Below are 57,671 nucleotides of genomic sequence, written 5' to 3' on the forward strand. Positions count from 1 at the left end.
GATAAAAGCAAAAACTAACTCTTAATTAGTATATAAATATAGAAAAGCCCTATGTTTCAAATATAGGGCTTTTTTTTGTGTTTATTAAAAATAAATATATTATAAAAAGAACATCAGGATTCTTATTTGACTTGGAGTTGAGTTAACCATTTCAAGAACGTTGCTTTTCCTGCTTGAGTTAAAAGTTGACTATATTTTTGTGCATCTATTCTCAATTGATGCAAATCAATTTTTGCATTCATTAACTCGTTACTATGTCCAACTAACCATTGCTCTATTCTGCTGGGATTTGCTTCCATATGGAATTGAAGAGCTAGCACATGATTTTTATAGGTGAAGGCTTGGTTTGGACATAATTGACTAGAGGCGAGTGGTTGACATTCGTTGGGAATATCAAATTGATCTCCATGCCAATGTAATACAGGAATATTTTCAAGAGAGGCAAGGGGATTGTAGGGTATTTCTTGATTAATAGATATGGTAGAAAAACCTATTTCTTTATGTTGCATCGGATAGACTTTTGCGCCCAATAAACGAGCAATTAATTGCGCTCCTAAGCATATTCCAAGTAATGGCTTTTCTGTTTTAAGGTAGCTTTGTATAAAAGCGAGCTCTTGCGTAAGAAAAGGATAAAGTTGATCATCAAAAGCACCGATAGGAGCACCTAAAACAATTAATAGATCATAATCAATTGGGTTAAATTGAGTGAAATCAGTTAGAGGACCTTCAATATATTGTAATTGAATCTCCATCTTAACAAGCTCAGGTTCAAGTATTCCAAAATCTTCGAAAGGAACATGGCGAATAATTAGAGCTTTTTTCATTATTTTTATCCCAAATATAAATTACCAAACAACGGTTGAGCCAAGCTGTTTTTGTAAGTCTTTGGTTTTTTCTAGAATATTATTGATCACAGGATCAGATTTGTCTTTATTAAATAGAGTAAAGAGCTGTTTAATAATATTGACTGCTGTATAGCCACGGTTATGTGCGAATAGGCTTTGTGCACGATTATATAAGCCCTGTGCTACGATTTGTCTGACTTTTATATCTTTATCATACTGATAAAAAGTTGTCAGCAAATCATAGGTTTGTTTTACCTCTGGGACATCGTTATGATATTTTATTAAAAGTTGTGCTTTTTTCATAATTGCTAAAGCACCATTATAGCGTGTTGCAGGAAGTGTTTTATGATGTGCAACGGCGATAAGACTTGTATATGTGATAACGGCCTCGCTATATAACTTCATTTCGACTTCTAAAGCAGCTTTTGCCATATAAGCTTCACTGACTTGATAATATAAATACTCATTATGAGTACTTAGAAATGTTTTAATTGCTTCATCAAGTAATTTGAGAGCTTCGTCATTATTATTTAATTGTTCTAATAGAGTACTTTCTTCAAGATAAGCAGAAATTAAAACCATATTGATTGCAAAGTGATCATCATCATAATGATAATTTTGTCTAATAAGGTTATAAATAGCTAATGCTTGAGTATAATCTTTTGTTGTATTGAGTATTTGAGCTTTGGTTAGTAAAGATTTTGCAACAACATTTTTAATTTTAGTTTCTTCATTTTTAGAGAATGTATTATAGATTTGATTACATAAATCTAATGCTTCTGCATATTGTTTTCGTTGTTGTAAAATTTGTGCTTTACCTAATAACGCGGTTGCTCGATAGCGAGGATATTCCCCTTCATTATTATTGGTAATTGCAGCTAATAATTCATCATAAGTTTTAAAAGCTGCAGCTTGTGGATTATCTCCGAATAGCTCTTTTTGTTCTTGAGGAATAGTTTGAATTCTATGAAGAATTTCAGCTCGATATAAAAAGTTATGTGCTAATAGCTCTTTAATTATAGGAGAGCTATCTTGACTGAAAAGTTTAATAAACATATTGCTATTGTATAATGCAATTCCCCATTCTTTATTGCTTAAGCGATTGGCAGTACGTGCCATTAAGGCCTGAGCAGTAATTAAACGAATAGTTGGGTCTTTTTCTTTGACAAAATGTTCGATAATAGAGGAATCAATATTTAATGCTGTATCTGTTTTCCCCCAATGGTTGAGGATATCAGTTTCTTTTTGCATGGATTGTGCAACCATGCGTTTAATTTCTATATTATCAGATTGTCCATATTTAGAAACAAGATGTGAAAAGGTGATCATTGCTTGTTCATACTGACCTTCTTCTAAAAGCAAATTACCTTGCATAAAAAGAGCTTTCGCTACGTCATAAGAAAGTTTTTTATTATCACTGTTTAGGTATAGATTATTTAGTTGTTCTAATGCACTAAGAGCATCATCTGTATTTTTAATGGAAATAAGAAGTTCTGTTTTTTTTAATAATGCTTCAGCAACAGTTTCTTGCACTGTTGCATTACCTTTTTTGCTGTAAGTATCAATTAGATAGTTAAAGTCGCCAATAGCTTGAAGCTTTTTATTATTTTTAAGATTTAAATATCCAGATTGTAACGCGGCATAGGCACCACGCTCCATCGTTGCTTGGTGCCGATAATGTAAAACGACACCAATAATAATGATAAATACAAGGACGATAAGCGATACTTTTTTATACATTGTATGAATATATCCTTTATATTGGTTTCTTGCTATATTACTTTATAAAATACAATGTTTCTTAAGGAACATAAAAATTTTTACAAGGCATACCTAGAATTTGTATTTGATCTAACGATAATACTTTATTTTTACCAGGTACAGTTATACGGATCCATCTTGCTTTAATTCCAAGCGGATGAAGCCAATTGTAATAACTCCCATCAGTTCCTCCAAATAAATTGAGATTTGTTTTGTGATGTCTTGTAATCCAATCCGTATGATTTTCAGAACTTTTTATAATAAAGTTTTGCATATTTTCTATATTTAAATCAATACCATTAAAAAGACGGATTATTTTAATAATATAGTTATCTTGTAAATCAATTTCCCACCAAGGATCAGCTTCTCTTTGGGTAATACTTTGTGTAATACCTTGTATGTGTCCATTTGCTAAAAGAGATGCTAGATCTTCAGATGTATAGTTTTCAGGAGCAGAGCTTTGATGATATGATTTATTATGAGAGATAATCGATAACAAAGGTAAAGGATATGGGAAAAAAGAATTTTTCCAAGCTTTTTTTAAGGTTTTTTGCCAAATTTTTTCAGGATTGTATAGGTTTAGTAATGTAGAAAGTGATTTTTCTTTATTATGGTTATCAGCGTTACTATCTTTATTCGTTGTATCGTCGCATAAACGAGCTATGTAAGCGATTTGCGTAACCTGTGTAATGATTTCGTTTGTAATGAATGAGGAAGTATTATCTGGAAAATTTTCATAGTATTTTTTCATGTTTTGTTGCAAAACATTACTGGAGTGATTGAATAATTTATCTATATAAATTAATTGGTCAAGAGATTGATTTAAATGGTGAAAAATATATTGATATGGGCATGTACGACTACGTATTAAAAATTTAGTATCTGTGCAGATTGAGTTAGTAGATTGTATTGCTTCTAAAGTTGTTTGTTTAGTTGTTAGTACATTATTAGTTTTATCTTTTTTATTAAAAAGAAAGATATTAAAACAAACAACGTTAATATTTAAATTTGTAAATTTATTAATAAAATCAGAGATTTTTTGAGTTTCATGGAAATATAGATAATCATTAATATTTAAATGGATATACCATAATGTTTCGTGAATGTAATTATGAATAAAGTGCAAATATATTTGAGCGTTTGCTTTAGAGAAACGATAATGGTGAAAAGTGATAAAAGGTTTTTCGCCTAACATAAATGGTAAAATTTGACGATATAACTCTGTTGGATCGTCATCTATACAATACAAATATAAGTGATCTACTCCTAAAGCTTGATGGTAGGTAAGCCATTCAATAAGGTTGATATCTTGAGCTGAAGCAAATGTGACAATACTTAAGTTATATTTAGGATCAGGCCACTCACCTTGATTATGTAATAATCCTAAAGGAGCATATGGATAAAGCATAAGCTCGTGGTCGTTAATGAAAGGCTTATAAGAAATGCTTGTCATAATAATCTTCTATATTTCTTGATTTTGTACTTCGCCGAAAATTTGAATTTGGTCTAAACCAATTTGTTGATTGGGCCCAGGAATAGTAAATTTTATAAATCTTCCAGTCATTCCATTTTCTGAGCTCCATACATAAGGCGAACCGTCTATGCCACCATAAAGTTGGTTACTTGTTTTTTTTGTAATATATTTCCAGATTTGTCCGTCAGTGGATATAAGAAGATTAAAATAACAAGCTGCTTTTTGATTTTGATCTAGTCTATTAAAAATTTGAACTTCATGGATTGTTGATATTGTTTCTAGATCAATTTCCCACCATGGGCTTTCTTCAATTTTTGTAAGGTTTTGAGCTGTTCCCATTAACGTATTATTAATCAGCTTGTTAGCATCTTCTTGAGGGGAGCAGTCGTTTAACGTAGAGCTTTGTTTTACAGGTTTATTTACTGATAACAAAGACCAAAAATTGACCGGGAAAATACTATGATCCCATGCTTTGATAATTTTATTAATCCATAAATTATGCAGAGTATTATCTTCGACGAGGTTAAAAGCTTCAAAATATTCAAGTATATTTTCTAAGTGATTAAAATCAACAAGAGTCTGTCCACTGTAATAAGTGAACTGTTTTTCTTCTTTTTGATTTTCTATAAACTGTATTGAAGGAAGGCCAAAGTGAGCGATATAAGCAGTTTCTATAATTTTTTCGCTATAGTTCTGTTGATTTAAGTAAGCTTCTACATTGGTAGGATAAGCTTCAAAATATTTCGAGAAATCATCTTCTAAAACATTCATTGAACTTAAATTACTATCTAAGTAAGCATAGTTAGTCTGAAAATTTATAGAAAAATTATGATACAGTTTTGTATAAGGAAGCTTTGAGCTTTGTATCATACCCCTTGTAATGGGGGATATTGTATTTGCGCGTAATGTATAATTTAATAGAACATCACCTTCTGGGGCGGTTTCAAAATTACTATGCCCGTAATGACAGAGGTGAAAATAAATTGTGTCAATTTCCTCATACTCTGGTTGCATAAAGCTTTGGAGTGTTTCTAGATTTTTTAAGCATAAAAATTCATCAATATTTAACCATAAAAGCCATTTTGTTTCATGGGCATAATTTCTGAAAAAATGGCAAAAAGCTTGATGTGCGTTGCCAGGTTCAGGATAATGATAATAAGTAACACAGGGAGAGCTTGCATTTAAATATGGGAGGAGATGTTGATAAAATTGTGTAGGATCTTCATGGAAAGAATAGATATAAAAATGCGTAAAACCAACTTGTTGATGATAAATAATCCATTCAATGATTCTCTGGCTATCATCATTTGTGTATAAAAATAAAGAGTAGTGTTGTTTTGGTTCAGGCCATTCACCAGAGTTGCGAAAGACCCCAAGCGGAATATGGGGATATAATAGCAATTCTCTTTCTTTGATAATGTGGCGAATATCAACCATAAGTAAATAATCCTGGTAAGATGACTATTGAGTGAAATAAGTATGTATTTTACTCTTTTAATTGGATATTTAGGGATGATCAAGGATATTTATTTCAATCCATTACGTAAATATTTGTTTTCACATCGAATTGTAAATATTGTTTTTATATATAATCTTAATTGGTTTATTATATGTTGAGCTAGATGAATACATTACTTGATAACAGATTGTTTATCGAAAGATTTGTAAGATGCAAAAAAGAAAATTAGGTAAAACAAATTTAGAAATCATTCCTCTTGTTTTTGGAGGCAATGTTTTTGGTTGGACACTTAATGAGAAAAAGAGCTTTGAGATTCTAGATGCGATTGTTGATTTAGGGTTAAACGCGATTGATACCGCAGATGTTTATTCTCGTTGGGCACCAGGAAATCAGGGCGGAGAGTCCGAGATTATTATGGGGAAATGGTTAAAAGCTAATCCTCATAAACGTGATAAGCTGCTTATTTTTACCAAAGTTGGCTCTGATATGGGGGGCGATCGTAAAGGTCTTTCTAAGCGTTGGATTGTTCAGTCTGTAGAGGAGTCATTAAAGCGCTTACAAATTGATGTAATTGATTTGTATCAATCACATTGGCCAGATCCAGATGTGGCGTATGAAGAAACATTGTTGGCTTATGATCAATTGTTGAAAGAAGGAAAAATAAGAGCAATTGGGGCTTCTAATTTGAATGCTCAACAATTGTCAGCATCTTTAAAGGCGGCAAAGGAACATCATTTACCTGCTTATCAAACGTTACAACCTGAATATAATCTTTACGATCGTCAACAATTTGATGCAGATTTAAGAAAGATTGTTGTGGATGAGCAAATCGGCGTGATTACCTATTATAGTTTAGCTTCAGGATTTCTATCAGGAAAATATCGTAGCAAAGAAGATTTAAAACAAGGCGCTCGAGGTGAGAAGGTTGCTGATTATATGAATGATCGAGGCATGTATATTCTTGATCTTTTAGATGGTATTTCACAAAATCATCAAGCAACGCCAGCAGAGGTTTCATTGGCATGGTTAATTGCTCAAAAAGAGGTGACAGCTCCGATAGCTAGTGCAACGACTTTGTCTCAATTACAAAGTCTTGTGAAATCGCTTATGTTACGTCTAACCCATGAAGAAGTAGAGCTGTTAAATAAAGCTTAATCATTTTTAAATTATGATGATTTTTTTATGGATAATAATAAAATCATCATAATGATACAGGCAGCACCGATCCAGTCTGAAATTGTAAAATTAATTTTTAGGATTAGGACAGAAAAAATAACTGTTGCAAGGGGCTCTATGGTTGACAGGACGCTACCTTTGGCGCCGCCAATTCTTTTTATTCCTACTAGAAATAAAACAAAACCGACCATTCCACCAATAAAGATCACGAATAGGATGGCAAGCCATGCTTCTATATCTAGATTGTTGGTGATCCTCCAGAATGGATGAAAGAAGTTTGCAATAATCGCGCCAATAAACATGCTCCATCCTGCAATAATAATTGTGTTATGTTTTAATAAAAGAGGAACGGAATAAAGCGTGTAAATTGCAGAAGTAATGGCAGAAGCTAAGCCAAATAATAATGCGTTAATGGGTAAAACAATTTCATCAAAATGCCCATTGGTCACCAATAAAAATGCGCCAATGATGGATAGGATAATAGCAACAATCATTGCTAATGATGGTAGTTTTTTGAGTTGTATGGTCAGAAAAATTGCAATGATTGCTGGATATAAATATTGCAGAATGGTTGCTGTAGCTGCGTTGGAATATTGAATAGCTAAGTAAAACGTTAGTTGTGAAATCCACATTCCAGCAATGGCTAATACGATTAGACGAAAAGCTTCGAGTTTATTTTGAAAAGGAGTAAATATTTCATATCCATAGCGTTGGTAGGAAAATAATAAAAGCAATATTCCTGGTAGTCCCATGCGGATGACAATCATCCATTCGACTTGGATATGCTTATATTGTAAAGCATATTGCCCAACAATTCCTCCTAGGCCCCACAAACATCCAGCTACAATGACGCATAAAATACCAATTTGTTCGCTTTTGTTTCTTAGAGTTTTTTCTGTTTGTGAGGGCATGATAACGATCAATTGCTTTATTTAGAAGTCAATATATTTAAACTTTATTTTTTGCGAGAATAACAATCATTGCGATAATACAAGCTGCGCCAATCCAATCAACAATATTAAAATCAACATGTAAGATTACGACAGAGAAAAAGGCAGCAGCTAAAGGTTCAATCGTAGCTAATATACTGCCTTTGGAACTTCCCAATAATTTAACGCCAATTAAATAAAGTAAAAAAGCGATCATGCCTGTGACAAGCACGATAAAGATTATGCTGATCACAGATGCAAAGTCGATAATACCAGAGATATGCCAAAAAGGATGAAAACAGTTTAAAATAATACCGCCAAATAGCATTCCCCATCCTGCAATCGTGGTGGTGTTATATCGTTGTAACAAAGGAATAGGGGATAAGGTATAGGCAACTGAACCAACGACACATAAGGCACCAAAGATGATTGCCTTGGGTGGAAGGGTGATTTTATCAATAGAACCATCTGTGACAAGGCAGAATGCGCCAACCAAAGCTAGTATAATGGAAATGATAAGTGCAAAAGAAGGTCTTTTCTTTAAGTAAAACGCTAAAATAATAGCGATGACTACTGGATATAAATATTGTAAAATTGTTGCTGTAGCTGCATTTGAATATTGGATTGCTAAAAAATAACTCAATTGAGAATTCATTATTCCCACAACAGAGAAGAATAAGAGTATCATTAACTCTCTGGGTGTTTTTAAAGGATTAAAAATTGCTTTTTTATGTTTTCGATAGCATAAGGTGAGTAAAATAACCCCTGGAATCCACAAGCGAATACTAATAATCCAAGCTGCATCAAGATGTTTATATTGTAAGACATATTGTCCGACAACACCTCCCAATCCCCATATAATTCCAGCAATGATAATATAAATCATGCCGGTACGTTCGTTGGTTAAATTAATCATTTTGCATGAGGAAAGTGTATTGCGTATCGTGGAAAGAGGCATTTGAATAGAACTTAAATAATAAAGAAGATATATGTTGTCTTTTCTCTATATTAATTTCGGATAAAAAAACAAAAGTTTTTTCTATATCTTTAATGTTTTTACTTGAGCTTCTTTTGAATAGTGGTTATATAAACACACTACGTTTACGGGTTGGGCTGAGAATTTAGGGCATGCCCATCTTGTGACGTTATCCTATGATGGATTTGAAATTTACATTCAACGGGAGAGAAAAATGCCCAAAATGAAGACCAAATCATCGGTCAAAAAACGCTTTAAAATTACCGCTACAGGTAAAGTACTTGCTGGTCCTGGTAATAAACGTCACGGCTTGATTAACCGTACTCAAAAAGCAAAACGTACCAACCGTGGTTCTCAAACTTTAGAAGCACAAGATGGTCGTACGGTTAAACAATGGGCGCCATACGGCCTGTCACGTTAAGGAGCAAGATATACCATGGCAAGAGTAAAAAGAGGCGTTACCACACACGCACGTCATAAAAAAGTATTACAACAATCTAAAGGTTTCCGCGGTCGTTCTTCTACGAACTATCGTATTGCTTTGGAACGTTTAGAAAAATCTTTACAATACGCATATCGCGATCGTCGCGTTAAAAAACGTGATTTCCGCGCATTGTGGATTCAACGTATTAATGCTGCTGTTCGTGAACACGGTTTGACATATAGCCGTTTCATCAATGGTTTGAACAAAGCTGGTATCGAATTAGATCGTAAAGTTTTGGCTGCAATCGCATATGATGATGCAGCAACATTTGCAGAAATTGTTAAAAAGGCACAAGCGGCTCTCGCTTAAGTCTTAAATTAATGAGATTTGTCTGTTCATGATAATGAATAGGAAAGAGGGCAGTCTGTCAAAGGCAGCCCTTTTTTGTTTATTGAGGGTTTAAATGGATCAAGATCTAGAAAGTATCAAACAAGATACGTTGTCAGCATTAGATCAAGCACAAGATCTACGTGCATGGGATGCGGTTCGTGTTGCAACGCTTGGAAAATCAGCACCATTAACGCAAAAATTAAAAGAATTAGGAAAATGTCCTCCTGAACTTCGTAAAGAGCGAGGGGGTATTCTTAACCGTTTACGTGATGAATTAACGCAAGCCATTGAAACACGTAAGGTGGTCTTAGAAGAAAGAGCGTTAAATGAAAAGTTAAATGCTGAAGCAATTGACGTAACGATGCCTGTTTCTGTTACGGCAGGGATGTTACATCCTTTGCGCAGAACAATTGAAGAAATTATTGCGATTTTTGGTGCAATGGGCTTCAAAGTTGCTGAGGGGCCTAATGTTGATACGGATTGGTTTAATTTTTCTGCATTGAATATTGATGAAAACCATCCTGCACGTGCGGATCATGATACATTCTATTTGCCTACAAAAACGCTTGATGGACAACAAAATCTATTAAGAACACAAACATCTACTGTACAAATTCGCACTTTGTTAGATCAAGAGCCTCCCATTCGTATTATTGCACCTGGTCGTACGTATCGTGCGGACCATGATGCAACGCACTCTCCAATGTTTCATCAATGTGAAGGAATGGTTGTTGAAAAAGGTCTTACCTTGGGGCATTTAAAAGGCTGTTTGGTAGATTTCTTACGTGCTTTCTTTGGTATTCCTCATTTACCAGTGCGTTTCCGTTCTTCTTATTTTCCATTCACAGAGCCCTCTATGGAAATTGATATCGGGTGGAACCGCAAGACAGGTGAGTTGGGCGGTGGATCAGATTGGCTTGAGATTCTTGGTGCTGGAATGATGCATTCCCGAGTATTGGCCAATTGTGGTGTAGACCCTAGAGAGTGGCAAGCTTTTGCTTTCGGAATGGGGATCGAACGCTTAACCATGTTAAAATATGGTATTTCTGATTTGCGTTCTTTTTACGAAGGTGATGTGCGTTGGTTACGTCATTATGGTTTCTCCTCTTTTCGCTCCGTTGCATTGCATGAAGGGATATAGGCAATGAAATTTACTTTATCCTGGTTACGCGATCACTTAGATACAACAAAATCTGTTGATGAAATCTGTACAGCATTAAACTCTATTGGATTAGAAGTTGAATCTGTTGAAGATCCATCAAAAACATTGGGTAATTTTAGAATTGCTCGTATTTTAACGGCCTCTCAACATCCGAATGCAGACCGTTTGCAAGTTTGTCAGGTCAATGCGGGTGAGGGATTTGAGAATGTTCAAGTCGTCTGTGGTGCACCAAATGCCAGAGCAGGTCTTGTAACAATTTTTGCTCCTGTTGGTACTTATGTTCCTGGTAGTGATATTACTTTAAAAGCGGGCAAAATTCGTGGTGAACAAAGTAATGGCATGATGTGTTCAACCGAGGAATTAGGTCTTGGTGCAGAACAAGATGGTATTATGGAATTACCAGAAGAAGCGCCAATAGGAACTGCTTATGTTGATTTTGCCAAACTGAATGATCCTGTTATTGAGATTGCAATTACTCCTAATCGTGGAGATGCACTATCGATCCGTAATATTGCTAGGGATTTAGCTGCTGTTGGCATAGGGACTTTAAAACCTTGGGAGCCTAAGGTTGTCGAAGGAGAGTTCTCATCAGAAATTAAATGGGACAACCAATTTAAAGCAGCTTGCCCATGGGTGCTTGGACGTACAATTGCCAATGTTAAAAATGGCCCAAGTCCTGAATGGCTTCAAGCACGCCTTAGAGCGGTTGGGGTGCGTCCTATTTCGTTGCTAGTCGATATTACTAATTTCTTCACCTTTGATCTTGGTCGTCCTTTGCATGTTTTTGATGTTGATAAAATCACAGGAAAAACACTTGCTATTTGTCCAGGTCAAGGTGAAAAATTTGTTGCTTTGGATGGTAAAGAATATCAAGTTACTGATAAAGATTGTGTGATTGCTGATCAATCAGGCGTTCAGTCTTTGGCTGGATTAATGGGCGGAGAACATACTGGCGTTACCGAAGAAACAACGACTGTTTTTGTTGAGTGTGCTTTGTTTAATCCTGTGACTATTGCGTTAAGTGGTCGTCGTCATTTTATTACAACAGATGCGCGTCAACGTTTTGAACGTGGTGTCGATCAGGCATTGCTTCCACAGGCAATGGAAGCTGCAACTCAAATGATCCTTGATCTTTGTGGTGGTAAAGCTAGCGAAGTTGTTATTGCTGGTGAAGAGCCAGAATGGCAACGTGATGCAACGTTACGTTATAGTAGCCTTGAAAATTTTGGTGGTTTAGCTGTTGATCCAGAGCGTGTGGTTAATATTTTAACATCGCTAGGGTTTGGAGTTCAAGACCAGAACGATCAATCTGTGACGGTGTCTGTGCCTTCATGGCGCAATGATATTGTGATGTCAATGAGTATGGCGCAACATCCCAGTATTGCAGCAGATAAAGCAGATCAATTAAAAGAAATTGCACAGGCAATGGAAGGTGAAATTGATTTAATTGAAGAGATACTGCGTATTGAAGGGTTAGATCATGTTCCAGCCGTATCTTTGCCTGTTAATCAAGCCGTACCACAAGCTGCAGTAACAGCAGAGCAAGAACGTTTGATTTTATGTGCACGTTTGCTGGCTGCTCGTGGATTGATTGAAACGGTTGGTTTTTCTTTTGTAGATCATGAAGTTGCAGCAAGATTAGGAGATGCACCAGAAGATTTGCGTTTATTAAATCCAATTTCAAGTGATATGGATCAGTTACGCCCGACACCTTTGGCTTCTTTATTACCCACAGTGCAACGTAATATTGTGCGTGGTTGGGGAAATATTGCGTTCTTCGAAGTGGGCCCTGCTTTTAGTCAAGATGGCGAAAGAAGGGTTGCTGCTGGAGTGCGTTATGGTTATATGCCTCGTAATATCGATGGTAAAGCGCAAGAGGTCAGTCTTTGGGATGTTAAGACGGATGTTTACTTTGTTTTAGATGGTTTGGGTGTTGCAGTCGATTCATTGCAAGTGACTAAAGAAACGCCAATTTATTATCATCCAGGACGTTCTGGTCGTTTGAGTTTAGGACCTAAGAATATTTTAGCTTATTTTGGTGAGTTACATCCTTCATTAGTTAAAGAATTTGGGTTTGATCAAGCGCCTATGATTTTTGAAATTATGACGGATAATATTATTTTCAAAAAAGCACAAAAGAAAAAGGCACCTTTCTTGCCTCCTTTCCAACCGTTAAAACGTGATTTTGCTTTTGTTGTCAAATTAGATGTTGAAGTTGGTAAAGTATTGAGTGCGGCGAAACAAGCAGATCGTCAATTATTGACGAATGTTGAGTTGTTTGATGTGTATGTAGGGGATAAGGTTGCAGAAGGTCATAAATCTGTTGCAATACAAGTTACCTTGCAACCTCAAGATCGTAGTTTAAAAGACGAAGAAATTGAGGCGGTTTCGCAGAAAATTATTAAAGAAGTTGCGCGATTAACAGGCGGAACTTTGCGATAGTAAAGAGAGATAAAAAGTCCATGTTGTTTTGCATGGACTTTTTTATTTTAACGATTTTATATAAACGGGTCTTACCAAGAATGTCTACCGTTCAACAAGTTTCCAATGGAAAATCTAAAGTCTTAGTTGCAACAGCATCAGGTCTATTAACCATTTTATTATGGTCTAGCTTGGCTGTGACAACAACCTCATTACCGAATATGCCACGTTTCCAACTTTTGTGGTTTGGATTTGGTGAAGCCTTTATTATTGGTAGCATTATTCTGACGTTGACGGGTCGTGTTCGTGAAATGGCACAACCGTTTGCACCTTGGTTTACGGCATTTTGTGGGATTTTCTTTTTTCATTTATTTTATTTTGTTGGATTGGATTTTGCTCCACCAGCCAAAGTAACCTTACTTTCTTATTTATGGCCGACTATGTTGGTGGTATGTATTGCGTTATTAAGTAAAAAACAATTTCATATTGCTTATTTGCTTGGGGCATTAATGGGGTTAATCGGGACGATTTTCTTAATGCCAGCCGATCAAGGATCTGTACTGACTTCAGGGAACTTATTCGGATATTTATTAGGCGTTTTATGTGCAATTGTTTGGACTATTTATTCTATTGTTAATCGTAAATATATATCAGTTCCTACAGGAATGATGATCGGTGTTTGCGGGGGGATCTCTTTAGTTTCCATGATGATCCACTTTGCTTTCGAACTGACGGTTATGCCTAATTCTTGGCAAGAAATGTTGATTATCTTATATGTTGGTTGTGGGCCAATGGGAATTGCGTTTTTGGCATGGGACTATGCAACAAAAAATGCTAACCTTTCTTTGATGGGCTCTTTATCTTATTTGGCACCATTGCTTTCAACGTTATGGCTAGTTATAGCTGGGCGAGCACCTGCAACAATGGGTTTGTTAATTGCGGTTATTTTAATTGTTGGTGGTGCGGTGGTTGCAACGTATCCATTGAAAAAATAAGTTGTATTTAATCGTTTAATTATTGAAAAATGAGCAATATAACGACATCGTAATTAACAGAATTTTGAATCAAAGAGTCTTTAAAAGTCTATGTAGTTTTACATAGGCTTTTTTATTTTATCCTTTTTAAATTGTATTGGTTTAATAATGATGGCTATTCTTTCTAAATGTTTTGATAAAAAATCCAAATTGTTACTGCCAACAGCGTCTGGTTTATTAACCATATTACTATGGTCTAGCTCATCTGTTACCATTACATCTTTACCTAATATGCCACGTTTTCAGCTTTTATGGTTTGGGTTTGGTGAAGCATTTATTATTGGTAGTATTATACTGGCTGTAACAGGTCGTATGCGTGAAATGGCACAACCGTTTGCACCTTGGTTTACGGCATTTTGTGGGCTGTTTTTGTTTTATGTATTTGATTATTTGGGATTAATTTTTTCCCCTCCAGCTAAGGTTACTTTATTATCATATTTATGGCCCATTATGCTGGTGGTCTGTATTGCGATATTAAGTAAAAAACAGTTTCATATTGCTTACTTTATTGGTGCAGTCATGGGGTTGATTGGTACAGTTTGTTTGATGCCAGCTGATCAGGATGCTGTATTAAATTTTCAAGTTATTTTAGGTTATATTTTTGGCTTTTTAAGTGGTGTAGTGTGGGCAATTTATTCTATTGTTAATCGTCGCTATGCTTCAGTTCCTACCGGGATGATGATTGGGGTTTGTGGTGGTATCGCCTTGGTTTCGATGATTATTCATTTTATATTTGAGCCAACAATTTTGCCAACTTCTATTAGAGATATATTAATTATTTTATATTTAGGTTGTGGCCCAATAGGGATTGCTTTTTTGGCGTGGGACTATGCGACTAAAAACGCAAATATATCTTTGATAGGTTCTTTATCTTATCTTGCCCCTTTGCTTTCTACATTGTGGTTAATCATTGCAGGCCGAGCAACTGCTACATTTGAGTTGTTGTTTGCTGTTCTTTTAATCGTTGGTGGGGCTGTTGTTGCAACTTATCCGTTAAAAAAAGAAAAAGGATCGTAGTATTTTTTGTAAAAAGCGTATAGAACTATGCTTTAATACAATTATTCTTATTTCTTGACATTATTTTTGCCTTGTTGGTGCCTATATGACAGATACGCCTTTGGAACTTATTCGTAATTTTTCGATTATTGCTCATATTGATCATGGAAAATCGACGCTTGCCGATCGTTTGATTCAAGCTTGTGGTGCGTTGACGCAACGGGAAATGCAAGCTCAAGTTTTGGATAGTATGGATATTGAGCGCGAACGTGGCATTACCATTAAAGCGCAAACCGTTCGTTTGCATTATTTGGCAAAAGACGGAAAAACATATATTTTAAATCTTATGGACACCCCAGGCCATGTTGACTTTGCCTATGAGGTCAGTCGCTCTTTGGCTGCTTGTGAAGGCTCGTTGTTAGTTGTTGATGCATCCCAAGGGGTAGAAGCACAAACATTGGCGAATGTATATCAAGCAATTGATGCTCGTCATGAGATTGTTCCTGTGTTGAATAAGGTCGATTTGCCTGCTGCGGATGTAGAAGATACCAAAAATCAAATTGAAGAAATTATTGGTATTCCTGCTGATGATGCAATCGGGGTTTCTGCAAAAACTGGATTGAATATTGAAGCAGTTTTAGATGCTTTGGTAACCCGTCTTCCCCCACCAAAAGGGGATGTGAATGCGCCTTTGCAAGCTTTGTTGGTTGATAGTTGGTATGATACCTATTTAGGTGTGATTATTTTGGTGCGTGTTAAAGAAGGGCGTATCAAAAAAGGCATGCGTATTCGCATGATGTTTAATGGCAGCACTTATAATGTTGAGCAAGTCGGTGTGTTTACGCCTCATATGCGCGAAGTTGATTCTTTGGGTGCTGGGGAAATGGGATATATTAATGCAGCGATTAAAACGGTTGCAGATTGTCACGTCGGGGATACAATTACTGATGATAAAAAACCAGCCTCTAAAGCACTAGAAGGATTTAAGCCATCTGTGCCTGTGGTTTGGTGTGGTTTATATCCAATGGATGCGGATGATTTCGAAAAACTTCGTGAGAGCTTGGGTAAATTACAGTTAAATGATGCATCTTTTCATTATGAGCCAGAAACCTCAGCAGCGTTAGGATTTGGGTTTAGATGTGGTTTCCTTGGGTTATTGCATTTAGAAATTATTCAAGAACGATTAAGTCGTGAATTCGATCTGAACTTGATCGCAACAGCACCTTCTGTTGTTTATCATTTATTTAAAAATGATGGTTCTGTAGAGGACTTACATAACCCAGCGGATATGCCAGATCCAACATCCATTGATCATATCGAGGAACCTTGGATTAAAGCCTCTATTATGGTGCCTGATGAATATTTAGGAGCCGTATTAGGGTTATGTACAGAACGTCGTGGACAACAAATTGATTTAACTTATGTTGGAACACGTGCGATGGCGATTTATCGTTTGCCATTAAACGAAGTTGTTTTTGACTTTTATGATCGTTTAAAATCTGCAACGCGTGGCTATGCAAGTTTCGAATATCAAATGGATGGATATGAAGAAAGTGACTTGGTTCGTATTAGTATCCTTGTAAACCAAGAACCTGTTGATGCCTTGGCGTTTGTGGCTCACCGTTCTGTGGCAGAGAGCAGAGGTCGCGCAATTTGTGCAAAGTTAAAAGATCTTATTCCTCGTCAACTCTTTAAAATTGCAGTTCAAGCAGCGATTGGTGGTCGTGTGATCGCACGTGAAACCATTGGTGCTTTGTCTAAAGATGTTACAGCAAAATGTTATGGTGGGGATATTTCTCGTAAACGTAAATTGCTGGATAAACAAAAAGAAGGTAAAAAACGGATGCGTCAATTTGGGAAAGTAGAAATCCCACAATCTGCATTCTTGGCAGCATTGAAAATCGACCGCTAGTTTTTGATTATACATCTATAAGGCCATTTTATTGCGCCTTATAGATGATTGATATGGTAGTCATAAGGAAATGCAATGAAGCGTTTATATGACTTTTTTATCAGAATATGTTCTGGTAAATCTTTCCCCCAAGATTGTCCTTATATCTATAAGAAGATCAAAGAAAATCCTTATACGAATACAGATTAGGATGGGAATCTTTTTTACATGATGATGAGTATAATTGATTGTTTTTAATAAGATTAATCGATGATATTGACGTATTTCCTGATTGTAATGAGCTGTTATTTTAATTGATATCCTCAATCATTGTTTATGTAAAAATTTAAAGGTTATACAGATTTATGCAAATGATCATCATTTGTTTGATAATTGGAATAGTCTTTGGTTCTGCGTATACGTATTTCAAAGTTAAACGTCGATATCAACAAGAGTTGGCACAGTTACGGCGTATTGATTGTGTAGATGCGGAGCAGAAAAACAGAGAAATTTCAGCAGAGCCAGAGTTAACGCAATATCAATATCAAATGCGGTATATTCGTCAATGTGAGTTGATGCCTTATAAGCCGATGAATAAAGAGGCTATTCAATATTTTCATTATTTGAATGAGTGGATACAGAGAAATCAACTGAATTGGTATGTTTCTTTTGAGGTTTCGATGGGGGCATTTATTCGTACGACGGGTAGAGTGAATACCGTTTTGCAGAAGTTGGCATTTCGTTCTTACAACAGTAAACGTGTAGATTTTTTACTGATTGATCATTATGGAAGCCCTAGATGTGTGATTGAATATCATGGCTCTGGGCATTATTTATCTCAAAGCGCCAATGAACGAATGCAGGTTAAAAAGCTGGTTTTGAAAAATGCTCGTATTCCGCTGATTGAAATCCCAGAACAGTTGGATAAGCAGGCGTTTTTTGAGAGATTGCAAGTGTTGTTGTATAAGTAAGATTAAATATTGATAACTATAGGTATAATGAGTTTTTATTTAATATAGATATTACTTGATTATATTGTATTTTGAAATCTTGTAATAATTTTGAATTATGGTTGTTTATTTTTTCTTTTTGATCATTAGTAAAGGCTTTTTCTTGAATAAGTTTTTGTAGATTATCTAAAGTTTTAATAAAGTCATTAATTATATTAATTAATGTCGTAAAATCTTGTTTGTCCTTTATATCAGAAATTTGGATAAGAATTCCAAAATTTTTATAATACTTGATAAGGCTACTATATTCTTTTCGCATGGTATCAAAAAAAATCGAGAGATTTGTTTTATCATGATATTCTATTACTGTATTTATACCACTATATAATTTCATGACTGTTATCAAGAATTCATCTTTATTGTTTAGAATACTTGTGGACGTTTCGCTTAATAATTCAGCTCTTTTTTGTTTTTTAAAATCTTGCATTGTGATAACGGCAAAACAAGCAGCAAAAATAGTGGCTAAGCTTGCAATTAAAGTGAACAAACCATTTAAAATATTAAAATAATCAGGATATTTTATTTTTATATATAGAAATATTGCTATCCCAAAAATAGTCGTAATTCCTATAATAATACTGATTAAAATTTTATTCATTAATTACCCCTTAATCATCTCCAAAATCTCTTTGGCAGCAACATGGGAAGGCAGTTCACCATTCGGGCCAGAAAGTTGGTGCATAATTTGGATAAATGCATCTTGTTGAGCTTTGGCTTTTTCTGGATCGGTTAATAATCCCATCAACATGGCAGAGAGCTTTTCTGGATGGCAATTTTCTTGCAATAATTCTGGAACAATTTGGTCATTTGCAAGGAGATTCAACATACAAACATAAGGCACTTTGATCATGCGTCGTGCAATCATCGCCGTCACAGGATTAACACGATATGTCACTGCCATTGGCACTTTTGCCAATGCGAGCTCTAACGTTGTTGTGCCTGATTTGGTAAGGGCAGCATTGGCCGCAGCATAAGCATTATATTTATCTTGAGGGTCATGAATAATAATGGGTTTGACTGGCCAATTATTAACCATATGCAACACACGTTCTTTTGCCAAAGGAGAGGTCGGGATGACCGCTGTAACATCATGAAGTTGTCGTTTTAATAGGCTTAATGTCTGTTTAAAGACGGGCATTAATTTAGGCAGCTCGGAACGACGGCTGCCAGGCATAAATAAAACAATAGGAGCTTTATCGCTAAGTTGATGATCTTGTCGAAATTGCTCTGCATTTCCATGATGGACTTCGGTTTCTAAAATAGGATGCCCAACAAATGTGCTTTGTAATCCGTGTTTAGAAAAGAACTCTTTTTCAAAAGGCAGCAAGCATAAAAGCTTTTCCCACAGACCTGGGAATTTCTTTACACGGCTTTCGTGCCAAGCCCAGACTTGAGGCGCAACATAATGCACTCTAGGAATGGATAAATCTGTAATGCGTTTTAATAATCGTAAAGAAAAGCCTGGGCTATCAATCGTAACAACAACATCAGGGCGAACCGTTTTAATATGCTCTACGGCTTGATTTAACCGATTGGATAGCATACGGATTTTTGGTAAAACTTCGACCAATCCCATCACCGCAAGGTCTTGCATAGGGAATAAGAGTTCCAGCCCTTGTTCCTGCATCTTAGGGCCACCAACACCACAAAATTTTAAGGATGGATTGAAATGACGTAATGCTTTGATCAGCTTTGCGCCCAATTCATCCCCACTGGTTTCACCAGCCAATAACCAAATTGTATGTGTTGTTGTGCTCATGATGTTGCTCTTATTTATAATTATTGATGATATAGTTGATTGGGATCCATCAAAGGTTTGCTGACCTCGACGATTTCTCCGTTACGATATGCATGAAAGAAACAGTTGCGACGCCCTGTATGACAAGCTACGCCTTTTTGATCAACCAACAATAAAAGTGTATCGCCATCACAATCAAGGCGCATTTCAACCAAAGTTTGCACTTGTCCAGAGGTTTCTCCTTTACGCCATAATTTTTGGCGGCTGCGAGAAAAATAACAAACCTGATTGGTGGTTAATGTTTCATGAATAGATTCTTTATTCATCCATGCCATCATCAAGACTTCGCCTGTATCATGTTGTTGAGCAATAGCAGCAATTAAACCATCTTGGTTAAACTTCATCATAGAGATAAAGGAATTAATGGATGAATTCGTCATTATATGTAGACCTTTAAAGCGAGATAAAATAATATTCGTTAGATATGTTCTTTTGACCAGTATAAGGTTTATATGAAATCGTCGATAGTAAAAAATATTTTGTTTATCACGTCTACTCGTTTAGGGGACGCTGTGATTTCAACAGGAATATTAAACCATTTACTGCAAACTTATCCTACGGCTGAATTTACAATCGCTTGTGGTTCGGTAGCCTCTGGGATATTCGAAAGAATGCCTCGCTGTAAACAAGTATTGATTATGGAAAAGCAGCGTTATGATTTACATTGGTTTACGTTGTGGAAGCAGTGTGTTTTACAATCGTGGGATTTAATTGTTGATCTCAGAGGTTCTGCCATTAGTTACGTTTTGTGGGCAAAGAAAAGAGTTGTTATTCGTGGTGGCAGGATCAAAGAAAAGAGAGTAGAGTATTTAGCAAGAGCTTTCCATCTGCAACCAGCACCTTTACCTGTTATGTGGATAGATCAAGAAGATAGAGCCCTTGCAGAGTGTTATTTACCTAATAATACTTATATCGCATTGGCGCCGACGGCGAATTGGGCTGGCAAAGTGTGGGATGTAAATCGTTTTATTAAATTGGCTCATAGAATACAAACCTTGTTTCCTAACAGTCAGTTTGCAGTTTTTTATGGTCCAGGACAGCAAGAATATGAAATGGCGAGCCCTTTGTTAAATGCAGATTTGCCGATTATTGATGTGGGGGGTAATTTTACGCTTGCGCAAGTTGCGGCAATGTTTTCGCAATGTAAAGCTTTTGTGGGTAATGATTCTGGGTTAATGCACTTAGCTGCGGCTTGTGGAATCCCTGTATTGGGATTGTTTGGTCCCAGTCAAGTTTCAGAATATGCCCCAGCTGGAAAAAAAGCAACGGCAGTTGTTGCAGATGGAGAGAAAGGGAAGGCTTCTATGAATGCCTTATCTGTTGATAAAGTTTTTGTGGTTTTTAAAACTTTGTTTGAAGAGAGATAAGATTATTGCTATACGGATTTTTTGCCTGAGTTTGAATTGGAATAAATAAATGGATAAGTTACGTGTTGCTCATATCATGGCTGGAGCAGCAAATGGTGGGGCAGAATTATTTTATGAGCGTTTATGTATAGCGCAACATGAGCAAGGATTGAATATTTTATCAATTATTCGTCATAATCCAGATCGATTAGAATTATTAAAAAGTAAAGGGTTATTGCCAAAAGAGTTATCTTTTGGAGGGCGTATAGATTTTATTACAAAACGTAAAATGAAGAAAATGCTAAAAGACTTTTGTCCAAGAGTCGCTGTTGCATGGATGAGTAGGGCTGCAAATTTTATGCCTGTTGGTGATTGGGTATCAGTAGGACGTTTAGGTGGTTTTTACGATTTAAGATATTACAAAAATTGTGATCATTTAGTTGGCAATACGAAAGGTATTGTAAAGTGGTTGTTGGAACAAGGGTGGCCAGAACATCGTGCGCATTACGTTCCTAATTTTGCTAGAGACTTTCCTAATGTAATACCTCAACGTCCTCATTATATTCCTGAAAATGCGCCTTTTTTATTGGCTATGGGGCGTTTGCATACGAATAAAGGTTTTGATACGTTAATTAAGGCTATGCCTTATATAAAAGATGCACATCTTTTGATCGCAGGAGAAGGTGATCAACGAGATAGCTTACAATGCTTAGCTAACTCTTTAGGGGTTGCCGATCGCGTGCATATGCCTGGATGGGTGACAGATATCTCTCATATTTTATCAGAGTGCGATGTATTTGTATGCTCTTCACGACATGAGCCTTTAGGGAATATTGTTCTGGAGGCTTTTGCAGCAACTAAACCTGTGGCGGCCTTGGCTTCTCAAGGGCCATCAGAGTTGATTGATGATGGTGAGAATGGGTTATTATCTCCATTAGAAGATGAAAATTTATTAGCTCAATCCATACAAAAATTATTAGATCTTCCGGAATTTGCACAGAAAATCGCACAAGCAGGTCGTCAAAAATTTGAACAAGAATTTAGTAAAGAAACTGTATTACAACAGTGGTATAATTTTTTAAGTAAAGTCGAAAAAGCTTAATGTGTGGTGTGGCGGGTATTGCGCTTAAATCAGGGCAATTTATTTCTGAAGAGCAAAATAATCAATTAAAGCAAGCATTGGCGCATCGTGGCCCAGATGGCTCGGGAGAATGGCTTAATCAGCATGCCGTATTGGTTCATACTCGCCTTTCTATCATTGATATAGAAGGGGGGCAGCAGCCTTTTCTATATAAAGATCAATTGGCTGCGGTGGTGAATGGTGAGATTTATAATGATCTTGATCTTCGTCAAAATCTTCGTGATTACCCTTTTAAAACTGCCAGTGATTGTGAAGGGGTTCTCCCTTTATGGCAGCAGTTTCGTGAAAAATATCCTGAGAAACTACGTGGGATGTATGGGGTTGCGCTGGTTGATATTGATGAACATACGGTGGTATTAAGTCGAGATCCTTTTGGAATAAAGCCTTTATATTACGCTTGTGTTGATCAAGGTGTTGTTTTTGCTTCAGAAGCACAGGCATTGATAAAAGCAGGTTTTGTGAAACCTGTTATCCGACCGCAAGGATTAACAGCGCTTTTACAGTTACAATTTGTTCCTGGAAAAGAAACTATTTTTGAGAATATCCATCGTTTGCTTCCAGGTGAAACGTTGATGATTAAAGATGGAGTGATTGTTCAGAAAGATCGTCTTGAAGTTTTTAAAGAGCGTAAGAAACATATTTGTGATCCAGAGGTTGCTTTATCCGAATTGGATCAACTTCTAGAGGAAACAGTCCGTATTCATGAACGTTCAGATGTTCCTTTTGGGTTATTCTTATCTAGTGGTATAGATAGCTCTATCATTTTAAAAATGATGCAGCGCTTAGGGAAAGAAAAACGTGTTCGCGCTTGGACAGCGCGTTTTGAAACTGATAATCGTCAAGGATATGTTGCAGATGAAACGGATCAGGCCGCATTAATGGCAAAATCTGTTGGCGCAGAGCATCATATTTTTTCTATTACACAACAACAAGTATGGCAGAATTTGCCACAGATTGTTGCGTGTATGGATGATCCTGTTGCTGATTATGCGATTATTCCTACTTGGTTTTTGGCCAAGGAAGCCAGCCAATCTGTGACGGTAATTTTATCTGGTGAAGGGGGAGATGAGCTCTTTGCTGGATATGGTCGCTATCGTAAGGCCAGTCAACCTTGGTGGTGTGGTGGTAAGAAAATGTATCGTAAAGGTGTATTTGATCAAACGGATTACTTGCATACCTCACTATCCTCTTGGCGGGATAAAATAACTGCATATGAAAAAGAGAGCGATTTCTCTCAAATGACGCGCTTAACCAAAGCACAAAAGATTGATATTGAAACATGGCTTCCTAATGATCTGTTGATTAAATTAGATCGTTGTTTAATGGCGCATGGTATCGAGGGTAGAGTTCCGTTTCTTGATAAAAAAATTGCTGAGTTTGCGTTTGGTCTTTCAGATTCGTTAAAGGTTCAAAATCGACAAGGAAAGTGGATTTTACGTAAATGGTTAGAGCGATATTTCCCAGAATCTAATCCGTTTGCTTCTAAATTAGGGTTCAGTGTTCCTATTGGATTATGGATTGAACAACAAGCTGCGACATTGGCACCATTAGTTTCTAAACAAATAGGGATACAAGAAATCGCTTTTTCTGATAAAATAGTAAAATTATTTGAAAAAGCCTCTGGTCGAAAAGAGCGCTATATGGCATGGCATTTATTGTTTTATGCTTTATGGCATCAAATACATATTTTAGGGAAGTTTCCTGACGGTTCTGTAACAGATATTTTGGCGGATTAAGAAAGAAGTAAAAAGATGCATTATGATTTAATTCTTAAAAACGGCACTTGTATTTTTCCTTGGGGAGAAGAAAAGGTAAATATTGGTGTTAAAGATGGTCGTATTCTTTCTTTGACTGTTGGACAAAATGATGACGCAAAACAAGTCGTTGATGCGCAAGGACTACATGTTTTACCTGGCTTAATGGATTGCCATGTTCATTTTCGTGAACCTGGAAATGCCTTGGTTGAAACGATTGAAACAGGAACCAGAGCTGCAGCATTAGGTGGGTTAACGACTGTTTTTGATATGCCTAATACCAATCCAGCAATTGCTGACTTAGAGATGGTAGAATGGAAACAAAAACGTGCCAGTGAAACCAGTTGGATTAATTTTGGGTTCTATATTGGCGCGACCAGAGAAAATACAAAAGATCTTGCAAGCTTAGAATCTCAAAAAGGTGTTTGTGGGATCAAAGTGTATGCAGGTTCCTCAACAGGCTCTTTGATGGTTGAAGATGACGCAAGTCTTGGGCAAGTTATGTTACATGGGCATCGTCGTGTTTGTTATCATGCCGAAGATGAGTATCGTTTACAAGAACGCAAAAAGCTTTTTTGTGAAGGAATGCCTTATGAAAATCATCGCTTATGGCGTGATGAAGAATGTGCATTTTTAGGCACGCGTCGTATTATTGCGTTGGCTCGTAAAACAGGTCGTCCTGCTCATATCCTTCATACAACCACTCAAGAAGAGTTGGAGTGGTTGGTTGATCATAAAGATATTGCAACAGTCGAAGTGCTGGCTAATCATTTAACGCAAATTGCTCCAGAATGTTATGAACGTTTAAAGGGGTTCGCAGTGATGAACCCACCTATTCGGGATCAACGCCATTATGATGCATGTTGGGAAGCGATAAGAAATGGTGTTGTCGATGTCGTTTCATCTGATCATGCGCCACATGATCCAGAATTAAAAGCTAAGCCTTGGTTATGTTGTCCATCAGGCATGTTGGGGGTGCAAACAATTGTGCCGTTAATGTTAAATCATGTGAACGAAGGACGTTTATCTCTCAGTCGTTTGGCAGATGTGATGGCTGCTAATCCCGCACGTATTTATGGCATGCCAACAAAAGGGCGTATTCAGGTGGGATATGATGCAGATTTTACAGTGGTTGATATGCAAAAAAAACGTCGTATTACTAATGATTGGATAGCATCTCCTGCAGGTTGGACACCTTATGATCAAGTAGAAGTTAAAGGCTGGCCTATGGTAACGATTGTCAAAGGACGTATTGTTATGCAAAATGATGAAATGCAAGGAACACCAGAAGGCGAGTTGGTTAATTTTTTACCATAGAAAATTTGTTTAATTTGAGTTATTTATAAACGCTTATGTATCTTTTGAAGGTGATAAAATGAAAATTTTACTACAAGTAGGGATTGTTGGGTTGGGAATGGTTGTTGGTAGCGCTGCATTTGCGCAAGATTGGGCAGCAAGCTGTGGTCGTGAACCTAAAGCACCAACAGTAAATGTATCGAATGTAACGAATTATAATAGTAGTGTTGAGCATTTCACAGCTTATGATAAAGCAGCTCGCGCTTATTATAATTGTGTCGCGAAAATTTCTAGTGCTAAGCAAACAGCAATTAGTCAAAAAGCGAAGGCAGATATGGAGCCTTATCAGAAAGCAACAACCGAAATTCGTGCTCGTCTTGCATCGAATTTAACAAAAATGCAGACAGAGTTAAAAGCTGGTGGAAAAAAATTAGGGGCAAAACCTAAAAAATAGGCTATGTAGAAGTAGTGCTGTTTTGTTCTGTGAAGAAATAAGGTAGGCATGCTCGATAAGAAAAGGAGAATAGATAGGTGTCTGAAGACCTATTCAAAGAAATTGATACAGATTTGCGCGTAGAAAAAATGAAAAATACAGCGCGTCGGTATGTTGTGTTCGTTGTTGTATTAGTGGTTGTAGCGTTAGCTGCGCTTGGAATATGGCAATTTAAAAGTTGGCAACATCATAAAGCTGTTGAACAAGCCTCTTTTTCTTATTTTAATACGATGCAGCCTGTTATTGCAATGATTTCTGGGCAAACAATATCTGATGCTGCTAAAAACACAGCAATTGCACAGTTAAAAACACTTTCTGGGAATTCACCTCAAGCAGTGCGTGCTTTGGCTCAGCTAGAACAAGCTGGTTTGTTGGCAGGTCAAGGCAAGGTCAAAGAGGCTTCTGTGATTTGGGAAACATTATGTGGAGATCAAACCGCACCAGAAGCATTTCGTTCTTTGGCGGGTGTGTTATGGATTCAACATCATCTAGATACAGCAGTACCTGCTGATTTACGTAATCGTATTAGTAAACTTCTTGGGCAACAAACGCCTTGGTATGGATTACTAAAAGAATCTGAAGCATTATTAGATTTGCGTACAGGTAAATTAATCGAGGCACGTCAAATTTTTGGACAATTATCGATTGATACCAATACGTCTCCTGGTGTACGTCAACGTGCTAGTATGATGTTACAAATTATTGCTCATAACAAAACTGCAAATAAATAAGGTAACCCCCATGATAAAATCTTTTTCATTAGCTCATAAAGGTTTTTCTCGTCGTTCAGTATTAGTAGCGACAGGGAGTAGTATTGCATTGACAGCTTGTGGGCACTCCAGCAAAAAACCTGTTTTGGTTGGTCAGCGGTTAGATGTGTTTAGTTCTGGTGCCGGATTAATGGTAGATAAAGACGATCATACACCGATTACCATTCCTGCACCTGTTATTGATCAAAAATGGATGCAAGAAGGTCGGATTCCTAGTCATGCGTCTATTCATAGTGCAATCGGTGGTGTTAGAAAAGTTTGGGATTGTAGTATTGGAGCGGGAAATTCTGAACCAAGTCCGCTGGCATTTATTGCGTTAGGATCAAAGGGCAGAGGAATTATTAATACAACGCCTGTTGTTGATGATAATCGTTTTTATACAGTTGATGCTGTGGGTAAAGTTACTGCTTTTGATTGGAAATCAAGAAAGGTATTGTGGCGTTTAAATCCAAAGAAGAAAAATTCTAAATCCAGTAATTTGGGTGGTGGCATTGGACTAACAGATGATGCGTTATATATCGTGGATGGGGTTGCAGAAACTTTACGTGTTGATCGAGATACCGGTAAAGTGGTTTGGCGTGTTAATGTTGGAACCCCTGGTCGTTCAGCACCAACGATTGTTGAAAACAGAGTTTACTTTGGAACCATCGATGGTAGCTTGTTTTGTTTAGATACAAAGACAGGTAATCAATTATGGTCTTATCAAACAGGTAGCGTACAAACGAAATTGTTTGGACAGCCAGCACCAGCATATTTTGATGGAATTATTATTGCTGGATTTGGTACGGGTGATTTGGTTGCTCTACGTGCTGAAACTGGTGAACAAATTTGGACGGATACCCTTGGGCGTGGTGGGCGTGATTCAGATATAGATTTTTCTGCAATTAGTGCATTACCGGTAATTGTTGATGGTACTGTATATGCGATCAGTGTCGGTGGTGTATTGGTTGCTATTGATGTGCGTTCAGGGCGTAGGCTGTGGGAGCGTGAAGCTGCTGGTCAAAACGCAATGGTTGTGATTGGTGATTGGTTATTTGCGTTATCATTAGATGAGCAGTTGGCATGTTTGGATCGGGTTACAGGACGAGTGCGTTGGGTTACCCAATTGCGTCGCTTTAAAAATGCGGAAAAATCAAAAGATCCAATTGCATGGTATGGCCCTGTATTAGGGGGTGGACAGTTAATTTGTATTAGTGATTTCGGTGATAATGGTATAGTGACAATTGACCCGGCGACGGGAAAGGTGACTAAGATAGTGAAAACCGATATTACCCCAGCGCTTGCCCCTGTTATTGTTAATGAGAATTTGCTGGTTGTTGGACAAGATGGCAAATTGACTGCTTTTGGATAGGAATAAAATTCGTGGCATTATCCACTAAATCTTTGCCTGTTGTTGTGATTGCAGGACGTCCTAATGTTGGGAAGTCCACTTTATTTAATCGTTTGGCAGGCAGGCGATATGCAATTGTGAATGATCAACCTGGGGTTACGAGAGATCGTAAGTCGGTTGAGATTATACTAAGAGATCGTAGTGTTTCTTTAGTGGATACTGCTGGATGGGAAGAGGATGATCCTCAAACCGTTTTTGGTCGGATGCGTAAGTCCTCTGAAAGTGCTGTTGCTTCTGCTGATGTTGTTGTGTTTTGTGTTGATGCACGCTCTGGGATTACCCCAGTGGATGAACATTTTGCACAATGGTTAAGGAAGCAAGGAAAGCCAATCATATTGGCTGTGAATAAAGCAGAAGGTCATGCTGGTGATATTGCAGCATTGGAAATGTACAGCTTTGGATTGGGAGAGCCTTATCCTGTTTCAGCTGAACATGGTCAAGGTGTTGGTGATTTAATCGAAGCTGTATTAGATGCGTTACCTAATGAAGATGATGAGATCTTTGAAGATTTTGATGATGATAATGTTGATCGTCCATTAAAATTGGCAATTGTTGGTCGACCTAATGCTGGGAAGTCTACCTTGGTTAATCAGCTATTGGGTGAACAACGTGTGATCACAGGGCCAGAAGCTGGATTAACCAGAGATTCGATTTCTGTTTTTTTGCGCGATGAAGAAGGTGAAGTTGAATTAGTCGATACAGCTGGATTACGTCGTAAAGCGAGAATTGATGAGACATTAGAAAAAATGTCTGTTTCTGCTTCCCTTGAAGCATTGAAAATGGCTGAAGTTGTTGTTTTGGTGATTGACGCAGAGTTGGGTGTGCATGAACAAGATTTACAAATCGCCCGTTTAATTGAAAGAGAAGGACGCTGTTGTGTTCTGGCTTTGAATAAATGGGATATTTTAGAAGACAGAGAAGCTGTTCGTCAGAAAATCAAAGATCGTATTGAAATTTCTTTGACTCAAATGAATGGGATTGCTGTGGTTTCTTTCTCAGCTTTAACAGGTCGAGGTGTTCACAAATTATTGCCAGCTGTGCGTAGAGCTTATGCGATTTGGAATAAACGTGTACCAACAGGTGCTTTAAATCGTTGGTTTGAAGAGGCAATAACACGTCATAACCCCCCAATGGTTGAGGGGCGTCGTTTAAAAATTCGTTATATTACGCAAATTAAAGGTCGTCCACCGACTTTTGTGTTATTTGGTACAAGAACTTCAAAAATACCAATGGATTATCAACGTTATCTAGTTAACGGATTGCGTGCTACTTTTGATATGCCTGGTACACCGATACGATTACAGTTTAGGGACAGCAAAAATCCTTATGCGAATAACGGTAATGGTAAGGATAAAGATTAGTTAAAGACTTTGAAGCTGAATATTTAAAATATTCAGCTTTTTTTATATAATATGATGATGTTCGATATAAATACTGAGTGTTATAGAAGATATTAATAGTAATCCTAAAGCAGAAAACCCCATAAAATTCATTAAATAGATACAAAGTGCACCAGTTAAAGCTCCAATTACAAAGAATAGAATGATAAAAAATTGAATGATATATAAGATAATTTTATTAGAATATTCTGGATCGGTTTTTTCTAATGTTAAATAATTGTTAATTAATGTTGTTGTCATTCCTGTGACATAGCTGGAATGAATTCCTAGTTTGTATAGTTTGTTAATTGTACCATTTTGAATTCCCAAGGCAAAACTAAGTACAGTAAAAAAAAGAATATGACTGGTATCTGTATGAAATAGCAAATCAATCACGAAAATTAAGATAATTACGGACAGTTGGAAAATAAGTGCAATGGATGTTTTATAAGAAGGTTGGATTTTTTTTTCTATTCTAAACCACACGCCAAGTATGGTGCCACTGATAAATCCAATGACAGCACATATGCAATGGAATAGTAAGAAATAGTTCTGTTGTACTGTATAAACTGCACAAAGGACGAGGTTTCCTGTTAAATGTCCTGTAAAAATTCCTGATAGTAAGAAGGAGCTAGCATCGGCAAAGCCGCCGATAAAAGTAAATAGAAATATATAAATAGGTAATAAGGTTTTATGACGTAACATGAGGGATAATTAGTATTTAAAACAAAAATGTTTGTTGAAGGGGTCATGAAAATATACAGAATTTGTCATATTTTCGCCTAAAAGATTAGCAAAACTCTATTACAGAACACAATGATAAAATTTCTAACAAATTGAAACTGTGTTATTTAAAATAAGGATTTTAAATATGTTAAATAAAAAATTTCTAACGTCTTTAGTCGTTGCGAGTGGTTTAAGTTTTGGTGCTATGGGTGCTGCATTGGCTCAACCAGCAGGGGATGTACCTCCACCACCACCAGGTGAAATGCCACCACCTCCTCCACATTTCCCACATCACCCAGGTATGTTCGGCCCAGAAGTTGGTCCTATTGGAATGATTTTTCAAGGGGTGCAATTAACGAAAGATCAAAAGACTAAAATTCATGATATTTTAACTGCAGCTCGTAAAGAAGAAAAAACAAGCCGGGATAGTATGAAAGCTATTCATGATCAAATGGCAGATAAATTATTATCGCCAGGTAAAGTAACCGCTGAAACTTTGCAGCCAATCCTAGATAAACAAGATGCGCTTGAAAAAACAGTTAAAGCAAATCACATTAAAACCATCTTGGCTTTACGTGATGTGTTAACTCCGGAGCAATTAGCAAAAGCAAAAGTGCGTTATACAAAGATTAAATCGATCAAAGAGCAAATGAAAGAGTTGCGTGAAATGGACGCGCCAGCTGCAGGAGACGCGAGTTTAGCACCACCAGCGCCATAATTTCTGATACTGACAAATATTAAATAATTTTCTATGTTTTAAAAGCTTGCCATTATGTTGAATGGCAAGCTTTTATATTATTTAATACTTATAAAAGTACATAGTAAATGAAACATTATCAGCGCTTAAAGAATAGTTTTTGGATTATTGCTTGTATTGCTGTGGGATCTGGAAATGCCTTGGCGGAAGAAAGTAGTTCTTTCGAGGAAATACCAAAATCTTGTCAGAGTATTCCGCTCGAGCAATTGACGTTTGAATTACCATTTGTTGTTCAAAAATTAAGCTTTGTAGAGCAACAGAAAATTCGTGAGATATTGGATGGAGCACGTACGCAAGCATGTATCTTGCAGATGCAATATGATAGTTTGATACAACAAGTGATTGCGACGTTGTTTGAAAACGACTCTACTTCTGAGGAACAGTTAAAGCTTTTTACTGATCAGCTTGTTTCTTTGACGCAAAATAGAATAGATAATCGTATTGTAACTGTTTCATCGATTCAAAAAATTGTGTCGGTAAAAGAATGGCAAGCGCTGTTACTTGCTTATACACAGTCTATCATTGTTAAGAATGCGTTTGAAAAACAACAATCAGAGTTACAACGTTCTTATGATCTATTGATTGATGGGAATGCTCAAAGTGAACTCTCAACAACAGCGTTGATGCATCGGTCTGTTTGCGTTGAAATGCATCCAAAGATGAAAACAGTGGAACAGTTATTTTCTAAATTGTCATTGACGAATACACAAGAAGGGCAATTTAGAAAGTTGATGCGTCAGCAGGAAACGGATAATTGTGCAGCGAGGCAGGGTATTCGAAATCTTTCTGAACAATTATTAAAAATTCTGCCAATTTCCTCTGATGCAATCAAAGAAAAGCAATATCAGTTTTTATTTAAACAGCTGATTGTCAAAGAGTATTCATTAGAAAATGATCAAATACACACAATATCTTCTTTGTTTCAGCTTTTGACCGTTGAACAAAAAACGCAGTTGAGAGAGCAATATATGTTAATTAAAGGTGTGTTATAATTTCTTTTTTTTAATAATTGTTTCGATTTATGTTATGGTAGGGAGTAGTTTTTATTTGATAGATAGGATGTATAATGAAAAAATATGGAATTAGTATCTATGAAAAGAATAATACACCAGGATATAGATCAAGTGATACTATTGAAAAATGGTATGAAACAGAAGGTGAGCGCAACCAAGCTTATAATGCTTATACTTCAACAGGAGGTCGTTGGAAACATAAAATATTGGAAAACGATCTTATAGTAACAACCTATACAAAAATAGAAAGGGAATAGATAAAAGCTTTTAAACAGGGGATAATGATAATTGTATAGGTTTTGAAACAAAATGAGTTGTTTAGTTTTTTGTATAAAATGGCTGTGTATAATTAATTCTTGACATTCCCAATAAACTAATGTATTTCTTTTAACAAAGGTAAGAAACGTCACTTCGCGAAGGCTCGTGCAGTGACGCGTTATTTATTGCTTAAAACTGTAGGATGATTTAACGTGTTTGATCGTTTATCTGGAAAGCTTTCTGGCGTATTTGATGGGTTATCAAAACGCGGTTCTCTGTCTGTAGAAGATGTCAATGAAGCCATGCGCGAAATTCGCTTGGCAATGTTGGATGCAGACGTTGCTTTGCCAGTGGTCAAAGATTTTGTTAACAAAGTTCAAGAAAAATCTGTCGGTCAAGAAGTTCTACATAATATTTCCCCAGGTCAAGCCATTGCAAAGATTGTTAATGATGCTTTGGTTGAAGCACTCGGTGGTGCAGGGGCAGTTCCTTTAAACTTAAATGCAGTTCCACCTATTCCTTATCTGATGGTGGGGTTGCAAGGGTCTGGTAAAACAACTACTTCTGCAAAAATTGCGTATTATTTAAATCGTCGCGAACGTAAAAAAGTATTATTAGCGAGCTTAGATACATACCGTCCAGCTGCTCAGTTACAGTTGGAACAACTGGCTAATCAAGTCAAAGTCACCTCTTTACCTGTGATTGAAGGGCAAATGCCAGTTGAAATCGCTAAACGCGCAATGGAAGTTGCTCGTTTAGAAGGGTATGATGTTGTTATTTTGGATACTGCGGGTCGTCTATCTATCGATGAAGCATTGATGGAAGAAGTCCAAAATATTCGTGATGTTGCAAAACCAGCTGAAACCTTGTTAGTTGTTGATGCAATGACAGGGCAAGATGCTGTTCACACAGCCAAAAGTTTTAATGAAAAAGTCGGTATTACTGGCGTTGTAATGACCCGTATGGACGGTGATGCACGCGGTGGTGCGGCTCTATCAATGCGTGCGATTACTGGTGCACCGATTAAGCTGGTTGGTATGGGTGAAAAAGTCGATGCGTTACAGGAATTTTATCCTGAACGTGTTGCAAGCCGTATCTTAGGTCTTGGAGATATCGCAGGCTTGGTTGAAAAAGCTAGCGAAACCATTGATCAAGAAGAAAGTGAGCGTCTTGCGAAAAAGATGCTTAAGGGTAAATTTGATTTGGATGATTATTCAGCTCAAATTGCTCAAATTAATAAAATGGGTTCTATTTCAAATATCATGGATATGATGCCTGGTATGGGCAAAATGAAAGAGAAACTCGGTAACAAAGAGTTAGATACCTCTATCCTGAAACGTCATCAGGCGATTATTTCGTCAATGACAAAGGCAGAACGTAAGCAACCTGCGATTATCAAAGCATCGCGTAAAAAACGTATCGCCGCAGGATCGGGGTCAACAGTTCAAGAAGTTAACCGTCTATTAAAACAATATGATCAGATGGCTTCTATGATGAAGCGGTTTAATAAACTGGGTGTTAAAGGATTAATGCGCCAGGGCTTATCCGCTCTTTTACCAAAAGGAATGACGCCCCCACCTGGTGGCGGAATGATGCGTTAATTCTTTTTTAATTGTGGCTAGATATCTGGAGAGAAACAGTCAATGAGCCTTAAAATTCGTTTATCCCGTGCAGGGTCAAAGAAACGTCCTTATTATCACATCGTTATTGCTGATAGCCGTTCACCACGGGATGGCCGTTTCATTGAAAAAGTTGGGTCTTATAACCCAATGTTACCAGCAGACCATGCTGACAGAATTCGTTTGTTCGACGAACGTATTAAACACTGGTTATCACAAGGTGCACAAGCAACAGACCGCGTTGCACGCTTTTTAGGAAATGCTGGTTTAGCTCCTAAATTTGTATATCGTGAACAACCACAACAGTCAGCTCCAAAGAAAAAAGCACAAGATCGTGCTGCAGCTGCTGCTAAAAAGAGCGAAGAAGCTGCTGCTTAATCGTAAATTAGTTATCGCAAGAGAGTAACAATCTTTATGAAAACGCAGCTAGTTCATGTTGGGACAATAGGAAAACCTCACGGAGTCCGTGGTTTGGTTCACTTGCATCCTTGTATTGAAAATCCAAAAGATTTGGAAACATATGGTGAGCTGGTTGATGATCGTGGAGAGCGTTGGACGATAAGTTGGCAAAGTAGCAAGGCTGCAGCACTTTATGATAGTCAAAAAAAACGGATAGAGGATCGTAATACCGTTGAAAAATTGACTAATCGTAAATTGTTTGTTCCGAAAGACTTGTTGCCTGAACCAGAAGAAGATGAGTTTTATTTCAGTGATTTAATTGGATTGCAAGCGAAGATTAAGCATGAAGATCAATCTGAAGAAATCTTTGGAACGGTTCATATTGTGCATGATTACGGCGCAGGGGTTAGCTTGGAAATTAAACGGGATCAAGGCGAAAATGCTTTAATTCCTTTTACCAAGCTTTGTGTTCCTGAGATTGATGTTAAGTCGGGTTGGTTATTGGTTCGTCCTCCAAATGAGGTAGAAGTTCGTCCATCGAATGAAAAGGATCAATCATGACTTGGCAGGTTGATGTCTTAACGTTATTTCCAGAAATGTTCCCTGGTTTTCTTGGGTATTCCCTTGCAGGCCGAGCATTGGAAGATCAACGTTGGTCATTAAAAACGCATGCACTTCGTGAATTTGGTTTAGGACGGCATAAAGCCGTGGATGATACCCCTTTTGGTGGTGGGGCTGGTATGGTTATTCGTGCAGATATATTGGATGCTGCACTAGAGGCAACAAAGCCTCAGGATGATCGTCCGATAGTGTATCTGTCTCCCAAAGGGCGTTTATTACAACAAGCAGATGTGATGCGTTATGCGTCAGGTCAAGGTGCTTATTTCATTTGTGGTCGTTATGAAGGGGTCGATGAACGGATCTTTCAAAAACACACAATTGAAGAGGTTTCTATTGGGGATTATGTCCTTTCAGGTGGAGAGCCCGCAGCATTAATTTTAATGGATGCGTGTGTGCGTTTATTACCTGGAGTAATGGGATCTGATCAAAGTGGGGTTGAGGAAAGTTTTTCCGCAGGCTTACTGGAATATCCTCATTATACGAAACCTGCACAATGGGATGATTATGCTGTGCCTGAAATATTACTGTCTGGAAATCATGGTGCCATTGCTTCTTGGCGCAAAGAACAGGCGGAAATTGCAACAAAGCAACGTCGGCCAGATTTATGGGAAGTCTACCAAGGAAACCGTAAATAGGCATATCGCTAACGAATATTATTTTGTTACTTGGATTGTTTAAGAGATTGTAGATATTATCTTATTGTAAAAGGAATAGGATTAAATGAATACCATTCAAAAATACGAGGCAGAAGAAATCGCTCGTTTAACAGCAGAACGCCCAGTTCCTGAATTTTTTCCAGGTGACTCAGTTCGCGTTGATGTTCGCGTTGTTGAAGGCGAACGTAAACGTATTCAAGCTTATGAAGGTGTTGTAATTGCACGTTCAAACAAAGGCTTGAATAGCAATTTTACAGTTCGTAAAATTTCTAATGGTGAAGGTGTGGAACGTGTATTCCCTCTATATTCACCAACGATTGCTGCGATTACAGTGATCCGTCATGGTGATGTTCGCCGTGCAAAATTATATTACCTACGTAGCCGTAGCGGTAAATCTGCTCGTATTAAAGAACGTAGCCGTGATGTAAAAAAAGCTGCTGATACAGCTCAAAACTAATATTCTATTTATTAGTTTCAAATAAAAGACTATATAGGTATCTGGCAGTTTTTTAAGTAAGGCTGCCAGATATTTTATTTGAGAAACAAGATAAAGCAAAATAATAAGGAAAAAAAATGAAGGCGCGTACTTTATTTGATAAGTTGTGGGATGGTCATGTGGTTGAACAACTTCCAGATGGTACCGCAATTCTGTATATTGATCGTCATTTGATACATGAAGTCACCAGTCCGCAAGCTTTTGAAGGATTGCGTATGGCAGGTCGTAAAATTCATAATCCAGAAGCGATGATGGCTGTGATTGACCATAACGTGCCAACAACAGATCGTAGTCAGCCGATTGCTGAAGATGAAAGTCGTCAACAAATTGAAACTTTGGAACATAATGTCAAAGAATTTGGTGTTCCTTTTATTCCTTTGAAATCTGATAAACAAGGTATTATTCACGTAGTTGGACCAGAGGAAGGAATTACACTTCCTGGCATGACGATTGTTTGTGGTGATAGTCATACATCAACGCATGGTGCTTTTGGGGCATTGGCTTTTGGTATTGGGACTTCTGAAGTTGAACATGTGATGGCAACTCAGACCTTATTACAAAAACCTGCAAAAAATTTAAAAATTGAAATTGAAGGTACACTAAAGCCTGGTATGACTGCTAAAGATGTTGTTTTGGCAGTAATTGGTAAAATTGGTACAGCAGGTGGGACAGGTCATGTAATTGAATTTGCAGGCTCTGTTATTCGTAATTTAGATATGGCTGGCCGTATGACAGTTTGTAATATGGCGATTGAAGGTGGAGCGCGATCAGGACTAATTGCTCCAGATGAAGTAACCTTTGAATATATTAAAGGTCGCCCGAACGCACCACAAGGTGCTGATTTTGATGCGGCTGTCGAATATTGGAAGAGCCTCGCTTCTGATGAGGGGGCAGAGTATGATAAAGTTATTCATATTAATGTGGATGATTTAGAGCCCATGGTGACTTGGGGAACCAGCCCAGAAGATGTCTTACCAATTACAGGAAATATTCCTGATCCAGCGTTGTTAAAAGATGAATCTCAACGGTTACGTAAACAACGTATGTTGGATTATATGGACTTAAAAATTGGAACACCTATTGCAGGTACGAAAATTGATGCGGTTTTTATTGGCTCTTGTACCAATAGTCGTATTGAAGATTTACGTGCAGCAGCGCATGTTTTGAAAGGCAAGAAAATTGCTAATCATGTATGGGCATTGGTTGTTCCTGGCTCTGGCGTGATTAAAAAGCAAGCAGAAGCAGAAGGTTTGGATAAAATCTTTATTGATGCAGGATTTGAATGGCGTGAAGCAGGATGTTCAATGTGTTTGGCAATGAATCCTGATCGTTTGAAACCAGGTCAACGTTGTGCATCAACATCCAATCGTAACTTTGAAGGTCGTCAAGGGCCAGGAAGCAGAACACATCTTGTGTCTCCAGCAATGGCTGCGGCAGCTGCGATTAAAGGTGAATTAACAGACGTAAGGGAAATGATTTAAAATGGATAAATTTGATATTTTAACAGCGATTGCTGCACCTTTACCTGAGGAAAATATTGATACAGATAAAATTATTCCTGCACGTTTTTTAAAAACAACGAAAAGAAGTGGGCTAGGGAAGTCAGCTTTTTATTCATGGCGTTATGATGAAAATGGTAAAGAACGCGAAGACTTTGTATTAAACCGTGAGCCATATCGTCAAGCAGAGATTCTTGTAACTTATGAAAATTTTGGTTGTGGATCTTCCAGAGAACACGCACCTTGGGCGTTATTGGATTTCGGTATTCGTTGTGTGATTGCACCTTCTTTTGCTGATATTTTCTTTAATAACTCTTTCAAAAATGGCATTTTACCTATTCGTTTATCAAGAGAAGTTTGTGAACAATTGGTTGAAGATACTAAGATGGGTGCAAATGCAAAATTAACGATTAACTTGGAAAAACAAGAAATTATTCGTCCAAATGGTGAACGTATTTCTTTTGATGTTGATCCATTACGTCGTCAACTTTTGTTGGATGGAATGGATGATATTGCGCAAACCATGCAATATGTCAAATCAATTGATAATTTTGAAGAAAAACGCAAAAAAGATCAACCTTGGTATCCTAAGGTATCAGCAGATAAATTATCTTCTTAATGCAGCTTAGAATTATTTAAAATATTATGGCTTATTTATTTTGCAATAATGAGCCGTAGTATTTTGTTTAAATATAAGAATATATTATCATAACACAAAAATATGATTAGTTTTTTGTAAAAAGCGTGGTTACGGTGCGGTAATTTCTATTGCTTGATAAAATGGTTGTTATTAATGTTATATATAACGATTGTTTTATTTATTTTACTAATTTTTATAGAATTACTGGAATATTTTATAGCGCTGTTATAGTTTGTACTATTGCGTATTATAAAACAAAAGACAAATGGTGTTGGCGATGAAATTAATAGGAATGTTAGATTCTCCTTATGTTAGGAGGGTAGCAATTTCGTTAAAAGCAATGAATTTTTCATTTGAACATGAAGAGCTTTCTGTTTTCAATGATATTGAAAAAATGAAAGTTGTGAATCCATTAATGAAAGCACCATCCTTAATGACAGATGAGGGTATTTTATTAATCGATTCAACGTTAATTTTAGAATATTTAGATCGAAAATGCAATGAAAATTATTCTTTGCTTTCAAAAAATATGGAACAATTTACGAAGTCTCAATATCTGATTGGGATTGCATTAACTTTATGTGATAAAGCTGTGCAACTCTTCATGGAATATAATCGTCGCCCCCCTGAGAAATTTTATCAAGAATGGGTTGATCGTATTAATGAACAGTTACAAGCGGGCTTAAGCTTACTCGATCAACAGGTTATCATTAATGATGCTGGATATTTGATTGATAATCGGATCATGCAGGCAGATATTTCGATTGCGGTTATGTTGAAATATATAGAAAAGAAACTATCTAGTATTTATAACAATTATGTATCAAAAAAGTTGAAAGTATTTTCCTCTGCAATGGAAAGCACATCTCTTTTTTAAAGAATTAATGTTTTAAATCCTTTTACTTTTAAATCCTTTTACTTTTATAATGGATAATAGAGAATGACCAAAGAAAAAAAGATCTTAACATTAGCTGGTGACGGTATTGGCCCAGAAGTGATGGAACAAGCATTGCAAGTATTGAACTGGGTGCAAGAAAATTCAAACTTATCTTTTATAGTTGAAAAAGACTTGGTTGGTGGGGCTTCTATTGATGCGAATGGTGTGCCTTTAACAAGTGAAGTGATTGCTAAAGCAAAAGCTGCGGATGCAGTGTTGTTTGGTTCTGTAGGTGGCCCTAAATGGGATAAAGTTGGTTTTGATAAACGTCCAGAGCTTGGTATTATTGGCCTTCGGAAAGAATTAGGATTATTTGCAAATTTACGTTCTGCGATTGTGTTTGATGCGTTGATTGGTGCAAGCACTGTAAAATCTGAAGTAATTCAAGGCTTGGATTTGATGATTGTGCGTGAAAGCACAGGAGGCGTTTATTTTGGGGAGCCTCGTGGAATTGAAACCTTAGCGGATGGTACGCGCAAGGGCGTTAATACAGAAGTGTATACTTCTGTTGAGATTGAGCGTATTGCAAGAGTTGCTTTTGAACTTGCTCGTCAACGTAAAGGGCAAGTTTGTTCTGTTGAAAAATGTAATGTAATGGAAAGTGGCCTTTTATGGAAAGAAGTTGTCACTGAACTTCACAAAAAAGAATATTCAGATGTTAAGCTTTCTCATATGTTAGCTGATAACTGTGCAATGCAATTGGTTCGAAATCCAAAGCAATTTGATATTATTTTAACTGGTAACTTATTTGGCGATATTTTATCAGATTTGGCTGCAATGCTTACAGGTAGTTTAGGGATGTTGCCATCTGCAACACTTGGTGCACGTCAAGATAATGGTGTTATCCCAGCTTTATATGAACCAATTCACGGTAGTGCGCCTGATATTGCAGGGCAGGGTAAAGCAAACCCATTAGCCCAGATTTTATCATTAGCAATGATGTTGCGTTATTCTTTTGATCAGCAGGCAATTTCAGAAAAAGTTATCAAAGCTTGTGAAGCCGTTCTTAATCAAGGTTTCCGTACTCCAGATATTATGAGTGAAGGAATGAAATTGGTTGGCACAGAAGAGATGGGTCAAGCTGTTTTGATAAAGTTAAAAGAAAATATTTAATAGAAAGAGATCTAGGAATGAAAGTAGCTGTTTGTTTAACTGTAAAAGATGAGGCTATTGAACTTGTTTACTGGATAGCATGGTATACAGCTTTAGGTTTTGATAGTTTTATTATCTATAATGATAATTCATCAGATGAAACAGAAAATGTTATTTTATCGTTGCAAAATATAGTTGATATTCGTTATATGCGAAATGCACCTAATTATGACAGATCTGTTATTCGTCAATTACGTGCATATAATGATGCTATTGAGAAATATGGTAAAGAGTTCGATATGCTATAGTTAGTGGTAATTGTGTAACTAGTGATGGAGAGTTGGTTAAATGGGATCAGGGGCCACATGGTGGGCTTACAAAAGATTCTCCCTCATGGAAAGGAGGAAGATTATTCCATTATCAATCAAGATCCTTAGAGCATTACGTAAAACGACATGTTAATATGGAGCCAATACGTTCTCGTTCTTCAGATCCATTACATAATGTTACTAGTAGTCCAGAATATAATGTAATGGAAACTAAGTTCGATCCAAATTATATTCAAAACTATTATGAAGTATTGCGTGAATTAGTTTTAGCTCAAATATATTTTATTTTAGAAAAAACTACTTCTGTACCTAGTGTCTTAATTGATTTATTAAAATATACTAACTCTTCTACTCAAGTAGATATATTTGACCCGGTATATACACCTCAAAGCCATGAAGTTGCACATAATTGGATATCTTTTTGTAAAAAAAGAGGTGGGTTATTTAAAGATGTAGGAGGAGAGGATATCTTCTTTTTTCATATTACCGATTTTTTTGATAAAAAATTAGGGGTTAAAGGACAAAAATTAGCTGTTGGCAGTGACTTAGATGCAGATATTATCGCTGTTTATATAAAAGGAAGCTCTCATTTACATTTATTTTCCTCTTCAAATGATTATTTTCATGTAAAAGGTGATGTACGTGTTTTAAAGGCTTATACTTATGCTGTATGGAAGAATCACGGAAAACGTTTTTCATTGTCTCACTCTCGTAAAAATCGTTTTTTAGGTTTTACACCATCAGGAGAACAGACTTTTGATAGATTAAGGGCCTGTAATTGGGAGAGTTTTAATTATCACTTGATATCTCCTGAAAATGTTCCTGATCATATTGTAGAGGCGGCAAACTTCTTATCTATAGTTAAAAATGTACAGATAATGAGGGAGTATCGTTTGTTAAATGGTAATAAACATATGGGGCTATATTTAAACGTTATTAATGCATTACCTCAGAATGAATTGGATGCGATAGATTATATTTCAGGTAATATTATTAACGAGCATTTATATTAAATTGATATAAAATTCGTTATCATATAACAAAACGCTTCATTAAAAATAATGAAGCGTTCAAAACATCACCAACTTACAAAAAATTTAGTTAGAAGAATATGAAAATAAAATTATTTTCGTATGAAGTCTTTTAAAGAAAAAACTAGAAGCCTTCGCGTTCTACGCGTTTACGTTCCATTTTACGAGCACGTCTTACAGCTTCAGCAGATTCGCGCGCACGGCGTTCTGATGGTTTTTCGTAATGACGACGTAATTTCATTTCGCGGAAGATACCTTCGCGTTGCATTTTTTTCTTTAAAGCTTTTAAAGCTTGATCAACATTATTATCTCTAACAAGAACTTGCACTTGGCTGTCATCTCCTGTGTGTTAAGTGAAAATTTATGAATTTACATTCATTATATATCATATAACTATTATATTATAATAATATTCATAGTTAGACAAAATTATATACGCTATTTCGCTCAAAAAAGAAATAGATTATTCTTGGTTTAAGTATGTTTTTAATTTTATATTAAAGAGATTTTTCATTGCATCGTCCTTTTCCTTATGATCTTCCGATTTCAAAACCTGGTGAAGAACTCTTATTCTTGCGTGAGGAAAAAATTCGTTTCATGCAAGATATGTTATTTTTTATTGATTGTGAGCTACACAATGCAACAAAACCAATTCTGCAAGAATATGGGATAGGGCACGCGCATCATCGTTTAATGCAGTTTATTTGTCATTGCCCAGGGGCGAGTGTCAGTGAAATTTGTAAATTATTGGGGATTACCAAACAAAGTTTGAATAGAGTTTTGCGCGAAGCTTTAGAATTAGAGTATGTTGAATATCGTTTCCATCCAGAGGATCGTCGTAAAAAAAGTCTATTTTTGACCCCAAAAGGGGCTGCTATAGAAGACGAGCTCTTTAAGTTGCAAAGGAAACAATTCTTTCGTGCTTTTCGTGAAGCACCGAATAATACATATATTGAAGGATTCCAGCGTATTCTTTATGGTATGTTAAGTTCAGAATCTAAACAATTGCTAGAGTTACATTCGAATCAAAAAATAGATAAGGAAAGAACATGATGAATGAGAGTAATAATAAAAACGAAGACTCTGATATCTTACATGTTTTAGTAATTGATGATGATCCGCGTTTGCGCCGTTTATTACAACGATATCTTAGTGAAAATGGTTTCCGAATCAGCGGTGCTGCATCTGCAAAAGAGGCTAGAGAAGTGTTGGAGTTTATGCAGCCAGATGCCATTGTTTTAGATGTGACAATGCCTGGTGAGGATGGGTTGCAGTTAACGCACGCCTTGCGTGAAGAAGGAAAAGACGTTCCGATTATTCTATTAACAGCCAGAGGGGAGCCAGAAGATCGTATTGCAGGGTTGGAGGCTGGAGCTGATGATTATTTAGGTAAACCTTTTGAACCAAAAGAACTACTCTTACGTTTACGTTCTCGACTGCGTCGCTTTAGTCAACCTGCGGTGACGGATAATATACGTGCGATTAAATTAGGGGATATGGAATTTGACCCCATTCGTAATTTATTAATTCATAACAATGATATCATTCATTTAACAGGTGGAGAGATAGCATTGTTACGTGTATTGGCTAATCGTCCGAATGAGATTCTTTCGCGCGAAGAAATCGTGCAAGAGATTGGGATGGAAGAAATTGGCGAGCGTGCTGTTGATGTTCAGGTAACACGTCTACGGCGAAGAATCGAAGATGATCCAAAACAGCCTCGTTTTTTACATACTGTGAGAGGTAAAGGATACGTTTTGAAACCTAGTTATTCATAAAAAAGAAAGATTGTATTGTGCCTGATTTTTTTCATTCTCGTCGTCGACGTGTTACACGGGAGCATAAGATTGCAGTAGATCGTAAGGTACGTAGATTCTTGCCGCGTTCATTGTTGGCACGTTCTTTATTGATGATTTCAATTCCTTTATTAATTACACAAGCAATTTCACTTGAGTTATTTTATGGAACTTTCTTGAATACTGTTTCACGTCGGTTAACGGATGCAGTCAGTGGTGAAGTTAGTTTTGTTGTGCAGCAATATTCGAATGCATCATCAGAGCAATATAAAACCTTTTTATTGGATAATGCTCAACAAAATTTGCAGTTAAATGTAAAGTGGCTTGCTAATCAAAAATTGAAAGTGGACATAAATCGTAATGCAATGGTTTTAGGTCCTGTTGATGAGCTCTTGGATAGAGGATTAGATGATCGTTTAGACGTCCCTTTTGCAACAGATTGGCGTAGTTATACTGATCAAGTGGTTGTTTCCGTTCAGTTAAAATATGGTATTTTAGAATTTTTAGTTCCTAAAAAGAAACTGACAGCCGGTTCTGTGTGGTTGTTTGTAGTATGGATTGTAGGGAGTGCTTTACTTTTATTTTTAATTACAGCAGTTTTTGCTTGGGTGCAATTTAGGGCTATTCGGCGTTTATCTAAGGCAGTTGAAAAGTTTGGTAAAGGAAGAGATCCAGGGCTATTAAACCCTGTAGGTTCCAAAGAGCTACGAAATGCAGCAATAGCCTTCAATGTAATGAGAGAACGTATTTTGCGTTTTATTAAGCAACGAACTGTTATTCTTGCTAGTGTTTCTCATGATTTACGTACACCTTTGACACGTTTGAGATTAAGTTTAGCAATGCTTCCCCAAAAGGGAGTGATAAATGCTGAAGATCAAGTGGCAGATATTACAGAAATGATTGCTGATACCGAAGAAATGGAACAGATGATTTCTGGGTATCTTTCTTTTGCTCGAGGAGAGGGAACAGAAGAGCCAAAAATGACAGATATGGTGCAGTTAACTGAGGATGTTGTCGCTGCTGCGTATCGATTAGGCACTGTTTTTATATCTGCTAATATTCCAGCTTCATTACCAGATATGATGATTAGATCGCATAGTATTCGACGTGTTTTGGGGAATATTCTTGAAAATGCTAGACGTCATGGAGGGCAAGTTAATATCGAAGTAAAGGATCAAGATAGAGGTATTTTATACATTATTGACGATAATGGTGCAGGGATTCCCGAGGAAAAAAGAGAAAGCGTGTTTATTCCTTTTGAGACAGGGAATAGTCAAAAAGGAACGGGTCTTGGACTGGCAATTGCAAAAAATATTGTCCAAGCCCATGGTGGAGATATCGAATTAAAAAACAGCCCACTAGGTGGGCTGCGTGTTTTAATCTTTATACCCAAATAATCAGCTTATCGAATAGTATTTCCAGAGCTTCCGATCCCACCAGAGGTGTTTGGATTGTTTGCAAAGGGTCCTGTGCTGTTGTTGGGTCCAAAGGTACTTCCTAACCCCATAGCGCTAAGAGGAGAGTATTGCCCGATATTTCCCAATAATTGTTGGAAGAAATTAGTCTTGGTTCCTGGTGTTGGTGTTACTTCAGAAACCATTCCAACTGGCTTAGCATCTTTTTTTCCTAAATGCTGGATTTTTTGTAACGTTCCATTTTCGTCAAAGTATAAAGATAATACTTCTTGTTTACGTATACCTGGATATGACAAAGGAACAACTTGAGTCATCATCGAAATATAAATCCAGTTATTTGGATCAAAAGTAGCATAAGCAGTTGGAGATCCTAGAATATCTACGACGTCCGCTTTGCTTGTGCTTCCGACTTGTAATGATTTTAAATCGTTTTTACCAATAATACTACCTCTGGGTAGTGGTGGTGGAGAAAAAATAGAACAAGCAGATAAAGTCATTCCAATTGACAGAATAGAAGCCAAACAGGCACCTTTTCTTGCTTTACGAAAAGATAGAAACCGTGTTTTAAAAGAAGAGACAAGAGGTTTCTTATTGAAGCATGGACGCATGATTGATAAATATTCCTCGAGTTGGATATGAAAAAAAATAAATTACCCGTTATAAAAATGCGTATTGTAGTTTGAATAAAACTTCAACAAAAAAAAACAGATGAGAGAATAAAAATGAAAGCATGTTGCGAGTTTTCAAGGAAAATACAGCTTAACCAAATCCAGAAAAAGCCATTAACCATTAAAATAGAAGCTAATGAGGAGGAAAAAAAGGCTCTTTCTGAACGCTTTTCCATCCCAGAGATACATTCTTTGTTATGTACATATCAGTTAAAATATTTCCATGGCAGACAAGTGCGTGCAGTTGGTGAAATGAAAGCAATTATCACACAGAATTGTGTGGTTTCGTTGGAAGATTTTGTAGTTACGATTGATGAATCGTTTGAACTTCTTTTTATGTCTAGTGATAAAATTTCTGGTGAACTAGAGGAAATCGATGATCCTGATGTTATCCCTTATGAAAATGAAGTGATTGATTTGGGAGAAGTTACAGCAGAGCAATTAGCGTTATTTGTAGATCCTTACCCTCACAAAGATGGGACCGATAATAAGTTGATTTTAAATGAAAATGATATAAAAATCACAGATGAAAAAGATGTAAAAGAAAATCCATTTAAAGTGCTTGAACAATTGAAAAATTTTGGATCAGATAAAAAGAAATGATGATTTTGTACTAATCTGCTTGTCATTTTTTGAAATAAGGGATATTAACCTTGAGAAAAGTAAAGTTACAGACGATATCCATTTTTATAACTTGCATATAAGGTTATTATCTGTTAGGAAACTCGTTTTAATTTGAATAGTTTAATAAATATCAAGCAGTTTTGAAAAATGTTTGATAGTTGGGAAAGGTAGGAGGGACTAATGGCTGTTCCTAAGAGAAAAACATCACCTTCACGTCGTGGTATGCGTCGTAGTCATCATGCTCTACGTACAGAAGCACATGCAGAATGTGGAAATTGTGGCGAATTGAAACGCCATCATCACGTTTGCAGTCACTGTGGACATTATGATGGTCGTGAAGTCGTAGCTGCTGGAAAAGCGTTGAAAGTTGCTGTACGTCAGTAGTTTTATAAGGAAAACCTGTAGAACATCTATTTAGTTTTATTAAGTAAATGCTTTACAGGGATAAACTATAAATTATGAACCAAGAAGTAGAAAATCCAAAAGAAGATCAATATGATCTTGCTATTGATGCAATGGGTGGAGATCAAGCTCCCGATATTGTTATTAAAGGTTTGGATTTTACAGCACTCCGTCACCCAAACGTTAAAATATTGCTTATTGGCGATGAAGCAAAAATTAATCCTTTGCTTCACCAATACCCAAATGTTTCAGCAGTTTGTACGGTCAGACATACTTCTGTGTCGATTCCGATGGAGATGAAGCCAACAGCAGCATTAAAGTTGCGTGATTCATCTTTGCGTATGGCGATGGAAAGCGTTGCCAAAAAAGAATCCAAAGGTGTTGTTTCTGCTGGTAATAGTGGTGCAATGCTTGCTTTGGCTCAGATTATTGTTAAAACAATGCCTGGTATTGCGCGTCCAGCAATGGCTGCGATTAATCCAACTGCCAAAGGTGATGCGGTGATGTTGGATTTAGGGGCAAATGTTGCGTGTGATAGTCGTAATTTAGTTGATTTTGCGATTATGGGGCATGCTTTTGCCAAGGCAGTGTTAGGCCTCCCTCATCCTACAATTGGTTTGTTAAATGTTGGCTCAGAAGAGCTAAAAGGGGATGAGCGTTTACGTGTAGCCGCAGAGGTTTTACGTAATAGTCCTCTTTCTGATCAATTTTATGGGTTTATAGAGGGGCATGATATTACTGCAGGCACAACAGATGTTGTGGTTACAGATGGTTTCACTGGTAATATTGCATTAAAAACCGGCGAAGGTGCATTAAAACTTGTTTTTCATTTATTAAAACAGGTATATACATCCGGTGTTCGTGGGAAGTTAGGATATTTGATGGTTCGTCCAGGTTTGGAACGAATGAAAGAGTGGCTTGATCCCCGTCGTTATAACGGCGCCGTTTTTGTGGGGTTAAATGGGGTTGTTGTAAAATCTCATGGTGGTGCTGATGAAGTCGGTTTTGCATGTGCTGTTGATGTTGCTATGGATATGATTAGTCATGGTTTCCATGAAGAAATCTTAGCTGGTTTATCTAAAGTAAACGCTGCAAAAGATATTGAGAAACAATAAACAATATAACTAATAATTAACTAGAAATTTAGGATAACTAGATGGCATATTGTTCACGCTTAGTCGGATTTGGTGGGTATTTGCCAGAAAAAATTGTAACGAATCAAGAGTTATCAGAACGTATAGATACATCTGATGAATGGATTCGTGAACGAACAGGTATTAGGCAACGTCATATTGTTTCTGGTGAGGAAACATGTGCGTCTATGGCTGCTGAGGCAGCTCGACAAGCAATTGCATTCTCAGGTTTATCAGTGGATGATATTGATGCTGTGATTGTTGCTACATGCACTCCAGATCAAGTTTTTCCAACAACTGCAGCCAAAGTACAGCAAATTTTAGGGATTAAAAAAGGATTTGCTTTTGATGTTTCTTCTGCTTGTGCGGGATTTGTTTTTGGATTGTCTGTTGCAGACAATTTTATTCGTAATGGCCAGGCAAAAAATGTTATTTTAATAGGTAGTGAAGTTTACTCTCGTATTTTAGATTGGTCAGATCGTAGAACATGTGTGTTGTTTGGTGATGGCGCGGGTGCAGTTGTTTTGAGTGCCGAAGAAGTTGTGAATACAACAGATCAAAAAGGAATTTTAGGAGTTTATTTACATACAGATGGTCATTATAGTGATTTATTATATGTAGATGGAACACCTTCTATAGCGGAAGATCATTGTCTGATAAGAATGCATGGGCAAGAAGTCTTTCGTCACGCTGTCACTAAGCTTTCTGAAGTTGTAGAGGAAGCATTGAGTGTTCACAATTTAAAACATGAAGATGTTGATTGGTTAGTGCCTCATCAAGCAAATTTAAGAATTATTGCTGGTATGGGAAAGAAACTACATTTACCTGAAGATCGTGTGATTATCACTGTTGATCGTCATGCAAATACATCTGCGGCTTCGGTTCCTCTTGCATTAAATGAAGCAGTCCGTGATGGACGTATTCAAAAAGGGGATCTTATTGTAATTGAAGCCCTTGGGGGGGGATTAAGCTGGGGATCTTCTTTAATTCGTTTATAGAATGATTGAAAAAGGTCTTTGGCGTTAAAAGAATATGAAAATCATAAAGTCTTAAATTGACTATATTTGTTAACAACTTTTTAATTATTGATTATTTGATATATTATGCAAACTTTGACAAGAGCAGGACTAATAGAAAAACTTTATAGCCATGTTGGCCTTTCACGCAGTGAGTCCGCTGTATTATTGGAAGAAGTATTAGAAAAGGTTATTTCTACCTTAGAAGGTGGAGATTCTGTAAAAATTAGTGGTTTTGGCACTTTTTCAGTTAGAAGAAAAGGTAGTCGTATAGGTCGCAATCCGAAAACAGGGGAAGAAGTAGTCATCGAGCCAAGATTGGTTCTTGCATTTCGCCCTAGCCAAATGCTTAAAAATAGTGTTAATGAAGGTATGATGAAGCTATCTGCCAGAAAGGGTTAAATAAATGACGAATAGCACCTCTACTAGTTCTCCTAATGAATTAGAAGAAGATTTCTTAGATCATTTAGAAGAAAATTCTGATTTAGAGGATCATGGAACGGCTAAGAAACTTCCAGGTGCTTTTCGTACAATTAGTGAGGTGGCTGAAGAAATTAATGTACCTCAACATGTTTTGCGTTTTTGGGAAACACGTTTTAAACAAGTTCAACCTGTTAAGCGAAGTGGTGGTCGTCGGTATTATCGTGCTGAAGATATTGTTTTGTTACAAAATATTTCTGATTTACTTTATATACAAGGTTATACCATTAAAGGTGTACAACGGGTATTAGAGGAAGACTTGTCTCGTTTAAGCCCTAATAAAGACAACACTGAGGTTGCACAAGATGAGCCTATAAACAGTGATGGAGAGGTTATTACTTCTGTTTCCATTATCGCTGATGGACAACATTCACAACATCATATAGAAACAATTTTTGAAGAAGTTAATCGGTTAAAAGAAAAAAACCTTTTTTTAGCTCATTCTTTACAATCTGTTTTAGCAGAATTACAAGTATTACGTAAAATAATTGCTTCTGAGTGTTAGTTTTTAGTTGCTTATAGCCATATAGGTTGCTATATGGCTTTACAACACTTAAACGGGCAGTAGCGCAGCCTGGTAGCGCATCAGTCTGGGGGACTGGGGGTCGTGGGTTCGAATCCCGCCTGCCCGATATCGTTTAAGTGTTTTAAGATAATCCTTTCTTTTTTGCAGTCCAGCTACACCACAGCATCATTAAGGCGGCCATTAATGCAGGGCCTATAAATAATCCAAGCATTCCCCAAGTTTCTAAACCACCTAAAATTCCGATTAAAACCCAAATAAATGGTAGTTTTGTTGATCCGCCAATAAGAGCCGGTCTAATAAAATGATCAGCAATAAAGATAACAATACATCCGATTACGACAACTGTAATCGCAGCAATAGAAGAAACTTTTAATAATGCTGTTAAAGCAACTGCTGTGATGGCAATAAGTGGGCAAAATGGAATCATTGCAGCAATTGCTGTTACAATACCAAATAAAGCTGCATGAGGGATGCCTGCGAGTGCATATACAATTCCTAAGATGATGCCTTGTCCCAGACCCACAAGAACTAATCCAGATACGGTTCCATGAACAGAAGAAATCATTTGTGTGGCAATATTTTCTCCTTGTTTTCCAAATAGTCGACGAGACCCACGTAAGCATTGTTGAATAACGCTTTCCCCGTCTTTAAAAAGGAAGAATAAGGTGATGATCGTGAAGAGGAACAATAATCCTCTATGAAAGAGTTGAGCACCAATTCTTTGGGTGACATAAACCCCACGGCTAAGATGTAAGTTAGCGAACAAGTCTGATGCTGATTGAGGATCGGTTAAATTATCATTCCACCAATTTAGAATATAATCTTTAGCAAAAGGGATATTATGTAACCATTGAGGTGGCGGTACGCCATCATGGCTAGCATGCATGACCCATGCAAAAGCTGTTTGAATATCTTTTGTTGCTTCGACTGCGATAATTGTTAAAGGGAAGATAAAAAGAAAAGTAATGATGCAGGAAAAAATTAGAGGCAAAATAAAACCAAGCTTTTGATATGGCCAATGTTTTTTGGCTTTCATATAAAGAGGCCAACAGGCAATTGCAAAGATAACCCCCCATATGAGTGCGGGTACAAAAGCACGGATGGTATAAAGTCCAAAGAGGAACAAGATAATCGTTAAGCAGGTTTGAGCGATCGTTTGGTTATGGATTTGCTCTGCTACGTTTAGTTGTCTAGTGATATTAAGTTCGGAATCTTTATTGTTAAGGGGCATCTTATACCTTTAAAATATTGATGTTGAGTATTTTGTACGAATAATAAATAAAGCAAATGCTTGGATAAAAGCAGCTTCTTTTAATGAATCATATCGCCCAGCGGTTCCACCATGTCCTGTATCCATGTTGATTTTTAGTAATAATGGTGCATTGGAAAGATTATATTCTCTTAACTTTGCAATCCATTTGGCAGGTTCCCAATAAGTGACTCTGGGATCAGTTAGTCCTCCAATTGCGAGGACAGCAGGATATTCTTGTTTCTTGATGTTATCATAAGGTGAATAACTTGCAATATATTGATAAGCTTCTTTATCTTCGATTGGATTTCCCCATTCTGGCCATTCGGGTGGTGTTAGAGGTAAGGAAGTATCAGACATGGTGTTCAGAACATCGACAAAAGGAACAACTGCGATGATGGCTGCAAACAGGTCAGGACGTTCATTGGCAATATATCCCATGACCATACCACCAGCAGAGCGACCATCAGCAACAATAAGACCTGCTTTTGTATAATTTTGTTCAATGAGATGATCTGCACAACAAATAAAGTCAGTAAAACTATTTATTTTGTTAAATTTGCGTCCTTGTAAAAACCAATTCCATCCTTTTTCGGAACCACCTCTGACATGAGCAATCGCATAGATCCAGCCTTGGTCTAGATAATTTAATGCGCTATTAGAGAATGTCGGGTCAATAGCATATCCATAAGAACCATACCCATAAAGGAGAATAGGTGTTTTTCCATCTAAAATGGTATCTTTATGATAGGTAATGGTAATTGGAATTTGCTCGCCATCTTTTGCCGTCGCCAATAAGCGTTTTGTTTGATATTTTTCAGGATCGTGACCCGAAGGAATTTCTTGAACTTTCAGTGTTTTTCTTTCTCCCGTAATCATATTATAATGATACCAATGACGAGGGGTGGTCGGAGACTGATAGCTATATCTCAACCACTCTGATTGATCGGTAAGGGTTTCGTCTAAAGATAAAACAAAAGCTTCTTCTTCGCCCGTTAATAAAGTGTCTTTGCCGTTTTTATCAGTAATAATCAGACGTGTATTTACGTTATGACGTTCTAGACGAATCAAATAGTATTGATAAGCAATAACTTCCATTATGTAAGTTTGTGGATCATGTTGAATCCATTCTTGCCAATTTTCAGAGGATAAAGAAACATCGGATAATTGTTGAGGATCAGGTAATGCCATCCGCATGAGTTTAAAATTATCGGCATGATTAAGGTTGGTTTTAATCATAAAATGACCCTGCCAGTCGGTTAACTCATATTGAATACCGACTTGACGTTTCATGACACAGATAGGTGAGGCTGTGGGATCTTCATATGAAAGAAGCCAGGTTTCATTGGTATCATGATCATTGGCAGTAATAAAAATCCACTTGTTCGATAAGCTTCGTTCGATAGAGAGGAAAAAGCCAGGATCTTTTTCTTCGTAGATAAGCGTATCTGTGCCAGAAGAAAGCTCGTGTCTGAATATTTGTGTAGGGCGTCCGTGATTGTCTCGATAGATCCAAAATAAATAATGGCTACAAGGAGAGAACGTAAATTGTCCTGCACAATTTGGAATAGTTTGCGGTAAAAGGTTCCCTGTATGTAAGTCTTTGATACGAATGTCCCATATTTCAGAACCTTGTGTATCTTCTGCATAGGCAAGATATTGATGGGTAGGGCTATGTTCGATATAGCCAACTTTATAATAGTTAGATTTTTTTGCTTCTGTATTCGGATCAAGAATAGTTTGTTCTGTAGGATCTTGAATAGACTTGCGATAATAGGTTTTATACTCGTTTCTGCTTTCATATCGAGAAAGGTAAATCCAATCGCCGTCTTCAAGCTCTGGGCTGCTATCTTTATCGACAAGACGATTTTTCATGGATTGAAATAGATCTTCTTGTAACGCTTTGGTAGGTTCAAGATAACTTTCTGTATAAGCATTCTCGGCAATTAAATAGGTTTCAATATCTTTTCTTAAAGATTTAGGATTCTGTAATACTTCTTGCCAGTGTTCGTCTTTGATCCAAGCATATGCATCTGTGCGTTGATAACCAAGCTGTTCAATATGTGTGATTTGTTTTGACGCAATTGGAGGTGAAAGAGGTTTCATAGAATTTTTATCCTTAATGTATTGAATATATAATAAAAACGAATAAAGAATAAATATCGTTTATCAAAAAATGTTGATGTTATTTATACTAAGATAACTATTAAATGGAAATAAAACGATTATTAAAGGGTATAATTTAAGTGGTTAAGAAAATTATCTTTGTTTTGATAGGCTGTATTGCATGCTGGTGGTTTTTTAGTCCTGTATCTTTACAAGATCAATTATACTCTTCAATTAAAGCAAAATGTAAAAACCAAGAAAAATGTATTGTGCGTTTGCATGAAATTACATCATTTAAATGGGATAAAGCTTATTTCTTTCCATATACAATGAAAGACTCTTTAAAGGTTAATGAAATTGTAAAGGGGCAAACAAAATTAGAGCAAGACGTGTTAACCACACGGGGTGTGTTTACCAAAAATGGTAAAATAGTGCGCGAGGGTATTTTTGAGGTTGTATACAGTGATTATTATGATTTAAGATTTGTTCCTCTTTTTCAAATATTCCCCCATGAAAGTCTAGATATCAATTTTTATTTGGATAAGATGCAATTGAAAGGCATGAATTATACAGGAGATATTAATGACTTTGGAGATTCGATGGGTATTGAGTATTATGAGATAACGCCTCAAAATGATCAATTACATGCAGGTTGTACAACATTTTATCTGCGTGCCGCAGGAAGTAAAGTGCTAGAAAATCAATGTGCACTGAGTCTTACGAATTTAAATCAGGTTGTTTTATTTAATCCTAAAACACATAAAGAGGTGAGGCAACAATAAGTAAGGATTGATCGCATTCACTTTATAGATACTGGATATACTAAAAAGTTAATTCTTGTTATAAACAATAAAAACAATTATTTAATTTAAAAAATGAAGAAAAAACATGGGAAATAAGAAAATCCTTATCGTAGGTGCTGGCTTTTCTGGTGCTGTGATTGGACGTTTATTGGCGGAAGATGGTTTTGAGGTTCATATTATTGATGAACGTTCACATACCGCTGGGAATTGTTACTCTGAGCGTGACAAAGAAACTGGGGTAATGGTGCATACTTATGGTCCTCATATTTTCCATACAGATAATGAAGAAGTATGGGATTTCTTAAATCAACATGCAGAAATGATGCCTTATGTGAACCGAGTCAAAACAACGGTTAATGGGCAAGTATTTTCTTTACCGATTAATTTACATACGATTAATCAGTTTTTCCATAAGACTTTTTCTCCTGATGAAGCAAAAGCTTTTATCAAAACAAAAGGTGATAGTTCCATTGCTGAACCTCAATCTTTTGAAGAGCAAGCACTTAAATTCGTAGGAAAAGAACTCTATGAAGCATTCTTTAAAGGCTACACGTTAAAGCAATGGGGGCTTCATCCTTCTGAATTGCCAGCGTCTATTTTAAAACGTCTGCCTGTTCGCTTTAATTATGATGATAATTATTTCAGTCACAAATTCCAAGGTATGCCTAAAGATGGTTATACCGTTATTGTTGACAGCATTATGGATCATAAAAATATTAAAGTATCTTTAAATACGAAATTCGATAAAGCAGATTTAGAAAAATATCGTCATATTTTCTATAGTGGGCCATTAGATGCATATTTTGATTATCAGCATGGACGCTTGGCTTATCGTACATTAGACTTTGAAAAATTCACTTACCAAGGGGATTATCAAGGCACCGCAGTGATGAATTATGGTGAAGAGTCAGTTCCTTATACGCGTATTACCGAGCATAAATATTTTGCTCCTTGGGAAAGTCATGAGGGGTCTGTGATGTATAAAGAATTTAGTCGTTTATGCACAGAAAAAGATCTTCCATACTATCCAATTCGCTTGGTTGGTGAAATGACTCAATTAGAAGAATATGTTGATTTAGCTGAACAAGAAAAGAATGTAACGTTTGTGGGTCGTTTAGGAACTTATCGTTATTTAGATATGGATGTCACGATTGCAGAGGCATTAAAGACAGCGAGAGTATTTTTAGAGAATGCTCGTGATAGTAAGAAAATGCCAGCCTTTACGGTGGCAATGAAATAGAGATTACAAAGGTAGAAGGGGATATTCTGTGAGGGATATCCCTTTTTCATTTAGATAGTGTTTATATTAGTAAGAAAGTTGGGTGTCTGTTATTAGATCGTATAATTGTTTGATTGTTCTTATATCTTTATACTTCTTATTGTTTAAAAGCTCACTAATCGCAGTTCGTATAAAGTCATTTATCCAATATAAATCAATCGATTTCGAAGGTTGGCTGCCATGAACTAACGCAGATCTTGCGCTATATATTTCTTTAGTATGTTTGATAATTCCTTTTCTACCTTCTTTGTTTGTGCCAACGATAAAAGCTAGACAATTAGAAATTTTTTCACCAATGCTTTTTTGAAATAATTGTCCTTCATCGTAAGAAAATAAAGCTTCTAATGCAATGCAGGTATAAATAAGAGCATTCCTTTTTTCTTCACTTCGTATAGACTCTCCAATGGCAAGACTGGCACTTACAACTCTTTTTTCAATATCTGTTATTAAAGTCGAATTTTGACTTTTCTTTTCATATAGCTCCCATAGTTTGTGAAATGATGCATAATAGTCTGAGGAAACCATATCATTTATATGTAGTTTATATGTTGTTTCCTTTGCTCCGGACATTCCAAGAGATTGCCAGTCTAAGGTAAAATAATAATATGTTTGCAAGTCAGTAATGATGAGATTGCCAAATTCATGATAAGATGCGCTATTTATTTGAACCTTATATTGGAAGTTAAAATCACCACTTATAAAAAGAAGAAGGCGGATAAAGTCTAAGGAATACAATAATATTTTTTCTTGACTTCCTTTATGATCTTGTAGATCTAGATGAAAAATGTTTGCCTTAAAATATAAAAGATTTTCATTTTGGAAAAAGTCTTTTGGGATAGATTTTATTTGACTAGTTTTGTTTTTTATATCGCGGTTATAGCCTATTTCAAAACAGCCTAATTGTATAGGTTCTTGATTATCTGCTAATGCAATACCTATAATATTTGTAACAACTTGTGTTGTTTCTATTTCCAACTCAATGAGTTGTTGAACTAAATGTTTTGTATTATCAATCGTATAATTATTATTCTCAGTTTTTGAAAGAATTAATTCTCTTAAAATAAAATCAGTTTTTGTTTCTTTTGATAGGTATGTTTTCTTTTGAAGTAGAGTGAGTGCTTCATCAATATATTGTCCAAATTGTTGATCATTATTGATTGTAAAAATAATATTTGTTATTTGGCCGTTTTTATCTACAATAACTTTGTTGTGGGAATTTAGAATATCTTTATTATTGTGATGGATATTTATTAACTCTAACAATTCATTCAGTAATTCATAAAGCTGCATTTCACTCTCCGACAATATATTTTTGATAATCATAACAGTTTCTTAACAAGAAAATTATAATTTTACCCAAAATACAAAAATATTGTGTATAATTGCCGATCAATAAAAATTAAAAAAGCAAGTTATAAACAAATGACAAAAACTGACGGTATTATTGAATATGTATTAACCCTTTCTTGTCCTGATCAGCCTGGGATTGTGGCAGCGATTTCGACGGGGTTATTCGAAGCAAAAGCAAATATTTTAGAATCTCAACAGCATGATGACCCTTCTGGGCGTTTTTTTATGCGAGTGGTTTTTGCTTTACAAGATCAAAGCGAATTATATGAATGGTTGCATACACGTCTAGAAGCATTGGCAGCTCAGTTTAAAATGACATGGTCTTTGCATAATCGATCAAAACGCAGACGCGTGATGTTGATGGTTTCTAAAATGGATCATTGCTTGGTGGACTTGCTTTATCGTTGGCGGATAGGGGAGCTTCCTATTGAACCCGTAGCGATTGTTGCGAATTATCCCAAAGAAGATTATGCGCATATTGATATGAAGGATATTCCTTTCTATTACTTGCCAATTTCCAAAGAGACGAAAAAAGAACAAGAACAGCAATTATGGGATCTGATTAAAGAAACTCGAACAGAGTTGGTTGTGCTTGCACGATATATGCAAATTTTATCTGCGGATATGATTAAAAAACTACCAGGCCAATGTATTAATATCCACCATTCTTTCTTGCCAGGCTTTAAGGGTGCAAAAGCTTATCATCAAGCCTTTGCTCGTGGCGTCAAATTAATTGGCGCAACGGCGCATTATGTAACCGAAGATCTTGATGAAGGTCCAATTATCGAACAAGATGTTGAACGGGTCAGTCATCGTGATGTGCCAGAAGATTTGGTGCGTAAAGGACGCGATATTGAACGTAGAGTGTTAGCAAAAGCGGTTCGTTATCACGTTGAAGATCGTGTTATTTTAAATGGCAGTAAAACTGTTATTTTTGCAGATTAAAATTGTTTCTTTTTAATGATTAAGCATTATTGCTTAATCATTAAAAAAAATAATAAATATCAAAGATGTAGTTCACCTTGTTCTGCGAAAAAGAAAAGAATTTTACTTTTGATATAGTTTAGAATTTGTATTTTGACCAAGATACAGTAAAACTTTCACAGGCGAGCTCAGGAAAATGAAGAAAAAACAAAATAGCTTAGTGTGACGCGCTTGTTGATTTATATAAATCACAGCCTTCTTGATTTTTATTGAGGCAAGCTTGTTTAAAGTAAAGATTTGCTCTGAATTTATTTTTGCGAACGCCTTGCCCTGCTTGATACATTTTACCAATCATGACTTGAGCAGGTGCATATTTTTGATGGGAAGATTTAGCAAACCATTTCAATGCTTTGGAATAATTTTTAGACATACCTTGGCCGTTATAATACATTTCTCCTGCTTTATATTGAGCAATTTTATGACCTTGCTTGCCAGCTTTAGTAAAATATACT

The 57,671-nt window shown here is 36.5% G+C and carries 60 protein-coding genes and 1 tRNA gene (2 of these 61 running past the window's edge); 45 read left to right on the top strand and 16 right to left on the bottom strand.

Annotated elements, in window-relative coordinates; all coding sequences use genetic code 11:
* A protein-coding gene (ilvC, locus tag CIN_RS02970; RefSeq protein ID WP_008853576.1) for a ketol-acid reductoisomerase crosses the window boundary here: on the top strand, positions 1–18 show its 3' end. The gene continues 1,002 nt to the left of window position 1, outside the view; 18 of the gene's 1,020 nt are visible here — the last part of the coding sequence; its start codon lies off the left edge, out of view; it ends in the stop codon at positions 16–18.
* A 104-nt stretch (positions 19–122) separates the two neighbouring features.
* On the opposite strand, the gene CIN_RS02975 is transcribed toward ilvC, so the two are convergent.
* The 4 genes from CIN_RS02975 to CIN_RS02990 all read right to left on the bottom strand — a co-directional run bounded on the left by CIN_RS02975 (position 123) and on the right by CIN_RS02990 (position 5,517).
* Positions 123–824 (bottom strand): glutamine amidotransferase, encoded by a 702-nt coding sequence (locus tag CIN_RS02975; RefSeq protein WP_008853577.1) that lies wholly within the window; start codon positions 822–824, stop codon positions 123–125.
* Positions 825–845: 21 nt separating this feature from the next.
* Entirely contained in the window at positions 846–2,585 is a 1,740-nt protein-coding gene (locus CIN_RS02980; RefSeq protein ID WP_040363728.1) for a tetratricopeptide repeat protein, read from the bottom strand.
* Positions 2,586–2,646: 61 nt separating this feature from the next.
* Entirely contained in the window at positions 2,647–4,059 is a 1,413-nt protein-coding gene (locus CIN_RS02985; protein WP_008853579.1) for a discoidin domain-containing protein, read from the bottom strand.
* A 9-nt stretch (positions 4,060–4,068) separates the two neighbouring features.
* Entirely contained in the window at positions 4,069–5,517 is a 1,449-nt protein-coding gene (locus tag CIN_RS02990) for a discoidin domain-containing protein (RefSeq protein ID WP_008853580.1), read from the bottom strand.
* Positions 5,518–5,749: 232 nt separating this feature from the next.
* On the opposite strand from CIN_RS02990, the gene CIN_RS02995 reads away from it, so the two are divergent.
* Positions 5,750–6,694, top strand: coding sequence for an aldo/keto reductase (locus tag CIN_RS02995; RefSeq protein WP_008853581.1), 945 nt, complete (start codon positions 5,750–5,752; stop codon positions 6,692–6,694).
* A gap of 11 nt (positions 6,695–6,705) precedes the next feature.
* On the opposite strand, the gene CIN_RS03000 is transcribed toward CIN_RS02995, so the two are convergent.
* A complete protein-coding gene (locus CIN_RS03000; RefSeq protein WP_008853582.1) occupies positions 6,706–7,626 on the bottom strand; it encodes a DMT family transporter in 921 nt (306 codons plus the stop codon).
* Positions 7,627–7,663: 37 nt separating this feature from the next.
* On the bottom strand, positions 7,664–8,602 hold the full coding sequence (locus CIN_RS03005) for a DMT family transporter (RefSeq protein WP_245527809.1): 939 nt from the start codon (positions 8,600–8,602) through the stop codon (positions 7,664–7,666).
* A 232-nt stretch (positions 8,603–8,834) separates the two neighbouring features.
* Here CIN_RS03005 and rpmI point away from each other — a divergent pair, with 232 nt between their 5' ends.
* The 8 genes from rpmI (at position 8,835) to CIN_RS03045 (ending at position 17,909) form a co-directional block, all read left to right on the top strand.
* On the top strand, positions 8,835–9,041 hold the full coding sequence (rpmI, locus tag CIN_RS03010) for a 50S ribosomal protein L35 (protein WP_008853584.1): 207 nt from the start codon (positions 8,835–8,837) through the stop codon (positions 9,039–9,041).
* A 15-nt stretch (positions 9,042–9,056) separates the two neighbouring features.
* Complete coding sequence (rplT, locus tag CIN_RS03015) at positions 9,057–9,413, top strand: 50S ribosomal protein L20 (protein ID WP_008853585.1); 357 nt, start codon at positions 9,057–9,059, stop codon at positions 9,411–9,413.
* 94 nt (positions 9,414–9,507) lie between these two features.
* On the top strand, positions 9,508–10,575 hold the full coding sequence (gene pheS / locus CIN_RS03020; RefSeq protein ID WP_008853586.1) for a phenylalanine--tRNA ligase subunit alpha: 1,068 nt from the start codon (positions 9,508–9,510) through the stop codon (positions 10,573–10,575).
* A 3-nt stretch (positions 10,576–10,578) separates the two neighbouring features.
* A complete protein-coding gene (gene pheT / locus CIN_RS03025) occupies positions 10,579–13,038 on the top strand; it encodes a phenylalanine--tRNA ligase subunit beta (RefSeq protein WP_008853587.1) in 2,460 nt (819 codons plus the stop codon).
* Between the two features lie 80 nt (positions 13,039–13,118).
* Complete coding sequence (locus CIN_RS03030) at positions 13,119–14,012, top strand: DMT family transporter (RefSeq protein WP_008853588.1); 894 nt, start codon at positions 13,119–13,121, stop codon at positions 14,010–14,012.
* A gap of 147 nt (positions 14,013–14,159) precedes the next feature.
* On the top strand, positions 14,160–15,068 hold the full coding sequence (locus tag CIN_RS03035) for a DMT family transporter (RefSeq protein WP_008853589.1): 909 nt from the start codon (positions 14,160–14,162) through the stop codon (positions 15,066–15,068).
* An 85-nt stretch (positions 15,069–15,153) separates the two neighbouring features.
* Complete coding sequence (gene lepA / locus CIN_RS03040; protein WP_008853590.1) at positions 15,154–16,959, top strand: translation elongation factor 4; 1,806 nt, start codon at positions 15,154–15,156, stop codon at positions 16,957–16,959.
* A gap of 344 nt (positions 16,960–17,303) precedes the next feature.
* Entirely contained in the window at positions 17,304–17,909 is a 606-nt protein-coding gene (locus tag CIN_RS03045; protein ID WP_008853591.1) for a DUF2726 domain-containing protein, read from the top strand.
* 16 nt (positions 17,910–17,925) lie between these two features.
* Here the strand turns inward: CIN_RS03045 and CIN_RS03050 are convergent, their stop codons facing one another.
* From CIN_RS03050 to hisI, 3 genes are read right to left on the bottom strand one after another with little or no spacing between them, the layout of a single operon-like run.
* Entirely contained in the window at positions 17,926–18,546 is a 621-nt protein-coding gene (locus CIN_RS03050; RefSeq protein ID WP_008853592.1) for a hypothetical protein, read from the bottom strand.
* Positions 18,547–18,549: 3 nt separating this feature from the next.
* Complete coding sequence (gene lpxB / locus CIN_RS03055) at positions 18,550–19,707, bottom strand: lipid-A-disaccharide synthase (protein WP_008853593.1); 1,158 nt, start codon at positions 19,705–19,707, stop codon at positions 18,550–18,552.
* Between the two features lie 20 nt (positions 19,708–19,727).
* Positions 19,728–20,126 (bottom strand): phosphoribosyl-AMP cyclohydrolase, encoded by a 399-nt coding sequence (hisI, locus tag CIN_RS03060; protein ID WP_040363729.1) that lies wholly within the window; start codon positions 20,124–20,126, stop codon positions 19,728–19,730.
* Between the two features lie 72 nt (positions 20,127–20,198).
* On the opposite strand from hisI, the gene CIN_RS03065 reads away from it, so the two are divergent.
* From CIN_RS03065 to der, 8 genes are all read left to right on the top strand, one after another.
* Positions 20,199–21,113: a glycosyltransferase family 9 protein gene (locus CIN_RS03065; RefSeq protein ID WP_040363730.1), complete on the top strand. Its 915-nt coding sequence runs from the start codon at positions 20,199–20,201 to the stop codon at positions 21,111–21,113.
* 49 nt (positions 21,114–21,162) lie between these two features.
* The gene (locus CIN_RS03070; protein WP_008853596.1) at positions 21,163–22,194 is read left to right on the top strand and encodes a glycosyltransferase; all 1,032 of its coding nucleotides are present in this window, start codon (positions 21,163–21,165) and stop codon (positions 22,192–22,194) included.
* A complete protein-coding gene (asnB, locus tag CIN_RS03075) occupies positions 22,194–23,969 on the top strand; it encodes an asparagine synthase (glutamine-hydrolyzing) (RefSeq protein WP_008853597.1) in 1,776 nt (591 codons plus the stop codon). The genes CIN_RS03070 and asnB overlap by 1 nt, the downstream gene beginning before the upstream one ends.
* A 15-nt stretch (positions 23,970–23,984) precedes the next feature.
* The gene (locus CIN_RS03080) at positions 23,985–25,304 is read left to right on the top strand and encodes a dihydroorotase (protein WP_008853598.1); all 1,320 of its coding nucleotides are present in this window, start codon (positions 23,985–23,987) and stop codon (positions 25,302–25,304) included.
* Between the two features lie 58 nt (positions 25,305–25,362).
* Complete coding sequence (locus CIN_RS03085; RefSeq protein ID WP_008853599.1) at positions 25,363–25,737, top strand: hypothetical protein; 375 nt, start codon at positions 25,363–25,365, stop codon at positions 25,735–25,737.
* Between the two features lie 77 nt (positions 25,738–25,814).
* Positions 25,815–26,507, top strand: a complete 693-nt coding sequence (locus CIN_RS03090) for a hypothetical protein (RefSeq protein WP_008853600.1) — start codon at positions 25,815–25,817, stop codon at positions 26,505–26,507.
* 10 nt (positions 26,508–26,517) lie between these two features.
* Positions 26,518–27,897, top strand: coding sequence for an outer membrane protein assembly factor BamB family protein (locus CIN_RS03095; RefSeq protein ID WP_008853601.1), 1,380 nt, complete (start codon positions 26,518–26,520; stop codon positions 27,895–27,897).
* A gap of 11 nt (positions 27,898–27,908) precedes the next feature.
* Positions 27,909–29,297: a ribosome biogenesis GTPase Der gene (der, locus tag CIN_RS03100; protein WP_008853602.1), complete on the top strand. Its 1,389-nt coding sequence runs from the start codon at positions 27,909–27,911 to the stop codon at positions 29,295–29,297.
* 42 nt (positions 29,298–29,339) lie between these two features.
* Here der and CIN_RS03105 read toward each other — a convergent pair whose 3' ends face one another.
* The gene (locus CIN_RS03105) at positions 29,340–30,020 is read right to left on the bottom strand and encodes a YoaK family protein (RefSeq protein ID WP_008853603.1); all 681 of its coding nucleotides are present in this window, start codon (positions 30,018–30,020) and stop codon (positions 29,340–29,342) included.
* Between the two features lie 166 nt (positions 30,021–30,186).
* Between CIN_RS03105 and CIN_RS03110 the strand changes: the two genes are divergently transcribed.
* The 14 genes from CIN_RS03110 to CIN_RS03175 all read left to right on the top strand — a co-directional run bounded on the left by CIN_RS03110 (position 30,187) and on the right by CIN_RS03175 (position 41,370).
* Positions 30,187–30,759 carry a Spy/CpxP family protein refolding chaperone gene (locus tag CIN_RS03110; RefSeq protein WP_008853604.1) on the top strand — a complete coding sequence of 191 codons (573 nt, stop codon included), beginning with the start codon at positions 30,187–30,189 and terminating at the stop codon, positions 30,757–30,759.
* A gap of 107 nt (positions 30,760–30,866) precedes the next feature.
* Complete coding sequence (locus CIN_RS03115) at positions 30,867–31,790, top strand: Spy/CpxP family protein refolding chaperone (RefSeq protein ID WP_008853605.1); 924 nt, start codon at positions 30,867–30,869, stop codon at positions 31,788–31,790.
* A gap of 74 nt (positions 31,791–31,864) precedes the next feature.
* Positions 31,865–32,068: a hypothetical protein gene (locus CIN_RS03120; RefSeq protein WP_008853606.1), complete on the top strand. Its 204-nt coding sequence runs from the start codon at positions 31,865–31,867 to the stop codon at positions 32,066–32,068.
* Positions 32,069–32,281: 213 nt separating this feature from the next.
* Positions 32,282–33,670 carry a signal recognition particle protein gene (gene ffh / locus CIN_RS03125; RefSeq protein ID WP_008853607.1) on the top strand — a complete coding sequence of 463 codons (1,389 nt, stop codon included), beginning with the start codon at positions 32,282–32,284 and terminating at the stop codon, positions 33,668–33,670.
* Positions 33,671–33,712: 42 nt separating this feature from the next.
* Positions 33,713–34,066, top strand: coding sequence for a 30S ribosomal protein S16 (gene rpsP, locus CIN_RS03130; protein ID WP_008853608.1), 354 nt, complete (start codon positions 33,713–33,715; stop codon positions 34,064–34,066).
* A 36-nt stretch (positions 34,067–34,102) separates the two neighbouring features.
* Complete coding sequence (gene rimM / locus CIN_RS03135) at positions 34,103–34,648, top strand: ribosome maturation factor RimM (RefSeq protein WP_008853609.1); 546 nt, start codon at positions 34,103–34,105, stop codon at positions 34,646–34,648.
* Positions 34,645–35,343, top strand: coding sequence for a tRNA (guanosine(37)-N1)-methyltransferase TrmD (gene trmD / locus CIN_RS03140; RefSeq protein WP_008853610.1), 699 nt, complete (start codon positions 34,645–34,647; stop codon positions 35,341–35,343). Before rimM ends, trmD begins: the two co-directional genes overlap by 4 nt.
* An 85-nt stretch (positions 35,344–35,428) precedes the next feature.
* Positions 35,429–35,821 (top strand): 50S ribosomal protein L19, encoded by a 393-nt coding sequence (gene rplS, locus CIN_RS03145; RefSeq protein WP_008853611.1) that lies wholly within the window; start codon positions 35,429–35,431, stop codon positions 35,819–35,821.
* A 116-nt stretch (positions 35,822–35,937) separates the two neighbouring features.
* Positions 35,938–37,341 carry a 3-isopropylmalate dehydratase large subunit gene (leuC, locus tag CIN_RS03150; protein WP_008853612.1) on the top strand — a complete coding sequence of 468 codons (1,404 nt, stop codon included), beginning with the start codon at positions 35,938–35,940 and terminating at the stop codon, positions 37,339–37,341.
* A gap of 1 nt (position 37,342) precedes the next feature.
* Positions 37,343–37,978: a 3-isopropylmalate dehydratase small subunit gene (leuD, locus tag CIN_RS03155; RefSeq protein ID WP_008853613.1), complete on the top strand. Its 636-nt coding sequence runs from the start codon at positions 37,343–37,345 to the stop codon at positions 37,976–37,978.
* A 298-nt stretch (positions 37,979–38,276) separates the two neighbouring features.
* A complete protein-coding gene (locus CIN_RS03160) occupies positions 38,277–38,876 on the top strand; it encodes a glutathione S-transferase family protein (RefSeq protein ID WP_050798323.1) in 600 nt (199 codons plus the stop codon).
* Between the two features lie 63 nt (positions 38,877–38,939).
* The gene (gene leuB / locus CIN_RS03165) at positions 38,940–40,049 is read left to right on the top strand and encodes a 3-isopropylmalate dehydrogenase (protein ID WP_008853615.1); all 1,110 of its coding nucleotides are present in this window, start codon (positions 38,940–38,942) and stop codon (positions 40,047–40,049) included.
* A 17-nt stretch (positions 40,050–40,066) separates the two neighbouring features.
* Positions 40,067–40,336, top strand: a complete 270-nt coding sequence (locus tag CIN_RS03170; RefSeq protein ID WP_008853616.1) for a glycosyltransferase family 2 protein — start codon at positions 40,067–40,069, stop codon at positions 40,334–40,336.
* Positions 40,337–40,368: 32 nt separating this feature from the next.
* Positions 40,369–41,370 carry a hypothetical protein gene (locus CIN_RS03175; RefSeq protein WP_008853617.1) on the top strand — a complete coding sequence of 334 codons (1,002 nt, stop codon included), beginning with the start codon at positions 40,369–40,371 and terminating at the stop codon, positions 41,368–41,370.
* A 142-nt stretch (positions 41,371–41,512) separates the two neighbouring features.
* On the opposite strand, the gene rpsU is transcribed toward CIN_RS03175, so the two are convergent.
* Positions 41,513–41,716, bottom strand: coding sequence for a 30S ribosomal protein S21 (gene rpsU / locus CIN_RS03180; protein WP_008853618.1), 204 nt, complete (start codon positions 41,714–41,716; stop codon positions 41,513–41,515).
* Between the two features lie 185 nt (positions 41,717–41,901).
* Between rpsU and CIN_RS03185 the strand changes: the two genes are divergently transcribed.
* The 3 genes from CIN_RS03185 to CIN_RS03195 are packed head-to-tail and all read left to right on the top strand — an operon-like array spanning position 41,902 to position 44,581.
* Complete coding sequence (locus tag CIN_RS03185; RefSeq protein ID WP_008853619.1) at positions 41,902–42,441, top strand: MarR family winged helix-turn-helix transcriptional regulator; 540 nt, start codon at positions 41,902–41,904, stop codon at positions 42,439–42,441.
* On the top strand, positions 42,438–43,166 hold the full coding sequence (locus CIN_RS03190; RefSeq protein WP_008853620.1) for a response regulator: 729 nt from the start codon (positions 42,438–42,440) through the stop codon (positions 43,164–43,166). The genes CIN_RS03185 and CIN_RS03190 overlap by 4 nt, the downstream gene beginning before the upstream one ends.
* 17 nt (positions 43,167–43,183) lie before the next feature.
* Positions 43,184–44,581, top strand: a complete 1,398-nt coding sequence (locus CIN_RS03195) for an ATP-binding protein (RefSeq protein WP_008853621.1) — start codon at positions 43,184–43,186, stop codon at positions 44,579–44,581.
* Between the two features lie 5 nt (positions 44,582–44,586).
* Here the strand turns inward: CIN_RS03195 and CIN_RS03200 are convergent, their stop codons facing one another.
* Positions 44,587–45,207 (bottom strand): outer membrane protein assembly factor BamE, encoded by a 621-nt coding sequence (locus CIN_RS03200; protein WP_008853622.1) that lies wholly within the window; start codon positions 45,205–45,207, stop codon positions 44,587–44,589.
* Positions 45,208–45,321: 114 nt separating this feature from the next.
* Between CIN_RS03200 and CIN_RS03205 the strand changes: the two genes are divergently transcribed.
* From CIN_RS03205 to CIN_RS03235, 7 genes are all read left to right on the top strand, one after another.
* A complete protein-coding gene (locus CIN_RS03205) occupies positions 45,322–45,870 on the top strand; it encodes a YceD family protein (protein WP_040363732.1) in 549 nt (182 codons plus the stop codon).
* A 201-nt stretch (positions 45,871–46,071) separates the two neighbouring features.
* Positions 46,072–46,275 (top strand): 50S ribosomal protein L32, encoded by a 204-nt coding sequence (gene rpmF / locus CIN_RS03210; protein WP_008853624.1) that lies wholly within the window; start codon positions 46,072–46,074, stop codon positions 46,273–46,275.
* A 74-nt stretch (positions 46,276–46,349) separates the two neighbouring features.
* Positions 46,350–47,408 carry a phosphate acyltransferase PlsX gene (gene plsX, locus CIN_RS03215; RefSeq protein ID WP_008853625.1) on the top strand — a complete coding sequence of 353 codons (1,059 nt, stop codon included), beginning with the start codon at positions 46,350–46,352 and terminating at the stop codon, positions 47,406–47,408.
* A gap of 41 nt (positions 47,409–47,449) precedes the next feature.
* Positions 47,450–48,424: a beta-ketoacyl-ACP synthase III gene (locus tag CIN_RS03220; RefSeq protein ID WP_008853626.1), complete on the top strand. Its 975-nt coding sequence runs from the start codon at positions 47,450–47,452 to the stop codon at positions 48,422–48,424.
* A 105-nt stretch (positions 48,425–48,529) separates the two neighbouring features.
* Positions 48,530–48,844 (top strand): integration host factor subunit alpha, encoded by a 315-nt coding sequence (locus CIN_RS03225; protein WP_008853627.1) that lies wholly within the window; start codon positions 48,530–48,532, stop codon positions 48,842–48,844.
* A gap of 4 nt (positions 48,845–48,848) precedes the next feature.
* Positions 48,849–49,427, top strand: a complete 579-nt coding sequence (locus CIN_RS11660; RefSeq protein WP_008853628.1) for a MerR family transcriptional regulator — start codon at positions 48,849–48,851, stop codon at positions 49,425–49,427.
* 53 nt (positions 49,428–49,480) lie between these two features.
* Positions 49,481–49,554, top strand: a tRNA-Pro gene (locus CIN_RS03235).
* Between the two features lie 15 nt (positions 49,555–49,569).
* Here CIN_RS03235 and CIN_RS03240 read toward each other — a convergent pair.
* A complete protein-coding gene (locus CIN_RS03240) occupies positions 49,570–50,679 on the bottom strand; it encodes an AI-2E family transporter (protein WP_083813310.1) in 1,110 nt (369 codons plus the stop codon).
* A 9-nt stretch (positions 50,680–50,688) separates the two neighbouring features.
* A complete protein-coding gene (locus CIN_RS03245) occupies positions 50,689–52,803 on the bottom strand; it encodes a S9 family peptidase (RefSeq protein ID WP_008853630.1) in 2,115 nt (704 codons plus the stop codon).
* Between the two features lie 140 nt (positions 52,804–52,943).
* Between CIN_RS03245 and CIN_RS03250 the strand changes: the two genes are divergently transcribed.
* Together CIN_RS03250 and glf are read left to right on the top strand one after the other, a co-directional pair.
* Entirely contained in the window at positions 52,944–53,585 is a 642-nt protein-coding gene (locus tag CIN_RS03250) for a hypothetical protein (RefSeq protein ID WP_008853631.1), read from the top strand.
* A gap of 106 nt (positions 53,586–53,691) precedes the next feature.
* Positions 53,692–54,846, top strand: a complete 1,155-nt coding sequence (gene glf / locus CIN_RS03255; RefSeq protein WP_008853632.1) for a UDP-galactopyranose mutase — start codon at positions 53,692–53,694, stop codon at positions 54,844–54,846.
* Between the two features lie 66 nt (positions 54,847–54,912).
* Here glf and CIN_RS03260 read toward each other — a convergent pair whose 3' ends face one another.
* Positions 54,913–56,175, bottom strand: coding sequence for a HEPN domain-containing protein (locus CIN_RS03260; RefSeq protein ID WP_139016922.1), 1,263 nt, complete (start codon positions 56,173–56,175; stop codon positions 54,913–54,915).
* A 132-nt stretch (positions 56,176–56,307) separates the two neighbouring features.
* Here CIN_RS03260 and purU point away from each other — a divergent pair, with 132 nt between their 5' ends.
* On the top strand, positions 56,308–57,180 hold the full coding sequence (gene purU, locus CIN_RS03265) for a formyltetrahydrofolate deformylase (protein ID WP_008853634.1): 873 nt from the start codon (positions 56,308–56,310) through the stop codon (positions 57,178–57,180).
* Between the two features lie 196 nt (positions 57,181–57,376).
* Here purU and CIN_RS03270 read toward each other — a convergent pair whose 3' ends face one another.
* Positions 57,377–57,671, bottom strand: the 3' portion of a protein-coding gene (locus CIN_RS03270) for a tetratricopeptide repeat protein (RefSeq protein ID WP_008853635.1). It continues 434 nt past the right edge of the window; only the last 295 of its 729 coding nucleotides appear in the window; its start codon lies off the right edge, out of view; its stop codon occupies positions 57,377–57,379.

Source organism: Commensalibacter intestini A911 (assembly GCF_000231445.1).
GTDB lineage: Bacteria > Pseudomonadota > Alphaproteobacteria > Acetobacterales > Acetobacteraceae > Commensalibacter > Commensalibacter intestini.

Excerpts from the sequence above, each read along its gene's own strand:
- CIN_RS03080 (WP_008853598.1), top strand. The coding sequence starts at position 23,985 with ATGCATTATGATTTAATTCTTAAAAACGGCACTTGTATTTTTCCTTGG.
- CIN_RS02995 (WP_008853581.1), top strand. The coding sequence starts at position 5,750 with ATGCAAAAAAGAAAATTAGGTAAAACAAATTTAGAAATCATTCCTCTT.
- CIN_RS03030 (WP_008853588.1), top strand. The coding sequence starts at position 13,119 with ATGTCTACCGTTCAACAAGTTTCCAATGGAAAATCTAAAGTCTTAGTT.
- CIN_RS03045 (WP_008853591.1), top strand. The coding sequence starts at position 17,304 with ATGCAAATGATCATCATTTGTTTGATAATTGGAATAGTCTTTGGTTCT.
- CIN_RS03225 (WP_008853627.1), top strand. The coding sequence starts at position 48,530 with ATGCAAACTTTGACAAGAGCAGGACTAATAGAAAAACTTTATAGCCAT.
- asnB (WP_008853597.1), top strand. The coding sequence starts at position 22,194 with ATGTGTGGTGTGGCGGGTATTGCGCTTAAATCAGGGCAATTTATTTCT.
- CIN_RS03050 (WP_008853592.1), bottom strand. The coding sequence starts at position 18,546 with ATGAATAAAATTTTAATCAGTATTATTATAGGAATTACGACTATTTTT.
- CIN_RS03105 (WP_008853603.1), bottom strand. The coding sequence starts at position 30,020 with ATGTTACGTCATAAAACCTTATTACCTATTTATATATTTCTATTTACT.
- CIN_RS03070 (WP_008853596.1), top strand. The coding sequence starts at position 21,163 with ATGGATAAGTTACGTGTTGCTCATATCATGGCTGGAGCAGCAAATGGT.
- CIN_RS03085 (WP_008853599.1), top strand. The coding sequence starts at position 25,363 with ATGAAAATTTTACTACAAGTAGGGATTGTTGGGTTGGGAATGGTTGTT.
- CIN_RS03035 (WP_008853589.1), top strand. The coding sequence starts at position 14,160 with ATGATGGCTATTCTTTCTAAATGTTTTGATAAAAAATCCAAATTGTTA.
- rpmI (WP_008853584.1), top strand. The coding sequence starts at position 8,835 with ATGCCCAAAATGAAGACCAAATCATCGGTCAAAAAACGCTTTAAAATT.
- CIN_RS02975 (WP_008853577.1), bottom strand. The coding sequence starts at position 824 with ATGAAAAAAGCTCTAATTATTCGCCATGTTCCTTTCGAAGATTTTGGA.
- rpmF (WP_008853624.1), top strand. The coding sequence starts at position 46,072 with ATGGCTGTTCCTAAGAGAAAAACATCACCTTCACGTCGTGGTATGCGT.
- lpxB (WP_008853593.1), bottom strand. The coding sequence starts at position 19,707 with ATGAGCACAACAACACATACAATTTGGTTATTGGCTGGTGAAACCAGT.
- CIN_RS02990 (WP_008853580.1), bottom strand. The coding sequence starts at position 5,517 with ATGGTTGATATTCGCCACATTATCAAAGAAAGAGAATTGCTATTATAT.
- CIN_RS02985 (WP_008853579.1), bottom strand. The coding sequence starts at position 4,059 with ATGACAAGCATTTCTTATAAGCCTTTCATTAACGACCACGAGCTTATG.
- leuC (WP_008853612.1), top strand. The coding sequence starts at position 35,938 with ATGAAGGCGCGTACTTTATTTGATAAGTTGTGGGATGGTCATGTGGTT.
- CIN_RS03260 (WP_139016922.1), bottom strand. The coding sequence starts at position 56,175 with ATGCAGCTTTATGAATTACTGAATGAATTGTTAGAGTTAATAAATATC.
- leuD (WP_008853613.1), top strand. The coding sequence starts at position 37,343 with ATGGATAAATTTGATATTTTAACAGCGATTGCTGCACCTTTACCTGAG.
- CIN_RS02980 (WP_040363728.1), bottom strand. The coding sequence starts at position 2,585 with ATGTATAAAAAAGTATCGCTTATCGTCCTTGTATTTATCATTATTATT.
- purU (WP_008853634.1), top strand. The coding sequence starts at position 56,308 with ATGACAAAAACTGACGGTATTATTGAATATGTATTAACCCTTTCTTGT.
- CIN_RS03120 (WP_008853606.1), top strand. The coding sequence starts at position 31,865 with ATGAAAAAATATGGAATTAGTATCTATGAAAAGAATAATACACCAGGA.
- leuB (WP_008853615.1), top strand. The coding sequence starts at position 38,940 with ATGACCAAAGAAAAAAAGATCTTAACATTAGCTGGTGACGGTATTGGC.
- CIN_RS03220 (WP_008853626.1), top strand. The coding sequence starts at position 47,450 with ATGGCATATTGTTCACGCTTAGTCGGATTTGGTGGGTATTTGCCAGAA.
- CIN_RS03065 (WP_040363730.1), top strand. The coding sequence starts at position 20,199 with ATGAAATCGTCGATAGTAAAAAATATTTTGTTTATCACGTCTACTCGT.
- CIN_RS03245 (WP_008853630.1), bottom strand. The coding sequence starts at position 52,803 with ATGAAACCTCTTTCACCTCCAATTGCGTCAAAACAAATCACACATATT.
- rplT (WP_008853585.1), top strand. The coding sequence starts at position 9,057 with ATGGCAAGAGTAAAAAGAGGCGTTACCACACACGCACGTCATAAAAAA.
- pheT (WP_008853587.1), top strand. The coding sequence starts at position 10,579 with ATGAAATTTACTTTATCCTGGTTACGCGATCACTTAGATACAACAAAA.
- CIN_RS03160 (WP_050798323.1), top strand. The coding sequence starts at position 38,277 with ATGAAATTAATAGGAATGTTAGATTCTCCTTATGTTAGGAGGGTAGCA.
- CIN_RS03190 (WP_008853620.1), top strand. The coding sequence starts at position 42,438 with ATGATGAATGAGAGTAATAATAAAAACGAAGACTCTGATATCTTACAT.
- CIN_RS03170 (WP_008853616.1), top strand. The coding sequence starts at position 40,067 with ATGAAAGTAGCTGTTTGTTTAACTGTAAAAGATGAGGCTATTGAACTT.
- CIN_RS03115 (WP_008853605.1), top strand. The coding sequence starts at position 30,867 with ATGAAACATTATCAGCGCTTAAAGAATAGTTTTTGGATTATTGCTTGT.
- CIN_RS03240 (WP_083813310.1), bottom strand. The coding sequence starts at position 50,679 with ATGCCCCTTAACAATAAAGATTCCGAACTTAATATCACTAGACAACTA.
- CIN_RS03095 (WP_008853601.1), top strand. The coding sequence starts at position 26,518 with ATGATAAAATCTTTTTCATTAGCTCATAAAGGTTTTTCTCGTCGTTCA.
- CIN_RS03110 (WP_008853604.1), top strand. The coding sequence starts at position 30,187 with ATGTTAAATAAAAAATTTCTAACGTCTTTAGTCGTTGCGAGTGGTTTA.
- rpsP (WP_008853608.1), top strand. The coding sequence starts at position 33,713 with ATGAGCCTTAAAATTCGTTTATCCCGTGCAGGGTCAAAGAAACGTCCT.
- rimM (WP_008853609.1), top strand. The coding sequence starts at position 34,103 with ATGAAAACGCAGCTAGTTCATGTTGGGACAATAGGAAAACCTCACGGA.
- glf (WP_008853632.1), top strand. The coding sequence starts at position 53,692 with ATGGGAAATAAGAAAATCCTTATCGTAGGTGCTGGCTTTTCTGGTGCT.
- pheS (WP_008853586.1), top strand. The coding sequence starts at position 9,508 with ATGGATCAAGATCTAGAAAGTATCAAACAAGATACGTTGTCAGCATTA.
- trmD (WP_008853610.1), top strand. The coding sequence starts at position 34,645 with ATGACTTGGCAGGTTGATGTCTTAACGTTATTTCCAGAAATGTTCCCT.
- plsX (WP_008853625.1), top strand. The coding sequence starts at position 46,350 with ATGAACCAAGAAGTAGAAAATCCAAAAGAAGATCAATATGATCTTGCT.
- CIN_RS03205 (WP_040363732.1), top strand. The coding sequence starts at position 45,322 with ATGAAAGCATGTTGCGAGTTTTCAAGGAAAATACAGCTTAACCAAATC.
- CIN_RS03200 (WP_008853622.1), bottom strand. The coding sequence starts at position 45,207 with ATGCGTCCATGCTTCAATAAGAAACCTCTTGTCTCTTCTTTTAAAACA.
- CIN_RS03005 (WP_245527809.1), bottom strand. The coding sequence starts at position 8,602 with ATGCCTCTTTCCACGATACGCAATACACTTTCCTCATGCAAAATGATT.
- lepA (WP_008853590.1), top strand. The coding sequence starts at position 15,154 with ATGACAGATACGCCTTTGGAACTTATTCGTAATTTTTCGATTATTGCT.
- CIN_RS03000 (WP_008853582.1), bottom strand. The coding sequence starts at position 7,626 with ATGCCCTCACAAACAGAAAAAACTCTAAGAAACAAAAGCGAACAAATT.
- rplS (WP_008853611.1), top strand. The coding sequence starts at position 35,429 with ATGAATACCATTCAAAAATACGAGGCAGAAGAAATCGCTCGTTTAACA.
- CIN_RS11660 (WP_008853628.1), top strand. The coding sequence starts at position 48,849 with ATGACGAATAGCACCTCTACTAGTTCTCCTAATGAATTAGAAGAAGAT.
- hisI (WP_040363729.1), bottom strand. The coding sequence starts at position 20,126 with ATGACGAATTCATCCATTAATTCCTTTATCTCTATGATGAAGTTTAAC.